Origin of the sequence: Streptococcus mitis (assembly GCF_001579045.1) — a bacterium.
Taxonomy (GTDB): Bacteria; Bacillota; Bacilli; order Lactobacillales; family Streptococcaceae; genus Streptococcus; species Streptococcus mitis_D.
In genome coordinates this window covers 178,851-224,976 of the sequence record NZ_KQ970262.1, presented here as the reverse complement: position 1 = coordinate 224,976, position 46,126 = coordinate 178,851, and the positions used below count along the sequence as shown (strand labels likewise).

Genomic DNA, 46,126 nt, shown 5'->3' with positions numbered 1-46,126 from the left:
AAATGCCGTTTGTGGTAGAGACAGACAAGTATATCTTTGTTCACGCAGGTATTGATTTAACCTTGGATGACTGGCATGAAACCACAGATTACAAGAAAGTATGGCTTAGAAAACCATTTCACGAAGCAGAAAATCATACTGGAAAAACCATTGTCTTTGGTCATACACCGGTTTATGGTTTGCTGAAGCAAGAGCGTGGCACTGCTGAGCTTTGGACTACAGAAGATGGCAAGATTGGGATGGATGGAGGAGCTGTTTATGGTGGTGTCCTTCATGGGATTGTCTTTACAGACCAAGGAATGACAGAACACCACTTTATCGAAAATGACGGCTTGGTCGCTGAAGATTAGTACTCCTAGCAGGGTATGGTCTTGTCAAAATGTCAAAAACAATTTATAATAAATAGATACCCTGAAAGGAAGAGAATCATGAACTTAGAAGAATTGAAAAAACGACAGGAGAAGATTCGTAACTTCTCTATTATCGCCCATATTGACCATGGAAAATCGACTCTGGCAGACCGCATTTTGGAGAAGACAGAGACAGTATCCAGTCGTGAAATGCAGGCCCAGCTTTTGGATAGTATGGATTTAGAACGGGAACGTGGGATTACCATTAAGTTGAATGCCATTGAGCTGAATTACACTGCAAAAGATGGGGAAACTTATATTTTCCACTTGATTGACACACCAGGGCACGTTGACTTTACCTATGAAGTTTCACGTTCACTCGCTGCCTGTGAGGGTGCTATTTTGGTGGTCGATGCTGCCCAAGGGATTGAGGCTCAAACCCTTGCCAATGTTTATCTAGCCTTGGACAATGATTTGGAAATCATGCCAGTCATTAACAAAATTGACCTACCAGCTGCAGATCCTGAGCGCGTGCGTACAGAGATTGAAGATGTCATTGGTTTGGATGCCAGTGAAGCAGTCTTAGCATCAGCTAAAGCTGGTATTGGTATCGAAGAAATCCTCGAGCAAATTGTAGAAAAAGTACCAGCACCAACGGGTGATGTGACGGCGCCACTTAAGGCCTTGATTTTCGACTCTGTTTACGATGCCTACCGTGGAGTTATTCTCCAGGTGCGTGTCATGGATGGGGTGGTCAAACCTGGTGATAAGATTCAGCTCATGAGCAATGGCAAGACTTTTGATGTGACCGAAGTCGGTATTTTTACGCCGAAAGCAGTTGGTCGTGATTTTCTTGCGACTGGTGACGTTGGTTACATTGCGGCTTCTATCAAGACGGTTCAGGACACTCGTGTGGGTGATACCGTTACCTTGGCAACCAATCCTGCGGCAGAGCCATTACATGGCTACAAGCAGATGAATCCTATGGTCTTTGCGGGTCTCTATCCAATTGAGTCAAACAAGTACAATGACCTACGTGAAGCTCTTGAAAAATTGCAACTGAATGATGCTAGTCTCCAATTTGAACCAGAAACATCGCAGGCACTTGGATTTGGTTTCCGTTGTGGTTTCCTTGGACTTCTTCATATGGATGTTATCCAAGAACGTTTGGAACGTGAGTTCAATATTGACCTCATCATGACAGCTCCGTCTGTTATTTACAAAGTTAATTTGACCGACGGTGAGTCTATGGATGTGTCTAACCCATCTGAGTTTCCAGACCCAACTAAGATTGCGACCATTGAGGAACCTTATGTTAAGGCGCAAATCATGGTACCACAGGAGTTCGTAGGAGCAGTAATGGAGCTAGCTCAGCGCAAGCGTGGGGACTTTGTGACTATGGACTATATTGATGATAATCGTGTTAATGTCATCTATCAAATTCCACTTGCTGAAATCGTCTTCGACTTCTTTGATAAACTCAAGTCTTCGACACGTGGTTATGCAAGTTTTGACTACGAATTGTCAGAATATCGCCCATCTAAGCTGGTCAAAATGGACATCCTTCTCAATGGAGACAAGGTGGATGCCCTCAGCTTCATCGTTCACAAGGACTTTGCTTATGAACGCGGAAAACTCATCGTTGACAAGCTCAAGAAAATCATTCCTCGTCAACAATTTGAGGTTCCTATTCAAGCAGCTATTGGACACAAGATTGTCGCTCGTACTGATATTAAGGCCCTTCGTAAGAACGTACTTGCTAAATGTTATGGTGGTGACGTTTCTCGTAAACGCAAACTCCTTGAAAAACAAAAAGCTGGTAAGAAACGCATGAAAGCCATCGGATCAGTAGAAGTCCCACAAGAAGCCTTCCTCAGCGTCTTGAGTATGGATGAAGAATAAGTTGTCATAATTGCTTTTCCTTGTTCATAGGAAATTTATATAAGAATCAATAGTAAAGCAGGCTTAAATGGTCTGCTTTTTTAGTTTTTATACTCTTCGAAACTCTCTTCAAATCACGTCAGCGTCACCTTACCGTAGATATGATCACTGACTTCGTCAGTTTCATCTACAACCTTAAAACCATGTTTTGAGTTGACTTCGTCAGTTTCATCTACAACCTCAAAACTGTGTTTTGAGCAACCTGAGGCTAGCTTCCTAGTTTGCTCTTTGATTTTCATTGAGTATTAGAACAGAAAAAATGCTTGGAGTATTTGTTTGTGTGTTTATTTTTATATAACAAACTATAAACACAACAAAAATATAAAAAAAGAGACAAAAATCAACAAAAAACTATTGACAACGATTTCATATAGTGTTATACTTATGGCATAAAGTTAATGGAAAGAAGGGAAAACCTTATGGGATTAGATCATTTCTTTGACAAAAACCTTGTGTTTTGCTTAGAAGCGGATAATCAAGAACATCTCTTTGATCAGGTTGCAACTTTATTGGAAGAACGAGAAATCGTGACTCCAACCTATCGTGAAGCCTTGATCACGCGTGAAAAGTCATTTCCAACTGGCTTGGATATGGAATTTTTGGGTAAGGATTTGCCGAATGTGGCTATTCCTCACACAGATATTGTTCATAATTTAGCGGAGAAAGTTGTAGTGGTTCGATTAGAGAAACCGGTGACTTTCCACAATATGATTGCGCCGGATAAGGAAGTAGAAGTATCCTTGCTCTTCTTTATCATCAATAACTCTAGTTCAAGTCAAACGAACATTCTTGCTCAGTTGATGGACTTCTTCACAGGAAATGGTCATCTTGAAGACCTATCAAAAATTTCTGAACCAGAAGCCCTCTATGCTTACATTGCTGAAGCAACCGCTTAATCTTGTCTATTAAAAATATTAAATCGGAGGAGATCCATATGATTAAAATTCTTGCTGCCTGCGGTGCAGGTGTTAACTCAAGCCACCAAATTAAAAGTGCTCTTGAAGAAGAACTTTCAAACCGTGGTTACGATGTGCACTGTGATGCAGTCATGGTCAAAGACGTTAACGAAGACCTTATCAAAGGTTATGACATCTTCACACCAATTGCTGCGACAGACCTTGGTTTTGACCCAGGTATTCCAGTTATCGAAGCTGGACCAATCTTATTCCGTATCCCAGCTATGAGTGCTCCAGTATATGATAACATTGAAGCAGCCATTAAAGAACACGGGTTAAGCTAATTTTAATTTGTTAACATTCATATAACATAAAAAAGGGAGGAACTGTTATGGATGCAATCTTTGACCTAATCAAAAAGGTTTTCACGCCCGTCTTAGATATGGGTGGACCTGTCATCATGTTAATCATTTTGACAGTATTGGCTTTACTTTTTGGAGTGAAATTCTCCAAAGCGCTTGAAGGTGGTATCAAACTTGCCATCGCTCTTACTGGTATCGGAGCTATCATCGGTATGCTCAATGGTGCTTTCTCAGCATCACTTGCAAAATTCGTTGAAAACACAGGTATCCAATTAAGTATCACTGACGTTGGTTGGGCACCACTTGCTACAATCACTTGGGGATCTGCTTGGACACTATACTTCTTGCTCATCATGTTGATTGTCAACGTAGTGATGCTTGCTATGAAGAAAACCGATACACTTGATGTCGATATCTTCGATATCTGGCACTTGTCTATCACAGGTCTTTTGATTAAATGGTATGCTGATAACAATGGTGTGAGCCAAGGGGTTTCACTCTTGATTGCTACAGCAGCTATCGTCCTTGTCGGTGTGTTGAAAATTATCAACTCTGACTTGATGAAACCTACATTTGACGACCTTCTTAACGCACCAAGTTCATCACCAATGACATCAACTCACATGAACTACATGATGAACCCAGTTATCATGGTTTTGGATAAGATTTTTGAAAAATTCTTCCCAGGTCTTGATAAATATGACTTTGACGCTGCTAAATTGAACAAAAAAATCGGTTTCTGGGGTTCTAAATTCTTTATCGGTTTCATCCTTGGTATCGTTATCGGTATTATGGGAACTCCACATCCAATTGCAGGAGTTGAAGATGCAGATAAATGGCGTCTTGTTATCAGAGGATGGTTGTCTCTTGGTTTGACTGCCGGTGTATCTTTGGAACTCTTCTCACTTATTGGTTCATGGTTCATCGCAGCCGTAGAACCACTATCACAAGGTATTACAAACGTTGCTACTAAACGTCTTCAAGGACGTAAATTCAACATCGGTCTTGACTGGCCATTCATCGCTGGTCGTGCTGAAATTTGGGCTTGTGCCAACGTACTTGCACCAATCATGTTGGTTGAAGCAGTACTTCTTTCAAAAGTCGGAAATGGTATCTTGCCACTTGCAGGTATCATCGCTATGGGTGTTACTCCAGCTCTCTTGGTTGTAACTCGTGGTAAATTGCTCCGTATGATTATCTTCGGAACACTCTTGTTGCCACTCTTCCTTCTTTCAGGTACACTTATCGCACCATTTGCAACAGAACTTGCTAAAGGTGTAGGTGCCTTTCCAGCAGGTGTGAGCGAAACTCAATTGATCACTCACTCAACTCTTGAAGGACCAATCGAAAAACTTCTTGGTTGGACAATTGGTAACACTACAACAGGTGATATCAAAGCAATCCTTGGTGCTGTAGTCTTCCTTGTATTCTATATCGGTATCTTTGCTTGGTACAGAAAACAAATGATCAAACGTAACGAAGAGTACGCAGCAAAAGCAAAATAATGCGCTCCTATAAAATGTAAGCTCAATGAAAATCAAAGAGCAAACTAGGAAGCTAGCCGCAGGCTGTACTAAAGTACGGCAAGGTGACGCTGACGAAGTTTGAATTGGATTTTCGCAGAGTGTAAATTGTTGAAACTAGGTTGTCATACCATTAGGAGTGGCAGCCTAGTTTTTTATAAACTATCAAGAAATTGGAGAAAATAATGGTAATTGAATTAAAATCAGAACAATTAAGAGTTCAATTTAACAGTTTTGGTGGAGCTCTTTCTTCTATAAAAGATACTGAGGGACTGGAGTATTTGTGGCAAGGGGATGTCACTTATTGGAGTGGACAAGCTCCTGTTCTCTTTCCTATTTGTGGTTCTTTGAGAGAGGATACAGCCCTCTATATAGATGAGAAGGGACAAGAAAGAAAAGGAAAGATTCCTCGTCATGGTCTGGTCCGCAAGAAAGAATTTGAATTAGTTGAACAGACAGATAAGAGTGTAACTTTTGCAATTGAAGATGATGAGAATAGCTATCAAAACTATCCTTATCATTTCCGCTTAGAAATCACTTATATCCTTACTGGGAAGACAGTACGGACTCAATACAAAATATTTAATAAAGAAACTAGCAAGGTCATGCCTTACTTTATTGGTGGCCATCCAGGATTTAATTGTCCTCTGCTGGATGATGAAGTCTATGAAGATTACTATTTAGAGTTTGAGAAAGAAGAAACTTGCTCTGTTCCACGTCCTTTCCCAGAAACAGGTATGTTGGATTTCCGAGATAGAAGTCCATGGCTAGAGGGGCAAAAGGAATTAGATCTTAGTTATGATCTTTTCAGCACAGATGCAGTGACTTTGGATGAATTGCAATCTCGAACAATTGCCCTTCGTTCTCGTAAACATGATAAGGGATTGAAAGTGCACTTTGCAGAGTTTCCAAACCTCATTATCTGGTCAACTTTGAATAAGGGTCCTTTCATTGCCTTTGAACCATGGTCTGGCTTGTCAACATCCCTTGAAGAAGGAGATCATTTAGAAGATAAGAAGAATGTTCGTCTCTTAGAAGCCAATCAGGTTGAAGAAATAGGGTTTGAGATAGAAGTTTTATAAAAAAGTAAAAAATAAATAACAAAAACAAACACAAACTGTTGACTTTTTCAAACAATAGTAGTATATTATGTTTGTGAGGACTAATTGACTGTTTTTTAAAGACAGCCAATACACTGCTGGAATCCAGCATAGAAAAAATAAAAAGGAGTATACAATATGTCTATTGTTATCGGTGCAGATGCTGCAGGTTTGAGATTGAAAGAAGTTGTGAAAGACTTCTTAGAAAAAGAAAATTTCCACGTTGTGGATGTTACAGCTGAAGGTCAAGACTTTGTTGATGTGACTCTCGCTGTTGCTGCAGAAGTAAACAAAGAAGAACAAAACCTTGGTATCGTAATTGATGCCTATGGAGCTGGTCCATTTATGGTCGCAACAAAAATCAAAGGAATGGTTGCTGCAGAAGTATCTGACGAACGTTCAGCTTATATGACTCGTGGCCACAACAACTCACGTATGATCACTATGGGTGCACAACTTGTTGGTGATGAATTGGCTAAAAACATCGCTAAAGGATTTGTTAACGGTAAATACGATGGTGGACGTCACCAAATTCGGGTCGACATGTTGAACAAAATGTGCTAATTAGATTACAGTAAGAAAGGTAAGTTAAAAATGAGAATTGCAATTGGATGTGACCACATCGTAACAGATGAAAAAATGGCGGTTTCAGAATTTTTGAAATCAAAAGGATATGAAGTCATCGACTTTGGTACATATGACCATACACGTACTCACTACCCAATCTTTGGTAAAAAAGTAGGGGAAGCTGTAACTAGCGGTCAAGCTGATCTTGGAGTATGTATCTGTGGTACTGGTGTTGGTATCAACAACGCTGTAAATAAAGTTCCTGGTGTTCGTTCTGCCTTGGTTCGTGATATGACAACAGCCCTTTATGCTAAAGAACAATTGAACGCCAACGTTATCGGTTTTGGTGGTAAGATTACTGGTGAATTGCTCATGTGTGATATTATTGAAGCTTTCATCCATGCTGAATACAAACCATCTGAAGAAAACAAGAAATTGATTGCGAAAATTGAACACGTTGAAAGTCACAATGCACATCAAGCTGACGCAAACTTCTTCACGGAATTCCTTGAAAAATGGGATCGCGGAGAATACCACGACTAAGAGGTAACCTATGATTTTAACAGTCACAATGAACCCATCCATTGATATTTCCTATCCCTTGGATGAGTTGAAGATTGATACTGTCAATCGTGTGGTGGATGTAACCAAAACGGCTGGTGGTAAGGGACTCAATGTTACCCGAGTACTTTCAGAATTTGGGGATTCTGTTCTTGCTACTGGTTTAGTGGGTGGCAAACTTGGTGAGTTTTTGGTTGAGCATATCGATAATCAAGTAAAAAAAGATTTCTTCTCAATTCAGGGAGAAACTCGGAACTGTATTGCTATTCTCCACGGTGACAACCAAACAGAAGTTCTTGAAAAAGGACCTGAAGTTCTTGAACAAGAAGGTCAAGGCTTTTTGGATCATTTCAAAAAACTCTTGGACTCAGTTGAAGTAGTAGCTATCTCAGGTAGTCTGCCAGCTGGCCTTCCAGTTGATTACTATGCGAGCTTGGTAGAACTTGCTAATCAAGCTGGCAAGTCTGTTGTCTTGGACTGCTCTGGTGCAGCACTTCAGGCGGTTCTTGAATCACCACATAAACCAACAGTCATCAAACCAAATAATGAGGAATTGTCTCAGCTTCTTGGAAGAGAAGTTTCTGAGGATTTGGATGAATTAAAAGAAGTCCTTCAAGAACCTTTGTTTGCAGGTATTGAATGGATTATCGTTTCACTTGGTGCCAACGGTGCTTTCGCGAAACATGGAAATACATTCTATAAGGTAGATATTCCAAAAATTCAAGTAGTTAATCCGGTTGGTTCTGGAGATTCTACCGTAGCAGGTATTTCATCTGGACTTCTTCATCACGAATCTGATGAAGAATTGCTTAAAAAAGCGAACGTTCTTGGCATGCTCAATGCTCAAGAAAAAATGACGGGTCATGTCAACATGGCCAACTATCAAGCTCTATATGATCAATTAATAGTAAAAGAGGTATAAAATGGCTTTAACAGAACAAAAACGTGCACGCTTAGAAAAACTTTCTGATGAAAATGGAATCATCTCAGCTCTTGCATTTGACCAACGTGGTGCTTTGAAACGCCTCATGGCTCAACACCAAACAGAAGAACCAACTGTAGCTCAAATGGAAGAACTTAAAGTTTTGGTAGCAGATGAATTGACTAAATACGCTTCATCTATGCTTCTTGACCCTGAGTATGGACTTCCAGCAACTAAAGCTCTTGATGAAAAAGCTGGTCTTCTCCTTGCTTATGAAAAAACAGGTTATGACACAACAAGCACAAAACGCTTGCCAGACTGCTTGGATGTTTGGTCTGCAAAACGTATTAAAGAAGAAGGTGCAGATGCAGTTAAATTCTTGCTTTACTATGATGTAGATAGCTCAGACGAACTTAACCAAGAAAAACAAGCTTACATTGAACGTATCGGTTCTGAGTGTGTGGCTGAAGATATCCCATTCTTCCTTGAAATTCTTGCTTACGATGAAAAAATTGCTGACGCAGGTTCTGTAGAATACGCTAAAGTAAAACCACACAAAGTTATTGGTGCTATGAAAGTCTTCTCAGACCCACGCTTTAACATTGATGTCTTGAAAGTTGAAGTTCCTGTTAACATTAAATATGTTGAAGGCTTCGCTGAAGGTGAAGTAGTTTACACACGTGAAGAAGCAGCAGCCTTCTTTAAAGCACAAGATGAAGCAACTAACTTGCCATATATCTACTTGAGTGCTGGTGTATCAGCTAAACTTTTCCAAGATACTCTTGTATTTGCTCATGAATCAGGTGCAAACTTTAACGGAGTTCTTTGTGGCCGTGCAACTTGGGCTGGATCAGTTGAAGCTTACATCAAAGATGGTGAAACAGCAGCTCGCGAATGGCTTCGCACAACTGGTTTTGAAAACATTGACGAACTCAACAAAGTTCTTCAAACAACAGCGACTTCATGGAAAGAACGCGTGTAGCACTCAAATTGCGAAAAAAACTTCAGTCTAGGGATAGAAATATCTCTAGACTTTTTGATGACGTAAAAATAACCTTGAGTTAGTTATCCTCAAGGTTAGATAAAATATAGTGAATTGAAGTTAAAATAGTACACTACAATTTCTAAAGCAGTGCTAGAAATTGATTTGGCTTTCCAAACCAATTTGTTCATATTTTATTTCAAGCCACTATATATAAGAAGTAATGCAAGTTAATCGTGATATTCTCCACGATTCCACTTGGCATTCTCTTCATCGAAGATATGATCATTGGCAGCTACATCTGGGCTCACTTCAGATAGTTTATCAATTTTCGCAATCAATTCCTCTTTTTCAGGACTTGGTTTGTACTTGGTATTGATAAATTCATCTACAATGTTGTTAATGAAATTGATACCTAGGATTGCACCACCGAAAGCAACAATATTAGCATTGAGGTTTTCACGAGCGGAACGAGCAGTCGCAACATCTCCGACAAGTACAACTCGAGTTCCAGGAACTTTATCAGCAGATACAGCAATTCCAACACCTGTACCGCAAAGGGCGACTCCAAAGTCAGCCCGTCCATTGATAACCTCCTCTGCAATTAAGCGACCATAAATAGGATAGTGAGTACGGACGAAATCATAAGTACCAACATCAATGATTTCATGACCTTGTTCTTTTAGGTGTTTTGAAATCTTCATCTTCACATCTGTTACAATGTGATCACAACCGAGAGCAATTTTCATGGGAATACCTCCTAGCAGAGCTTGTTCAGCATATCAATGCGAACTTGGTGACGGCCAGCATCATAGTTGTGCTCAAGAAAGGCTTTGACTATTTCAACTGCTAAAATATCACCTGTAATTCCAGAACCAATTGTAATGATTGGAGTAGAATTGTGTCGAATAGTCATCATGGCAGAGTGTTCATCGGAAACAGCGGCGCAGATAATACCTTTAAACTTATTAGCAGGCATAAAAGAATGTCCAAACTTGTCAAAAAGAATAGCACGAGCTTGCTTATATTTTCTAAACTCTGTAATAGCATTGACAGTAGAATCAACGAAATCCGCAGAACCTTGTGTAGAGTTGAGATCGATTACTTCATAACCAGAATGAAGCAGATAGTGTTTGACGGTTTCTTTCAGTTGGAAACCATCTTGATCAGTAGCTAAAATAACTTTCATAAGAACCTTCTTTCTTTAGTTATCCAAAAGCATGCAATGAAAGATCATTATTGACGATATAGAAGATGTTTTATATCTTCAAATACAGTATATCCCTTGTAAAATTATTTGTCAAGGATTTATAAAAACTAGCTGAAGAATTTTTTCTACAGCTAGTTTTGGCATTTATTGACCCAATTTCTGATATCGGTTAAATCATAGTTAATCTCAGATTGATGGGCTACATGACTGAGTGTAATAGAAGTCAGGGTTGCAACTAAAGTATTTTCAATAATATCAAGAGAGTTGGTTACGACGCATCTTTTAGCCTTTTTACTTTCCTTGTTGCCTAAGAATTTTTTTAGAAGATTTTGACTTTCAAAGATTCGATTTTTTCCTTCTATAGCTACAAATACATCGTAAAAGGTGATTTGGCTGAGGGGTTTAGAAAGAGCAACGCCTCCATTTTTCCCTCTAACGGATTTAACCAATCCTTCTTTGTCTAATAGTTTTATAATTTTTTTCAAATAAGAATCTGAAACTTCTAGCCGTTTACTCAAGGAAATTGTATTGATATATTTTCCTTCAGGGAGCTGATTTAACATGAGTAAGACATAGACTGACTGTTCCCAACCTGATGACAATCGCATGTTTGTACCTCCATATAAAAAGATAATCATTATCCACAATTACCAGTATAGCCTTTTTTTGTTTTTTTCTCAATACATAGGACATAGGAGTTTAAAAAAATAATCTTGGAATTTTTTGATAAATCTCTTGACATTCATTTTTAAAAGAGTAGAATATAAGATAAAACATATCATCAATATCTTTTGAAAGAAAGGGAGATAAATGAAACAAGGTTCAAATTTTATTTTTTGGATTTCTATATTACTTACCACACTTTTTATGGGGTCATCTTTTCCAACTGGGAAATATCTCATAGTAGTTGAAAAGACTCCTCCATTATTACTTGGGGGTGTTCGATTTATTATTGCTGGGTTAGTGATGTTGGTATTATCGTTTTTATTTGGCAAGGGAGGGACTATCATCCCTAAAAGTCAAGGTAGCAAGATAAAGGGATTTATATTGGTTGTGACTATCGGGCTCTTACAGACAGCTGGAACCATGGGATTTCTGAATCTTGCCCTAGCTCATGATGTGTCATCATCGATGTCTTCCATTATCTTATTTACGAATCCTCTTTGGTTAGCTTTCTTAGCACATTTTTTGTTAAAAGATACATTGACTATTCAGAAGATAAGTGCCTTAGTATTAGGTGTGGCTGGAGTTGTTACTTGTATTGGACTAGATGTATCTGCGTTTAGTTTAGGTGCTTTGTTTGCTTTACTTGGTTCATTTTGTTGGTCAATCAATACAGTTGTCACCAAGAAAATTCCTTTTGATAACGGTCCATGGATATTTACAGCTTGGCAATTGTTATTAGGTGGGGTATTCCTTTACTTATTCTCAATACCTGTGCATGAAAGTTATAACTTTCTAAATTTAGGATTTTGGGGCTGGATTTGGTTTATATGGTTAATTATTCCTGCGTCTGTTGGTTCGTTTGGACTGTGGTTTTATAGTCTAGGACAAAGGGGAGCAACAGTAGCCAGCAGTTTCTTGTTTTTAGTTCCAGTATTTTCAACTATCTTTTCTATTATAGGCTTACATGAGCCGTTTACATTGAATTTGGTTCTTGGGGGTTCGATGGTTGTGTTAGCATTGGTATTGGTAAATTGGAAAGTCAAGGGAGAAGAGGAGTAGTCTATGGAAGTTGGGAATGATATTGTTATTCAAAATGGAATACAATAGAGTTTTGGTAATGGTGTAGCTCAACATTTTGATGAGTATGTTAGACAATCCATTCCTTTATATGATGAAGGACATGACCTTGTTTGTCATCTAAGCGATTTTTTTATTGGTGACCATTCCTTATGTTATGAGCTAGGCTCTGCAACGGGTAATCTGATTGGTAAATTATACTAGCGTCACAAGTCTAAAAAAGAAGTTCGTTTTATAGGGATAGAAGAGATTTCAGAAATGAATCAGGTGGTACAATCAAAATTTCCTGAGCTTGAATTTATAACAAGCTCCGTGGAGGAAGCCAGGTTAGAATCCAGCGATTTAATTATTAGTTATTATTTTCTTCAGTTTTTATTAAACAAAATATTCAATTTTCTATTGACAAACAGAATAAATAGCTATATAATATAATTATAATAAATTAATTAATAATAGTGGATCGTAACTTAAAGGCGAAACCGCAAATAATCTTAGCTTTTGCTAGACTATTTGCGGTTTTTTGCATAGAAAGGAGGAAAAAACAAGATCTACAATGTTATTAGAAGAAAGGAAAAGGAGAACAAATGAGGACATTACCAAAAGATTTTATCATGGGTGGAGCTACTGCTGCATATCAAGCTGAAGGTGCAACTCAAATTGATGGGAAGGGACCAGTAGCATGGGATAGTTTTTTAATTGAAAAAGGACGCTATACAGCGGAGCCAGCTAGTGATTTTTATCATCAATATCCGGTTGATATTGAATTATGTAAAAAATTTAACATAGATAGTATTAGGTTATCTATTGCATGGAGTAGAATTTTCCCAGATGGTTTTGGGGAAGTAAATCAGCTTGGAGTAGATTTTTATCATTCTGTTTTCTCAGAATGTATAAGGAATGGAATTATACCATTTGTAACGATTCATCATTTTGATACACCAAAAAATTTATTTGATAAAGGAGATTTTCTAAATAGGGAAAATATTGATCATTTTGTAAATTTTGCTAAATTCTGTTTTGACGAATTTAAAGAAATTGAATATTGGAGTACTTTCAATGAGATTTATCCACTTGCAACTAATCAATATTTGACAGGAGTTTTTCCTCCAGAAATAAAATTTGATTTTGAAAAGGTCATTATGTGTCTCCATAACATGATGTATGCTCATGCAAGGGTAGTTAATATTTTTAAAGAGGGTAATTATAGGGGTAAAATAGGTGTTGTACATTCTCTGGAACCAAAGTACCCATATAGTGATAAACCAGAAGATATTCATGCTGCAAAGGTTGATGAAGCTTTATCAGTCCGTTTTCTATTAGATGCAACATATTTAGGGGAGTATAGTTCTTCAACTTGGAATCTTGTTCAGGAAATACTCTATAAAAATAATATGTCTGTTTCAATTGATAGCAATGATTTTATAGAGATGAGAAAAGCCTCCGAAAGAAATGATTTCTTAGGGATTAATAACTATGTCAGTCATTGGGTAAAAGCCTACGAGGAAGAGAGTACTTTATTTTATAATACGACAGGTGAAAAAGGAACTCAAGTTTATCGGATTAAAGGAGTTGGAGAAAGAGTACCAAGAGAAGACCTTCCTAAGACAGATTGGGATTGGATTATTTATCCAGAAGGTTTATATGATTTGTTGACGTTTATAAAAGAAGAGTATCCAAACTATAAGGAAATCTATATTACTGAGAATGGTCTTGGTTTTAAAGATGAATTCACTGATGGAATTATATTAGATGAACCTAGAATTGACTACCTTCGAGGTAACTTCGAATCAATTTCAAGAGCAATTGACGATGGTGTCAATGTTAAAGGATATTTTATTTGGTCTTTAATGGATGTATTTTCTTGGGTTAACGGCTATGATAAAAGATATGGGTTGTTCTACGTCGACTTTGAAACTCAGAAACGATACCCTAAAGAATCAGCTTATTGGTATAAGTTAGTTAGTCAAACTAAAACTATAATTTAGAGGAGGAAATAAAATGAATGGAATTATTAAACAAATTGAAAAACATCAAGAATTATTTCAGCGTATTTCTGCAAATATATACTTGACTGCTATAAAAGATGGTTTTCTAACAGCTATGCCAGTAATATTATTTTCTAGCCTTTTCATCTTATGTGCAGCAATACCTCCTTTAGTTGGTATCAAGTTGCCAGAAAGTTTTGAGACATGGTTATGGAAAATATATGATTATTCAATGGGGATAGTAGGCTTATTGGTAGCTGGTACAACAGCTAGATGTTTAGCTGGAAGTATGAATAGAAAAATGCCTTCTGGAAAAGTTATAAATGAAGTATCAGTTATGCTAGCTTCTATTGTCAGTTTTCTATTATTAGCTGTGACTAAAATGGATGGAGCATTTCAAGGGGATTTCTTTGGAACTAAAGGTATTCTTTCCTCATTTGTAGCAGCGTTTATAACAGTAAATGTTTATAAATTCTGTGTAATAAAAGATATTACAATTAAAATGCCTAAGGAAGTTCCTGGTAGCATCTCACAGAATTTTCGAGATGTTTTCCCATTTTCTTTTTCAGTATTTTTTGCAGCGATAATAGATATTGCAACAAGATATTACTTGAATGTGCCATTTGCAGAAGTTTTTTCAAAAATTTTATCGCCTGTTTTTCAAGGTGCTGAAACTTATCTTGGATTATCAATTATCTGGTTTTTAGTACCATTCTTTTGGTTTGTTGGTGTTCATGGTCCTTCCGTAGTTAAACCAGGATTAGCTGCAGCGTTATATGGCAATACAGAAGCCAATTTAGAATTATTTAGAAATGGACAACATCCGTTTCATGCTCTGACCGAAAATTTTGGTAATTTCGTGGGAGAATTGGGAGGTACAGGTGCAACTTTTATCGTTCCAATTATATTTATTCTTTTTATGAAATCTAAACAGTTAAAAGCTGTAGGAAAGGCATCAATTGTACCAGTAATGTTTGCAGTAAATGAACCTCTTCTGTTTGCTGCACCAATTGTTCTAAATCCATATTTTCTGATTCCATTCTGTTTAGCACCAATTGTAAATGTAATTTTAGGTAAGTTTTTTATTAGTGTATTAGGAATGAATGGATATATGCATGTCTTACCATGGGCTACGCCAGGGCCAATTGGAAATCTAATGAGTACACATTTCCAACCCATTAGCTTTGTCTTCACAGTGTTATTATTAGTTGTTGATTTTATAATTTATTATCCATTTTGTAAAGCGTATGATAAAGTGTTACTTAGTGAAGAAACAAAAAATGCTAATACAGTAGATAAATCTGAAACTAACAATTCTACTAAAGTAGATGAAAGTGAAACTGTGAAACTTGAAAAAGAGATTAAAATCTTAGTATTATGTGCTGGCGCTGGAACTAGTGCAATGTTAGCTAATGCACTTACGGAAGGTGCAAGCAGTTTAAATTTACCATTAAGCTCATCAGCCGGTGCTTATGGCTCACATTATGAAATTATGAAATACTATGACCTGGTAATTTTGGCACCACAAGTAAAAACCTATTATAATGATATCAAAAAAGATACAGAAAAATTGGGTATTAAATTAATTGCGACAGAGGGAGCAGAATACATAAATCTTACAAGAAATCCAGAAAAAGCTGTTCAATTCGTGTTAGAAAAACTAAACTAAATAATGTTTAAAATGGAGAAAAAAACAGAGTAAGGGTTTACAATGGTTCAAATTTTTGATATAATACTATCAAAGATTGAATAGAGTGGATCGTTACTGAGTAATATTAGGCGAGACTGCAAATGAGGAAAGTAACTTTCACTCTGGTGAGTTATGCCCATTTGTGGTCTCTTTTGTTTCATTTAGTTCAATTTGAATTTTATAGGAAAGGAGAAGTGGATGTTTCGTGTTGTTAATGTTATCAATAATAATGTTGCTTTAGCGAAAAATGAAAATCATGAGGAAGTAATGATAACAGGAAATGGTATCGCTTTTCAGAAGAAAAAGGGTGATATCATTGTTCAAAGTAAAATTGAAAAGGTTTTTAGATTGAACACAGAAGAATCTAAGAATAATTTTCTAACTTTATTACAGGATGTCCCTCTTGATTTTATTACGGTAACTTATGATGTTATTAATTCTCTAATATCTAAATATCATTATCCTTTTCAAGAGTATCTATATGTAACTTTAACAGATCATATTTACAGTGCTTATCAAGCTATTCATAAGGGAATTTACGAAGATGGTAAACTTCCAGATATTTCTGTTGATTATCCACTAGAATTTGAAATGGCAGAATATGCACTTGATATGTTTAAGAAAAAGTTGTTGGATAGCTTTCCAGATAATGAGACGGAAAGAATTGCGTTACATTTTATCAATGCAAAAGGTGGAGACAATCAAGGTATAAATTTACAGATTGATCAATCAAAGCAAATTATTGAGCATATCAAGCGCGAACTTGCAAACCATAATATTGTAAGAAGAAAGGAAAATGCTCCTTTATTTGATCGCTTTATGGTTCATTTAAATTACTTTCTAGAATACCTTGACCGATCTAGAAGTGATAATACTTCCCTGTTGGATATGGAAGGATATATTGAGACAGTTTATCCCTTGGCCTATGAAATAGGCGATAAAATTTATCGGATAATTGCTAGTGAAACTGGTGTTGAACTTCATAGAAGTGAACGTGTTTATATAGTCTTACATATTCAAAGATTGCTTTAAAATAATAAATTATAACATATAAGGAGGTCTCTATTATGAATAGAGAAGAAGTAACATTGTTAGGTTTTGAAATCGTAGCCTATGCTGGCGATGCTCGTTCAAAACTATTGGAAGCTCTAAAGGCTGCTGAGGCTGGTGATTTTGTAAAAGCGGATAGCTTAGTTGAGGAAGCTGGTAGCTGTATCGCTGAGGCTCACCACGCTCAAACAAGTCTATTGACCAAGGAAGCAGCTGGTGAAGATTTGGCTTATAGTGTAACCATGATGCATGGTCAAGATCACTTGATGACAACTATCTTGTTAAAAGATTTGATGCATCATTTAATTGAACTCTACAAGAGAGGAGTTAAATGATGAATAAACTAATTGCATTTATAGAGAAAGGAAAGCCTTTCTTTGAAAAACTATCGCGTAATATCTATCTTCGTGCTATTCGTGATGGTTTCATTGCAGGTATGCCTGTTATTCTCTTCTCAAGTATCTTTATCTTGATTGCCTATGTACCAAACTCATGGGGATTCAAATGGTCTGATGAAACTGTTGCTTTTCTTATGAAACCCTACAACTATTCCATGGGGATTTTAGCTGTATTGGTAGCTGGTACAACTGCTAAATCGTTAACAGACTCTGTTAACCGTAGTATGGAAAAAACAAATCAAATCAACTACATGTCAACACTGTTGGCAGCAATTGTTGGTTTGTTGATGTTGGCAGCTGATCCTATCGAAAATGGTCTAGCTACTGGATTCTTGGGGACAAAGGGTTTGCTTTCAGCCTTCCTTGCTGCCTTTGTTACTGTAGCCATCTATAAGGTTTGTGTTAAGAACAACGTCACTATTCGTATGCCTGACGAAGTTCCACCAAATATCTCACAAGTCTTTAAAGATGTGATCCCATTCACTCTCTCAGTTGTTTCACTTTATGCTCTTGATTTACTAGCTCGTCATTTTGTTGGTTCTAGTGTGGCAGAATCAATCGGTAAATTCTTTGCTCCATTATTCTCTGCAGCTGATGGCTATCTAGGTATTACCATTATCTTTGGTGCCTTTGCCTTCTTCTGGTTTGTTGGTATCCATGGTCCATCTATCGTTGAGCCTGCTATCGCAGCTATTACCTATGCAAACGCCGAAGTCAACTTGAACCTTATCCAACAAGGTATGCACGCTGACAAGATTCTTACTTCTGGTACACAAATGTTTATCGTTACCATGGGTGGTACTGGTGCGACACTAGTTGTTCCATTCATGTTCATGTGGTTGACAAAATCGAAACGTAACCGTGCAATCGGACGTGCTTCAGTAGTTCCTACCTTCTTCGGTGTAAATGAACCAATCTTGTTTGGTGCACCACTTGTATTGAACCCAATCTTCTTCATTCCATTTATCTTTGCTCCAATCGCAAACGTTTGGATCTTCAAATTCTTTATTGAAGCTCTTGGAATGAACTCATTTACTGCTAATCTACCATGGACAACTCCAGCTCCACTAGGTCTAGTTCTTGGTACGAACTTCCAAGTTCTATCATTCATTCTTGCTGCCCTTCTAATTGTGGTTGACGTAGTCATTTACTACCCATTCCTTAAAGTTTATGACGAACAAATTCTTGAAGAAGAACGTTCAGGTAAGTCTAATGATGAATTGAAAGAAAAAGTTGCTGCAAACTTCAACACTGCAAAAGCAGATGCTATTCTTGAAAAAGCGGGTGTAGAAGCAGCTCAAAATACAATTACTGAAGAAACAAATGTCCTCGTTCTCTGTGCAGGTGGAGGTACAAGTGGACTCCTTGCAAATGCTTTGAATAAGGCAGCAGCAGAGTACAATGTTCCTGTGAAAGCAGCAGCAGGTGGTTATGGTGCTCACCGTGAAATGTTACCAGAGTTTGATCTAGTTATCCTTGCTCCTCAAGTTGCTTCAAACTTTGAAGATATGAAAGCAGAAACCGATAAACTCGGTATTAAACTTGCTAAGACAGAAGGCGCTCAATACATCAAATTAACTCGTGATGGAAAAGGTGCTCTTGCATTTGTACAAGCTCAATTCGATTAAGGCTAGGAACTGTGAAACAGTCTCCTATCATTAAGGAAATCGCTATGGCGAATTTCTTAATCGCCTTGTCAATTCGTCGGTAAAAAGATATCGTTTTTACCTCCTCATGTCACAATTCGGTGACTTGGTACAAGAAGTGAGATGGAGAGGGATGGCTCACTGACTCCTCTCCTCTCACTTTTGCTTTATTTAAATCAAGAAATAGGTGAAAAAAATGACAAAAACACTTCCAAAAGACTTTATTTTTGGTGGCGCAACAGCTGCCTATCAAGCAGAAGGTGCTACACATACTGATGGTAAAGGACCAGTTGCTTGGGATAAATATCTTGAAGATAACTATTGGTACACTGCAGAACCAGCCAGTGATTTTTACAATCGATACCCAGTTGACCTCAAGCTGGCAGAAGAGTATGGTGTCAATGGTATTCGAATTTCTATTGCTTGGTCACGTATTTTCCCGACTGGTTACGGCCAAGTAAATGCTAAAGGTGTTGAATTTTATCATAATCTATTTGCAGAGTGTCACAAACGTCACGTTGAGCCATTTGTAACTCTTCATCACTTTGACACACCAGAAGCTCTCCACTCAAATGGCGACTTCTTAAACCGTGAAAATATTGAACACTTTGTAGACTATGCTGCCTTCTGTTTTGAAGAATTTCCAGAAGTAAACTATTGGACAACCTTTAATGAAATTGGACCAATCGGTGATGGTCAATACTTGGTTGGGAAATTCCCTCCAGGTATCCAGTACGACCTTGCCAAAGTCTTCCAATCGCACCACAATATGATGGTTTCTCATGCGCGTGCAGTCAAGCTATATAAAGATAGGGGCTATAAAGGTGAAATTGGTGTTGTTCACGCTCTTCCAACCAAGTATCCTTTGGATCCTGAAAATCCAGCAGATGTTCGTGCAGCTGAGTTGGAAGATATTATTCACAATAAATTTATCTTGGATGCAACTTATCTAGGTCGCTATTCAGCTGAAACCATGGAAGGTGTCAACCATATCTTATCCGTCAATGGTGGTAGCTTAGATCTTCGTGAAGAAGATTTTACAGCATTAGAAGCTGCAAGAGACTTGAATGACTTCCTTGGAATTAATTACTATATGAGTGACTGGATGGAAGCCTTTGATGGCGAAACAGAAATTATCCATAATGGTAAAGGTGAGAAAGGAAGCTCTAAATACCAAATCAAAGGTGTTGGTCGCCGTGTAGCTCCGGATTATGTGCCACGTACAGACTGGGATTGGATTATATATCCTCAAGGTTTGTATGACCAAATCATGCGTGTGAAGAAAGATTATCCTAACTACAAGAAGATTTACATCACTGAAAATGGACTTGGTTATAAAGATGAGTTCGTTGATAACACTGTTTACGATGATGGCCGTATTGATTATGTCAAACAACACTTAGAGGTCTTGTCTGATGCGATTGCAGATGGAGCGAATGTAAAAGGTTACTTCATCTGGTCATTGATGGACGTCTTCTCATGGTCAAACGGTTATGAGAAACGTTACGGTCTCTTCTATGTAGACTTTGAAACTCAAGAACGTTATCCTAAGAAATCAGCTCACTGGTACAAGAAAGTAGCAGAAAGTCAGATTATAGACTAGTAGAATGAGTCATTAGATATAGAATTCTAGTGAGGCAAAAAGATGTTCAAAAATTTTATCCAATCTATTTATGAAAAAGTTTATATTATCAATTTCGAAAAATGCTCTCAAATACCGTGTTTGACGAATGAAGAATTAAAAAGTCTTGGAAAATGGTATGTCTCGACCGGTAAAGAATGGATTTGTCATTCAGATTATGAGCTGGAAGAATTTAAAAATATCTTTTTAAATTTTATCAATCCTGAAGAATGGGATAATATCTCCTTTGATTCAGATTTTATGCCGTTTCAACAATCGTAACCAATTTCCAAAAAAGTTAAATCTTATATCTAGTACTCTGCAAAACTCTTATCTAATCACGTTGCTTATACTCAATGAAAATCAAAGAGCAACTTTAAACTAGAAAGCAAGTCGCAGATTTCTCAATGCATAGCTTTGAGGTGGCAGATAAAGCAATTGGGCAAAAGTCTTTAACGCAGAAAAACGCATAATATCAGGTGTTGAAAAACCTTGATACTATGCGTTTTATTGTGGGAAGATTTACTTCTGAAATTGAGTTGTTACCCAGAATCTTTCAGTTTATTAAGGCTTGATGACTTTAGTAAGTTTAGATAGCTCAAAAAGGATTGAATCACTTAGTTTAGAATCTGAAACAATAGTATCAAGATTTGATACATTATAAAAAGTATAAAAATCAAACTTATTGAACTTACTATGATCTGCGAGTAAATATTTTTTATTAGAATTATTTAAAGCGATGCGTTGAGCCTCTCCCTCTTCCTCGCTAAAAGTAGCTAGAGCTCCGTTTTGAATACCATTACAGCTAACGAAAGCTTTAGAAAATTGGAGATTAGAGAGATTTTGTAGGGTCAATGTGCCAACAAAAGCACCTGTAATATCGCGATAATTTCCACCTATCAAAATCAAATCTGTTAATTTTCGTTCGCTTAAAATCAGAAAAACAGGTAGACTGTTGGTCACGACGCGGATATTGTCAATAGGCAACTCACGTGCAAAAAATTCTAATGTTGTTCCTGGTCCAATAAAAATAGTTTCTCTTTCTTCTACTAGACTGCCTGCAAAACGGGCTATTTCTTGTTTTTCTGCCGTTTGGAGGGCTTGTTTTTCAATATTTGATCGCTCATTAGTCAAAAGGGAGTTGGTTCGAAGTTTTTCAGCTCCACCGTGCACACGAATCAGCAAATCTTTATCAGCTAATTCCTGTAAATAGCGCCTTGCAGTCATATCTGAAACGGCTATTTCGTCCATAATCTGCTTAACCGTTATGGTTCCTTTACTATTTACTATCTCTAAAATTTTGGTTAATTTTTCTTGTTTGAGCATACTATCACCTCGTTTCCTACTACTATCTTACCATAAACTGGCTCATCATTCAAATACAAAAACAACAAAATAAAACAAAAACAAAAATATCGAAGTTTGTTTTCAAAACTTTCGATATTTTTGTTGGGTTATAACTTTGTTGTTTCTAGTTTACTTTTTGATGGTTAAGAGTGGTGGAGAATTAGTCCAAACCGTAGTTGTAGTCATCGTCTTGCATGGCTTCAACTTCACCAAGAAGATATCCATTTCCAACTTGAGAGAAGAAGTCGTGGTTAGATGTCCCTGTTGAAATACCGTTCATAACGATTGGGTTCACATCATCAGCTGAATCTGGGAAGAGTGGATCTTGTCCCAGGTTCATGAGAGCCTTGTTAGCATTGTAGCGAAGGAAGGTTTTAACTTCTTCCGTCCAACCAACACCGTCATAGAGGCTTTCTGTATAGCCTTCTTCATTTTCATAAAGAGTATAGAGTAGGTCGTACATCCATTCTTTGAGTTTTTCTTGCTCTTCTTCAGGCAATTCATTGAAACCAAGTTGGAATTTGTAACCAATGTAGGTTCCGTGAACAGATTCGTCACGAATAATCAATTTAATAATTTCCGCAACGTTGGCTAGTTTGTTGTTACCAAGATAGTAGAGGGGAGTGAAGAAACCAGAGTAGAAGAGGAAGGTTTCAAGGAAGACACTGGCAACTTTCTTTTCAAGTGGGCTACCGTTTAGGTAGATTTCGTTGACAATCTCAGCCTTCTTTTGCAGATAAGGATTGGTATTGGTCCATTCGAAAATTTCTTCAATCTCAGCCTTAGTATTTAAGGTAGAAAAGATTGATGAATAAGATTTAGCATGGACAGATTCCATAAATTGGATGTTATTGAAAACAGCTTCCTCATGTGGTGTACGGATGTCTGCACGAAGGGCTTGAACCCCAGTCTCAGATTGCATAGTGTCTAGAAGGGTTAAACCACCAAAAACTTTTCCGACCAAGTCTTTCTCTTTGTTAGATAGCTTTCTCCAGTCATCCAAGTCATTTGACAAGGGAATACGTGTATCGAGCCAGAATTGCTCCGTCAGTTTTTCCCAAGTTGATTTGTCGATGACATCTTCGATGGCATTCCAGTTAATGGCTTTGTAGTAAGTTTCCATTTGAAATCTCTTTCTGTGTTTAGTATTGCGAACTCACAATTATTTCTATTTTACCATAATTCTATAGGAGTATCGCACAAAAAGTCGGAAGCCCGACTTTTAAAATGTTACATAAATTATGTTATGGCCTAGTAGATTTGATTTTATCAGTGCTGCTTAGGGAAAAATAGTGTTTCTATGCTAGAAACTAAATCACACAGCTTTCACATTGGTTGGCACCGACTTCTCCACCGTCATCTGTAAAGGTACGGACGTAGTAGATAGACTTGATACCTTTGTTAAAGGCATAGTTACGAAGGATAGACAAGTCACGTGTCGTTTGTTTGTTTTCTTTCTTCCATTCGTAAAGTCCTTTTGGAATGTCACTACGCATGAAGAGGGTGAGTGAAAGTCCTTGGTCCACGTGCTCAGTTGCAGCAGCATAGACATCAATCACCTTACGCATATCCATGTCGTAAGCAGAAGTGTAGTAAGGAATGGTTTCTGTTGACAAGCCAGCAGCAGGATAGTAGATTTTACCGATTTTCTTTTCTTGACGTTCTTCGATACGTTGCGTAATTGGGTGGATAGAAGCAGAAACGTCGTTGATATAGCTGATAGAACCATTTGGCGCTACAGCAAGGCGGTTTTGGTGGTAAAGTCCATCTGCTTGAACCTTGTCGCGAAGTTCAGCCCAGTCAGCAGCACTTGGGATAAAGACATCTTTGAAGAGTTCTTTAACACGGTCTGATTTTGGAACAAATTCGCCAGTTACATACTTGTCGAAGTAGCTTCCGATAGCATAGTCTGATTTTTCAAAGTTGTGGAAGGTAATACCACGTTCACGCGCGATATTGTTTGACTCTACCAAGGTCCAGTAGTTCATAAGCATAAAGTAGATGCTTGTAAACTCAACAGACTCAGGAGATCCATACTCAATCAGTTGTTGCGCAAGGTAGCTGTGAAGTCCCATGGCACCAAGACCAAAGGTGTGAGCTTGGCTATTTCCATGATCAATCGTAGGTACAGCTACGATGTGTGAACTATCTGTAACGAAAGTAAGGGCACGAACCATAGCACGGATAGAACGACCAAAGTCAGGTGAAGTCATCATGTTAACCACGTTGGTTGAACCAAGGTTACATGAAACGTCCGTTCCCATTTGAAGGAATTCTTGAGCATCGTTGATCAAGCTTGGTTCTTGGACTTGAAGAATCTCAGAACATAAGTTACTCATGATAATCTTTCCATCAACAGGATTTGCACGGTTAGCCGTATCAATGTTGACTACATAAGGGTAGCCAGACTCTTGTTGCAATTTAGAGATTTCAGTTTCCAAATCACGCGCCTTGATTTTTGTCTTGCGGATATTTGGATTTGCGACCAACTCATCGTATTTTTCAGTGATATCGATGTAGTTAAATGGCACACCGTATTCAAGCTCTACAGAGTATGGGCTGAAGAGGTACATTTCTTCATTTTTACGTGCTAATTCGTAGAATTTATCGGGTACCACAACACCAAGTGAAAGGGTCTTAACACGAACTTTTTCATCGGCGTTTTCTTTCTTAGTTGAAAGGAAGGCGATAATATCTGGGTGGAAGACGTTGAGGTAGACAACACCGGCACCTTGACGTTGCCCCAATTGGTTGGAGTAAGAGAAGCTGTCTTCAAAAAGCTTCATAACAGGAACGACACCTGAAGCAGCTCCTTCATAGCCTTTGATAGGTGCACCAGCTTCACGAAGGTTGCTGAGGGTAATTCCCACACCACCACCAATACGTGAAAGTTGAAGAGCTGAGTTGATAGAACGTCCGATAGAGTTCATATCATCCGTTACTTGGATTAGGAAACAAGATACCAACTCCCCACGACGAGCACGTCCAGCATTCAAGAAGGAAGGAGTAGCAGGTTGGTAGCGTTGGTGGATGATTTCATTGGCAATATCGATGGCAATAGCTTCATTCCCATCAGCAAAATAAAGGGCGTTAAAGAAGACACGGTCTTCCATGCTTTCAAGATAATATTCACCGTCGTTAGTTTTCAAAGCATATTGATTGTAAAATTTATAAGCTGCCATGAAAGACTTGAATTGGAAGTTTTGTTCTTTAATAAATTGAGCCAATTCTTCCAAAAATTCTGGACGGTATTTCTTGATAAAGGCTGTTTCGATGTAGTTGTGTTCAATGAGGTAGTTGATTTTATCCTTGATTGAATCAAAAACCATAGTGTTTGGAACGACATTTTCTTTAAAGAAGGCATCCAAGGCTTCCTTATCTTTATGAAGCATGATTTGTCCATTGACAGGACGGTTGATTTCGTTATTAAGACGGAAGTAAGTCACGTCCTCAAGATGTTTTAATCCCATAAAATTTCCCTTATCTAATTACAAAAGAAAGGCTTCTAAGTTAGCCCTAGAAGCAGTTTCTTCTGGATGATGTACTAAGATTATGCTAATTGTTTCAATTTTCCTGGTTGGAAACCTGAAAAGACTTCAGTTGGTGTTTGGATAACAGGAGCCGCGCTGAAACCGAGTTCTTTGACTTGATCGATGTACTCAGGTTGCTCATCAAGATTGATTTCACGATAAGAGACATTATTACTGTCCAAGAAACGCTTGGTCATTTTACATTGGACACAATTGTTTTTAGAATAAACGGTTACCATTGTGTAACTCCTCTTCAAAATTTAATACTATCTTAGTATATCAGAAAATAAAATTTTGTCAATGATTTGAACTAAATATAGTGGTCTATTTTTCTATCAAACACACCAAAACACAATATATAGTGTTTGCTTTGTGGAATAGCAATGATTATCCTATAAACTGTTTTTAAAGAAACTATATCCTGTGTTTTGTTATCTAGGATAGAAGATTTTCAGCAAGTTATCTGAAAGGAAATCGAATAAATCCCATAAAATGCTTGAAAAAAATCCTAGAAGATGATATAATACCAAATTGTAAGGGTTATCACATATAACTCAAAAAAGAAAGAACAAAAGGAGAGTCAAACTATGGCTTCTAAAGATTTCCACGTAGTGGCAGAAACAGGTATTCACGCACGTCCAGCAACATTGTTGGTACAAACTGCTAGCAAATTTGCTTCAGATATCACTCTTGAGTACAAAGGTAAATCAGTTAACCTTAAATCAATTATGGGTGTTATGAGTCTTGGTGTTGGCCAAGGTGCTGACGTAACTATCTCAGCTGAAGGTGCAGATGCAGATGACGCTATCGCTGCAATCTCAGAAACAATGGAAAAAGAAGGATTGGCATAAGGGAAATGACAGAAATGCTTAAAGGAATCGCAGCATCTGACGGTGTTGCAGTTGCAAAAGCATATCTACTCGTTCAACCGGATTTGTCATTCGAGACTATTTCAGTCGAAGATACAAACGCAGAAGAGGCTCGTTTGGATGTTGCTCTTGAAGCTTCTCAAAACGAGCTTTCTCTTATCCGCGAGAAAGCTGTAGGTACGCTTGGTGAAGAAGCGGCTCAAGTTTTTGACGCTCATTTGATGGTTCTTGCTGACCCAGAATTGATTGGTCAGATTAAAGAAACAATTCGTGCTAAGAAAGTCAATGCAGAAGCAGGTCTTAAAGAAGTGACTGACATGTTCATCACTATCTTTGAAGGTATGGAAGACAACCCATACATGCAAGAACGTGCAGCGGATATCCGCGACGTGACAAAACGTGTATTGGCAAACCTTCTTGGCAAGAAATTGCCAAACCCAGCTTCTATCAATGAAGAAGTAATCGTGATTGCGCATGACTTGACACCATCTGATACAGCTCAATTGGACAAAAACTTTGTAAAAGCTTTTGTAACAAATATCGGTGGACGTACAAGCCACTCAGCTATCATGGCACGTACGCTTGAAATTGCAGCTGTATTGGGAACAAATAACATCACTGAAATCGTCAAAGACGGTGATATCCTTGCCGTTAACGGAATTACTGGTGAAGTGATTATCAACCCAACAGATGAACAAGCGGCAGAATTTAAAGCAGCTGGTGAAGCTTATGCTAAACAAAAAGCTGAATGGGCACTTTTGAAAGATGCTCAAACAGTGACTGCTGACGGTAAACACTTCGAGTTGGCCGCTAACATCGGTACTCCAAAAGACGTTGAAGGTGTTAACAACAACGGTGCTGAAGCTGTTGGACTTTACCGTACAGAGTTCTTGTATATGGATTCTCAAGATTTCCCAACAGAAGACGAGCAGTATGAAGCATACAAGGCTGTTCTTGAGGGAATGAATGGTAAACCAGTAGTTGTTCGTACAATGGATATCGGTGGTGATAAGGAACTTCCTTACTTCGATATGCCACATGAAATGAACCCATTCCTTGGATTCCGTGCCCTTCGTATCTCTATTTCTGAAACTGGAGATGCAATGTTCCGCACGCAAATCCGTGCTCTTCTTCGTGCATCTGTTCATGGTCAATTGCGTATCATGTTCCCAATGGTTGCCCTTTTGAAAGAGTTCCGTGCAGCTAAAGCAGTCTTTGACGAAGAAAAAGCAAACCTTCTTGCTGAAAGTGTTGCAGTTGCGGATGATATCCAAGTTGGTATCATGATTGAAATCCCTGCAGCAGCGATGCTTGCAGACCAATTTGCTAAAGAAGTTGACTTCTTCTCAATTGGTACAAACGACTTGATTCAATACACAATGGCAGCAGACCGTATGAATGAGCAAGTTTCATACCTTTACCAACCATATAACCCATCAATTCTTCGCTTGATCAACAACGTTATCAAGGCAGCTCACGCTGAAGGTAAATGGGCTGGTATGTGTGGTGAGATGGCTGGTGACCAAACAGCTGTTCCACTTCTTGTCGGAATGGGCTTGGATGAATTCTCTATGTCAGCAACATCTGTCCTTCGTACACGTAGCTTGATGAAGAAATTGGATACTGCTAAGATGGAAGAGTACGCAAACCGTGCCCTTACAGAGTGTTCAACAATGGAAGAAGTCCTTGAACTTCAAAAAGAATACGTTAACTTTGATTAATGTCATTAACCTTGTAACCTAGTTGCAAGGTTTTTTTGACGTATTTTAGAAAAGTATAGTCTTATAAAGTACACTTTTAAATGCTCCAGAGGCATGATATAATAGGGGAAGTAAATAGAATAAGAGAGAAACCATGTCTAAAGAAATTGATATTGAATATTACCACCAGCTAGCCTTACAAAAGCAGAAGGAGCATCGAAAAGTTTTAGCCAATTTAAAGAAAAAACCACCAAAAAATCTAGATAAGATAGCCCAGCAGATTCACCAAGAAGTCTTTGCGGAGATTGATTGTACGGCCTGTGCCAACTGTTGCAAGACATTGGGGCCTGACTTTAAAGAAGCGGATATTACACGAATCGCCAAGTACTTTAAGATGAAATTACCTGCTTTTGAAGCTGAATTCCTTCAGGTAGATGAAGATGGGGATAAGGTTTTCAAATCCATGCCCTGCCCCTTTTTAGGAGGAGATAATCTTTGTTCCATCTATGATGTTCGTCCCAAGGCCTGCCGAGAGTTCCCCCATACAGATCGCAAAAAGATCCATCAAATCAACCATTTGACGATTAAGAATACTTTGACCTGTCCAGCAGCCTATCTCTTTGTTGAAAAATTAAAGGATAAGTTATAGAGATTTAAAGGATAAAAAATCTCTAATAATAACTAGAGATATGAAGGGAGTACTCCTGTGCCTAGACCGAAAACAAAAGAGGAGCTAATGCTGGCCTCTAAGGAAAATTATGAAAAGCTCAATCGTTTCATCTCCCAACTAAGTGAAGATGAGCTACAGACTCCATTTGATTTTTCAAGAGACCGAAAGAAAAAAGAAGTTCACTGGAAAAGGGATAAAAATCTACGGGATGTCTTGATCCATCTTTATGAATGGCAGCAGTTACTTTTGACTTGGGTACATTCTAATCAAAAAGGTCAGGAAAGACCTTTTCTACCTGAACCTTATAATTGGAAAACTTATGGAGAAATGAATGTCGCTTTTTGGAAGAAGCACCAGAAAACCTCCTTAGAAGAAGCGACTAGACTCCTAGAACAATCACATAGGAAGGTTTTAGAGTTGATAGAAGTTTTTAGCAATGACGAACTCTTTACCAAAGGTGTCTATAAGTGGACTGGCGGAACAAGTCTAGGTTCTTACTTCGTTAGTAGCACGTCAAGCCACTATGGTTGGGCTCTGAAAAAACTCAAAGCTCACCGGAAGAATTGTAAGGGATAGATGGCCTATTTGAAATTGCAAGAATGAGTTCTTTTAAACGTAATACTCTTCGAAAATCAAATTCAAACTGCGTCAACGTCGCCTTGCCGTACTCAAGTACAGCCTGCGGCTAGTTTCCTAGTTTGCTTTTTGATTTTCATTGAGTATAAGATAAAAGCAAAGGGCTATCAAGTGATGTAGCCCTTTTGGATTATACAAGCAAATTACCATGCAAAAGCTGTCGTTGGAGCATTGAGCGCTTCTAACCACTGTTTATTTTTTACGGGGCAAAGAGTTACGGATATACCTGCCATATCTAGACTGGTCATAAATGTTCCTGATTTTATAAAGGTAATAGTGACTCCTTCAATTTCTAAGAGTTGAAGGAGATCATTGATAAATATGCCCATTTCTAAGTTGCTGGTAGTGCCTAGATTATTTACAAGCAATATAAATTGATCACCCTTTTTCCAATGATAGTGCAATCTTAATTTACTTATAATTTCATTTGCAAGGATTTCCGATGATTGGAATGGGACGATACGATAGCCTTCTTCGCCATGTATCCCAATACCATAGGAAATATTTCCTTCTTCCAAGTTAAATAGTGGAAGGATGGCTTGGGGGAGACTAGCAGATTTCGTTGCAAAGCCAATTGTTGCGATTTCGGGAGCAAGTTCATGACCTAAATCAGTTAGTTGCTCTATGTCGGAACCATTTTGAGCTGCATATCCTAGAACTTTATGAAGTAAAATAGTTCCTGCAAGCCCTCTTCCTCTAATTTGAAATCTATTGTGAGGTTCAATTGAAATATCGTCGTGTGCTAGACTATAGCCGACCTTAATTCCTTCTTGTCTAGCAGTATTAATGGCCCAGCTAAATTCTTTGATGTCTGCTTCGAAATTTTTTACAATGATGAAGACACCGTGACCATTGTTTAAAAAACGAATGGACTCTAAGATTTCAGTTCTTGTAGGAGGAGTAAATAATTGGCCATAGATAGCAGCAGTAAGCATTCCTTCTCCCACATATCCAATATGCGCAGGTTCGTGACCGAAACCTCCACCCGACAAGATTGGAACCTGATGAGGATTGCGATTTTTTTGATAGACTAATGGTAAAGTAGGGTGTTTTTCTAATTCAGGATGACTGCTGACAGTTGCCGAAATGTAACTTGAAATAATTTTCTGTTTATGATTTGAAATAAATGTCATTGTGGTCTCTTTCCAATAATTGTCATGATTAGAAAGTCTGGTTGTGGAACTGGACTTTTTTTATTGACGTAAGCCTTCACGATTTCTGCTAGAGCATGTGAATGATAGTCTAACAAAAAACAAGTATAAGCAGATGAATCGATATCAATCTGACCGTATTCTTTTAAAATTTTTGATACAAGCAAGCGACAGTAGCTGATAAAGTGGTCATAGAAGTTATTTTGCCCTTGAATATCAAAAAGTTGAATATAAAAGTCACGCTCTTGTTCGAAATAAAAAAATAATTCTTGTAATAGTTTTTGGCCCGAAATGAAGTCCAAGTTATTGGTGATATACTCGGTTAAGTCATTTTCAAATATCCAGTCTAGCAGTTCATATTTGTCAAGAAAGTGATTATAAAAGGTCTGTCTACGAATGCCAGCTGATTCCATGATATCTACAATGGAGATTTTGTCAAATTCTCTAGTAGCTAATAGGTCTCTAAATGCCTTGGCAATCCGTTTTTTTGTAATAAGTGATGATGCCATAGGAAGCCTTTCTTTTACTTCCTTCATTTTACCAAAAAAATGTTTGAAACGGGTTTAAAAGGGGACAAATAATAGAATCTGTCCCTTATCAGCCAGCGATAAAAAATATATAATGAAAGCGAAAACAAAGGTACATACCGAAAGGAGTTTCTCATGAAAAAAATTATAAATGAACCGACACAAGTTGTTGATGAAATGTTGCAGGGATTGTCATTCATGCATGATGACTTGGTAGAACGCTTAGATGGTTTTGATGTCATCGTTAGAAAGGCAGAAAAGACAGGAAAAGTTGGACTCATTTCAGGTGGAGGTTCAGGACATGAACCAAGTCATGCTGGATTTGTAGGAGATGGAATGTTGTCTGCTGCCATTTGTGGAGCAGTCTTCACTTCACCTACTCCGGACCAAATTTTAGAAGCCATTAAGGTGGCTGATGAAGGTGCTGGAGTTTTCATGGTCATCAAGAACTATTCTGGTGACATTATGAACTTTGAAATTGCACAAGAACTTGCTGAAATGGAAGGTATTGATGTAGCAAGTGTTGTGGTTGATGATGATATCGCTGTTGAAAATAGTCTCTATACTCAAGGCCGTCGAGGTGTTGCGGGTACTATTTTAGTCCATAAAATTTTGGGTTCTGCAGCTCGTTCTGGTAAATCCTTAGCTGAAATAAAGGATTTGGCAGATAAACTTGTGTTAGAAATTAAAACAATTGGGCTGGCCCTGTCTGGAGCAACCGTTCCTGAAGTTGGCAAACCAGGATTTGTTTTAGAAGACGATGAATTTGAATATGGAGTTGGTATTCACGGTGAGCCAGGGTATAAAAAAGAGAAAATGCAACCTTCCGCACAATTGGCATCAGAGTTGGTTGAAAAATTATCTGAAGGTTTCCAACTTAAAGATGGCGAACGCTATGGCCTTCTCATCAATGGTTTAGGAAGCACTCCTCTTATGGAACAATACGTATTTGCAAATGATGTTGCTAAATTGCTCCATGAAAAAGGTGTTCAGTTGGCATTTAAGAAAATAGGGAACTATATGACTTCAATTGATATGGCTGGTTTGTCATTAACATTGATTCGATTGGCAGATGATGAGTGGTTGGATGCTCTAAATGCACCTGTTACTACACCAGCTTGGTAAAACTCAAGGAGGAAATGTCAAATGAATGCTGAACAAGCTCTTGAATGGATGAAGCTTTTTAATGAAAAGATTCAAGAACAGAAAGATTATCTTAGTGAGCTAGACACTCCTATAGGTGATGGAGACCACGGTGGAAATATGGCGCGTGGCATGGCTGCAGTTATGGAAAACTTAGAAGGCAAGAAATTTGAGACAAGTAGTGATGTTTTTAAACTTGTTTCAATGCAATTACTGAGTAAGGTAGGCGGTGCTTCTGGTCCCTTGTATGGCTCTGCTTTTATGGGCATGGCCAAGGCTGATTCAAATTCGAAATTAGAAGAAATCTTACAAAGTGGTTTGGATATGATTGTCAAACGTGGGAAAGCAGAAGTTGGAGAAAAGACAATGGTTGATGTTTGGACTCCTGTTATTGCCGCCTTGTATGATGGCCAGTTGACTCAAGAGGTTATTGATCAGGTAGTGAATGCTACCAAAGATTTACTTGCAACTAAAGGAAGAGCATCTTATGTAGGAGAACGATCTCTTGGACATATTGACCCTGGATCATTTTCATCAGGATTACTCTTTACTGCTCTTTTAGAAACCGGGGTGGTTTGATGGGAAGTATTGGTCTTGTTATCGTTTCACATTCCAAAAACATTGCACAAGGTCTTGTTGAACTAATTAGTGAAGTGGCTAAAGATGTTCCGATTACTTATGTAGGAGGAACCGAGGATGGAGGAATTGGAACTAGTTTTGATCAAGTAGATAGGGTTGTTTCTGAAAATCCAGCAGATACTTTACTTGCCTTTTTTGACCTAGGCTCTGCTAAAATGAACTTAGAAATGGTGGCTGATTTCAGTGATAAGAGTATCATCATCAACAGTGTTCCAATTGTAGAAGGCACCTATACTGCAGCAGCTCTTCTTCAGGCTGGGACAGAACTGTCAGTTATTCAAACACAGTTGGCGGAGCTTGAAATCAATAAATAAGGAATTTACTATAACTCTTTTTATAGGTGGGTTATTGATTATCACTACTATCAAAGTTTAAGTAGATTATTACAAAATCAGAAAGGGATTGCTTGCGCAGTTCCTTTTTAATTTAACAGAAGTAAAGCCATAGAATTTTTAAATTGTGAACCATTCAAAACTAATTGGGATGGGACTATTCTAGCTTTAGAATCCTTCAAAAATTAAAATTTAAGGCAATCAATGGCTTAGAGTAGTACGAAAACATTTAGTTTATAGGAATTCTAGGACTAGAATTACAAGGATATTTATGAAACCAAGGTATTCGATAGTTAGGATCGATCTATCCTGAAAAGTTTGGGCTGTCAGTTGTATAAGAGAGTTTTTTATGTTAGATTCCAGTAAAAATGATTGGATAGATAATATTAAAGAAAAATCAAAATCATAATTTTGTTTAATATGGTATAATATTTCTAATAATTTAAACATAATGAGGTAGTAATTTATGGATGAAGTTTTATTTTTTGGAGAAGATGACTTCGATATTCTTGATATTGATGGTTATGAACTAAAACCCTCATCATTTTTTAATAAGTTACCAGAAATAGCTAAACCATTAGTCAAAAATGCAAATAAAATCTTATCTGAAGTAGAAAAAATGTTATATTCTGCTCCAGCCTTTATCCATGTTGTCCAATCTAGTATACCTGAAGAGGTTTTTCAGGCAATTCTTTCTCCAGAACAACGGGAAGCAATTGCTCAAGGAGTGTTAAAATTAATGACCAAGAAAGATGGCTCTCTCTTGGCGGTATTAGTAGATACTAATACTAATAAAGTCATTGGAAATGTACCATTGAAATCTGTTAAATTGACACCAGAATTAAATAAAGCCTTAGCTGATTATTCGTCACAAATTCAAATGGCTCAGATTGCAGAGGAGATTCAAAATGTACAATATGCTATTGAGGACGTCAGAAAAGGACAGGAGTCAGATAGACTTGCAATAGGCTATAGTTGTCAACAGAAACTCTTGCAAGCTAGAGAGATATCAGATCCAAACATTAGAACAATGATGTTACTGCAAGTTATTTCAGATGCAGAAGATAGTAGAAATCTCTTAATGCTTAGTCAAAAATCAAATGTAAATTTTATCAAAGAACAACCAGATTCTACTTGGGGTAAGTTATTAAAAGGTGATAAACCAGATAAAATAGAAGCTCGTATGAATGAGATTAGAGATGGATTAGCAGTTGTAAATATCGTTTCACTATCAGCAGCAATAGCTTATAATGAGTTGGGCGAGAAAAAGGCTGCTCAAAAAAGTTTGGATTACTTTGGGAAGTTTATTAACGAAACTTATCTCAGTTCTCAGGAATTAGTAGAGAGACTTGATTTACTTGATCCTTCTCCTACAAATTACTGGACAAAAGAATTGCCAAAAATTGAAACTTCTATAATGAAATTACCAAATAAAACAGATTCTATTGAGACAGAGGTGCTAGAATGAAAGAAATAAAAAAATGTAAGACATGTACTAGGGATTTACCATCAAGTTATAAGCACAATAAGTGCGAATCGTGTAGAAACAAAAAAATAGATGAAGCAAAAAAGATACTTAAAGTTGTTGGACAAGTTGGAAGTGTGGTTACTCCAGTTGTGGTTGGTATGTTGATGAATAAAACTAAGAAAAAGAGGAAATAAACTAATCTATTAAGTATCTAGAAAGGAAAACCTCAAATTGTCCTACAAATTTCTACTCTTCGACCTTGATCACACCTTGCTTGATTTTGATGCTGCTGAGGATGTGGCTTTGACGCAACTTCTAAGAGAAGAAGGAGTTGCGGATATTCAAGCCTATAAAGACTATTATGTTCCTATGAACAAGGCTCTCTGGAGGGACTTGGAGCAAAAGAAAATTAGTAAACAAGAGCTGGTTAACACGCGCTTTTCTCGTTTATTTGCTCATTTTGGACAGGAAAAAGACGGTAGTTTTCTAGCCCAGCGTTACCAATTTTACCTTGCCCAGCAGGGGCAAACTTTTTCAGGCGCTCATGAATTCTTGGATAACCTTATCGAGAGAGATTATGAGCTGTATGCTGCGACAAATGGTATTACTGCCATTCAGACAGGACGTTTGGCTCAATCGGGTCTAGCGCCATATTTCAATCAAGTCTTTATCTCAGAACAGTTGCAAATACAAAAGCCTGATGCTCTCTTTTATGAAAAAATCGGTCAGCAGATTGCAGGTTTTAGTAAAGAAAAGACGCTGATGATTGGAGATTCCCTAACCGCCGATATTCAAGGTGGCAATAATGCGGGGATAGACACTATCTGGTACAATCCTCATCACCTCGAAAATCACACACAAGTCCAGCCTACTTACGAAGTCTATTCCTTCCAAGACTTGCTGGATTGCTTAGATAAACTGTAAAAAGTGGTTTAGAAAGCCACTTTTTGCTATAATAGAGGCAGTAAAAACGAAGGAGTCGGCTATGGAACACTCGTCTTGGCATGCTTTGATTAAGGAGCAATTACCTGAGGGTTATTTTGCGAAAATCAATCAGTTTATGAATCAGGTCTATGCTCAGGGGACTATTTATCCACCCAAGGAAAAGGTTTTTCAGGCTCTCTTGACAACACCGCTTGAAGAAGTTAAGGTGGTGATTCTAGGGCAAGATCCCTATCACGGGCCAGGTCAAGCGCAGGGCTTGAGTTTTTCTGTACCCGACTCTATCCCAGCTCCGCCATCCTTGCAAAATATCTTGAAAGAATTGTCAGATGATATCGGGGTTAAGAAATCTCATGATTTGACAGCTTGGGCTGAGCAAGGAGTCTTGCTTCTTAATGCTTGTTTGACAGTTCCTGCTGGACAGGCCAATGGTCATGCTGGGCAGATCTGGGAGCCATTTACTGATGCTGTGATTCAGGTGGTCAATCAACTAGATAAACCAGTAGTCTTTATACTCTGGGGTGCTTATGCACGTAAGAAGAAGGCCTTAGTTACCAATCCTCACCACTTGATTATCGAATCAGCCCATCCCAGTCCTTTATCGGTTTACAGAGGATTTTGGGGTTCCAAGCCTTTTTCCAAGGCTAATGCATTCTTAACAGAAACAGGACAAGAGCCAATCGATTGGCTTAGATAAGGAGAGAATATGCCTCAGTTAGCGACGATTTGCTACATAGATAACGGGAAAGAACTACTCATGCTTCACCGTAATAAGAAACCCAATGATGTTCATGAAGGGAAATGGATTGGCGTGGGTGGTAAGCTAGAGCGAGGAGAGACACCTCAGGAATGCGCGGCGCGTGAAATCCTCGAAGAAACAGGGCTCAAAGCCAAGCCAGTTCTAAAAGGTGTTATCACTTTTCCTGAATTTACGCCAGATCTAGACTGGTACACCTATGTTTTTAAGGTGACGGAGTTTGAGGGGGACTTAATTGACTGCAATGAGGGGACGCTTGAATGGGTTCCTTATGATGAAGTTTTGAGCAAGCCTACTTGGGAAGGTGACCACACCTTTGTTGAATGGCTTTTAGAGGACAAACCCTTCTTTTCAGCCAAGTTTGTTTATGATGGGGATAAATTGTTGGATACCCAAGTCGATTTCTATGAATAAAGGAGAAAGTAGATGCTACTAATCAAAAATGGTCGTGTTATGGATCCCAAGTCTGGCTTGGATCAAGTGTGTGATGTTTTAGTCCAAGATGGGAAAATTGTCAAAATTGCGCCTGAAATCAAGGAAGAAGGAGCAGAAATCTTAGATGCTACTGGTCTAGTAGTTGCTCCTGGCTTGGTTGATATCCATGTTCATTTCCGTGAACCTGGTCAGACCCACAAGGAAGATATCCATACTGGTGCTTTAGCAGCCGCTGCAGGTGGTTTTACAACGGTTGTCATGATGGCTAATACTAGTCCAACCATATCAGATGTAGAAACCCTGCAAGAAGTTCTCCAGTCAGCTGCCAAGGAAAAGATCAATGTCAAGACTGTTGCGACCATTACTAAGAATTTTAATGGGCAAGATTTGACTGACTTTAAGGCACTTTTAGAAGCTGGTGCAGTTGGTTTCTCAGACGACGGTATCCCACTTGAAAGTAGTAAAGTTGTCAAGGAAGCCATGGAGGAAGCAAAAAAACTTAATACCTTTATTAGTCTTCATGAGGAAGATCCAGGATTGAACGGTGTTCTTGGGTTTAACGAAAACATTGCTAAAGAACATTTCCATATCTGTGGTGCAACTGGGGTGGCTGAGTACGCTATGATGGCGCGTGATGTCATGATTGCCTATGCAACCAAAGCCCATGTTCACATCCAGCATTTGTCTAAGGAAGAAAGTGTTAAAGTAGTGGAGTTTGCTCAAGGATTGGGAGCGAAAGTAACAGCAGAAGTAGCGCCACAGCATTTTTCTAAGACCGAAGCGCTCCTTTTGACACAAGGAAGCAATGCTAAGATGAATCCACCGCTTCGCTTGGAATCAGACCGTCGTGCTGTTATCGAAGGTCTCAAGTCAGGTGTCATCACAGTTATCGCGACTGACCATGCGCCTCACCATGCGGATGAAAAAAAAGTCGAGGATATTACCAAAGCGCCATCTGGTATGACTGGTTTGGAAACCTCTCTGTCTCTCGGTTTGACTTATTTGGTGGAAGCTGGGGAATTGACCTTGATGGAATTGCTAGAAAAAATGACCTACAACCCAGCCAAGCTTTACAACTTTGAAGCAGGTTACTTGGCTGAGAATGGTCCGGCGGACATCACTATTTTTGATGCTAAGGCTGACCGCCTTGTGGACTCCCATTTTGCTTCCAAAGCAGCTAATTCACCATTCATTGGTGAAACCTTAAAAGGGCAGGTTAAATATACCATCTGTAAGGGACAAATCGTCTATCAAAACTAGGTGGGAGTCTGCTCTGTAAATCAAAAGAATAGAGAGCCTATATGTACCAAACCCATCATTTTAAAGACAAGTTTATCTTATTTTTAAAGATATTTTTCCCTATCCTGATTTATCAATTTGCCAATTATTCTGCTTCCTTTGTTGATACGACTATGACAGGTCAATACAATACCATGGACTTGGCTGGTGTGTCTATGGCAACCAGTATCTGGAATCCTTTCTTTACCTTCCTGACAGGGATTGTGTCAGCCTTGGTGCCCATCATTGGTCACCATCTTGGTCGAGGCAAAAAGGAAGAAGTTGCGTCAGATTTTTACCAGTTCATCTATCTGGCCTTGGGTCTATCTGTTCTCTTGCTGGGACTAGTACTTTTCCTGGCACCACCAGTCTTGAATCGTATTGGACTAGAGGCACCAGTGGCAGCAGTAGCGGTTCGCTATCTCTGGTTTTTATCTATCGGGATTATCCCCTTGTTGCTCTTTAGTGTCATTCGCTCCTTGCTGGATTCGCTGGGGTTGACCAAACTGTCTATGTATCTCATGCTTTTGTTACTTCCCTTGAATAGTGGATTTAACTATCTCTTGATTTACGGGGCCTTTGGTGTTCCAGAACTGGGAGGTGCTGGTGCTGGTTTAGGTACTTCTTTAGCCTACTGGGTCTTACTAGGAATTTCTGTTCTGGTTCTATTTAAACAGGAAAAGCTCAAAGCCCTACATCTTGAGAAACGAATTCCGCTTAATATGGATAAAATCAAGGAAGGAGTTCGCTTGGGTCTGCCTATTGGGGGGACTGTCTTCGCGGAAGTGGCTATCTTTTCTGTGGTTGGCTTGATTATGGCAAAGTTCTCGTCCTTGATTATTGCTAGTCACCAGTCAGCTATGAATTTTTCATCTCTCATGTATGCCTTCCCTATGAGTATCTCATCGGCTATGGCTATTGTCGTTTCCTATGAAGTGGGAGCCAAGCGATTTGATGATGCTAAAACCTATATTGGTTTAGGAAGATGGACAGCCCTCATTTTTGCGGGCTTCACATTATCCTTCCTTTACATTTTTCGAGGAAATGTGGCTAGTCTTTATGGTAATGACCCAGAATTTATCGATTTGACAGCGCGTTTTTTGACTTACAGTCTCTTCTTCCAGTTGGCAGATACCTTTGCGGCACCGCTTCAGGGAATTTTACGGGGGTATAAGGATACAGTTATTCCTTTTTACCTTGGTTTGGTTGGTTATTGGGGTGTAACAATCCCAGTGGCTATGGTATTTGATTCCCTAACAGATTTTGGAGCTTATTCTTACTGGATTGGCTTGATTATTAGTCTGATCGTGAGTGGGGCGCTCTACCGATGGCGTTTAACTGTGATTATGAAGAGATTTGAATCTAGAAAAGCTTGATTTTTAGAATTCCTGCAAGCAAAAATATCCTTCCTTATCTGCATTATTTTTGCTATAGTTAAATTAGTAGTAGGCAAATGAGAATTTCAAAAATATAGAAATAATTGATATTCCACGCCACTTTACTGGTATCAGATATAAAGAAAAAGAAGTTGCTTATTTTGGGTCTTCGGAATATATAGTGGAATTACTTTCTTAATAGTTTAAAAACAACTGGTGTTTAAATCGGATTTTCTGGTGGGATGTTAGGATAATCAATAGTATTATATAAAAGTATCAATCACATACGAGTGATACTTTGGGAAAAAAATAAAATAGTCCAATTTACTTGACCGTGTACTATGGTACATGGTTTATAATATTCAGGGGGTGAAATAAGATGATTTATCGCATTAGTGAGTTTGCAGATAAATGTGAAGTTAATAAAGAAACGATCAGATATTACGAGCGAAAAAATTTATTACAAGAACCTCACCGAACGGAAGCTGGTTATCGGATATATTCATATGATGACGTTAAGCGTGTTGGGCTTATTAAACGAATACAGGAACTTGGTTTCTCTTTAAGCGAGATTTATAAATTACTTGGTGTTGTAGATAAAGATGAAGTTCGTTGTCAAGATATGTTCGAATTTGTTTCTAAAAAACAAAAGGAAGTGCAAAAACAAATAGAGGATTTAAAACGAATTGAAACTATGTTAGACGACTTAAAACAACGATGTCCAGATGAAAAGAAATTACATTCGTGTCCAATAATAGAAACATTATAACATGAGAGATTAATTAACGAAAGGAGCTTTTTTATGAATAAATTTAAGGTAAACATTTCAGGAATGACTTGTACGGGTTGTGAAAAACACGTAGAATCAGCACTTGAAAAGATAGGTGCTAAAAATATTGAGTCTAGTTATCGTCGTGGTGAAGCAGTATTTGAACTGCCCGATGATATTGAGGTTGAAAGTGCAATAAAGGCGATTGATGAAGCAAATTACCAAGCCGGAGAAATTGAAGAAGTATCATCACTAGAAAACGTGGCGTTAATTAATGAAGACAATTATGACCTTCTTATTATTGGTTCTGGTGCTGCTGCCTTTTCTTCGGCAATTAAAGCTATAGAATACGGTGCAAAAGTTGGAATGATTGAGCGTGGAACGGTTGGGGGAACCTGTGTGAATATTGGCTGTGTTCCGTCAAAAACTCTTCTTAGGGCAGGGGAAATCAATCATTTATCAAAAGACAATCCGTTTATAGGTTTACAAACATCCGCTGGAGAAGTGGATTTAGCTAGTTTAATCACGCAAAAGGATAAATTGGTGAGCGAACTTCGGAATCAAAAATATATGGATTTAATTGATGAATATAATTTTGATTTAATTAAAGGTGAAGCAAAATTCGTTGATGCTAGTACGGTTGAGGTCAATGGGACAAAGTTATCTGCAAAACGCTTTTTAATTGCAACAGGTGCATCGCCTTCGTTGCCCCAAATTTCAGGACTTGAAAAAATGGACTATTTAACTAGTACAACACTTCTTGAGTTAAAGAAAATACCAAAACGATTAACTGTAATTGGTTCAGGATACATTGGAATGGAGCTTGGACAACTATTTCATCATTTAGGTTCAGAAATAACGCTTATGCAAAGAAGTGAGCGACTTTTAAAGGAGTATGATCCTGAGATTTCAGAGTCAGTTGAAAAAGCGTTAATTGAACAGGGTATAAACCTTGTCAAAGGGGCAACTTTTGAGCGTGTTGAACAAAGTGGAGAGATAAAAAGGGTTTACGTAACAGTAAATGGCAGTAGAGAAGTCATTGAATCAGATCAGTTACTTGTTGCCACTGGAAGAAAACCAAATACGGATTCTTTAAATTTAAGTGCAGCAGGTGTTGAAACTGGAAAAAATAATGAAATCCTGATCAATGATTTTGGTCAAACAAGTAATGAAAAGATTTATGCAGCAGGAGATGTGACTTTAGGACCACAATTTGTATATGTAGCAGCCTATGAAGGTGGAATTATTACTGATAATGCTATTGGTGGATTAAACAAAAAAATAGATTTATCGGTAGTTCCTGCTGTTACGTTTACGAATCCGACGGTTGCAACGGTTGGTTTAACAGAAGAACAAGCAAAAGAGAAAGGGTATGATGTGAAGACATCTGTATTACCTTTAGATGCTGTTCCAAGAGCAATTGTAAACCGTGAAACAACCGGTGTATTTAAACTAGTAGCAGATGCAGAAACACTAAAAGTATTAGGGGTTCATATTGTATCTGAAAATGCAGGAGATGTCATCTATGCAGCATCATTAGCTGTTAAATTTGGCTTAACGATAGAAGATTTAACAGAAACCCTAGCACCATATTTAACAATGGCTGAAGGGCTAAAATTAGTTGCACTTACGTTCGATAAAGATATTTCGAAATTATCTTGTTGTGCAGGCTAAGGGAACTTTTTTACAACTCCCTATTCAAGTGAACCAGCTAATGCTTTAAGGGATTTTCTAAGTGCATTTGTGGTCACAAAAATAATTTAACACTGATGATTTCGACATCAAATCTATAATTGATACCTTAACACCGCAGAGTAATAAAGGATGAATAATATGTCAGACTTATTATCCCTACCAGACATTAAAACAATAGAACCGCCACAAGAAAATGAAACCGATATGATGTTTAAAGTTGAAGCAGTCGGACCACCTGAACGTTGTCCTAAATGTGGTTTTGACAAGTTGTACAAACACAGTTCAAGAAATCAACTAATTATGGATTTGCCCATTCGTTTAAAGCGAGTGGGCTTACAATTGAACCGTAGACGATACAAGTGTCGTGAATGCGGATCTACCTTCTGGGAAAGCCTAATATCTGTAGATGAAAAGCGTAGTATGACCAAAAGGCTTTTAAAGTCCATTCAAGAGCAATCCATGTCTAAGACCTTTATAGAAGTCGCAGAAAGCGTTGGTGTTGACGAGAAAACCATTAGGAACGTTTTTAAGGACTATGTGGCACTCAAAGAACGTGAATACCAGTTTGAAACTCCTAAGTGGCTTGGGATAGACGAGATACATATTATCCGTAGACCTCGGCTTGTATTGACTAATATTGAACGCAGGACTATTTATGACATCAAGCCTAACCGTAACAAGGAAACAGTCATCCAACGTCTTTCAGAAATCAGTGACAGGACTTACATTGAGTACGTCACAATGGATATGTGGAAGCCCTACAAAGACGCAGTGAACACTATCCTTCCACAAGCTAAAGTTGTCGTAGATAAGTTTCATGTAGTTAGAATGGCTAATCAAGCCTTAGATAACGTCAGAAAGTCTTTGAAAGCCCATATGAGCCAAAAAGAAAGACGTACCCTTATGCGTGAAAGGTTTATCCTTCTAAAGCGTAAACACGATCTAAATGAACGTGAATCATTCCTCTTAGATACTTGGTTAGGTAATCTTCCTGCTTTAAAAGAAGCCTATGAACTCAAAGAAGAGTTTTACTGGATATGGGATACTCCTGATCCAGATGAAGGTCATCTTCGTTATAGTCAATGGAGACACCGTTGTATGTCCAGCAACTCTAAAGACGCATATAAAGACCTCGTGAGAGCCGTAGACAACTGGCATGTTGAAATATTCAACTACTTTGATAAAAGGCTCACTAATGCTTATACGGAGTCAATTAACAGCATTATTAGGCAGGTAGAGCGAATGGGTAGAGGTTACTCGTTTGATGCCTTACGAGCCAAAATCCTTTTCAATGAGAAGCTCCATAAAAAGCGTAAGCCACGATTTAATTCAAGTGCTTTCAATAAAGCTATGTTATACGATACTTTCAATTGGTATGAAGTGAATGATCACGACATTACAGACAACTTAGGTGTCGATTTTTCCACACTTATTAAGAATTTGGAGAAGGGTGATTTATAAGCCCTTTTCCACCATAAAATCCGAATACTCCTTATTTTTAGCAGCTTCTTTTTCTGAATTTTGTTTTACATAATTTATTTTATGTAGTTTATAAACTATCTAGAGCATTCTTTTGTTCATCATTGACGATATGGGTATAGAGGTCAGTGACTTGTGTACTGGCGTGTCCTAGCTGATGGCTGACTAAAACTTGCGATTTAGTGGCATCATAGAGCCTAGTTGCTAGGGTATGACGGAGCTTGTGGGGTGTTACACGAACTTTGAAGTCCTCAGAATACTTAGCAACCATCTTTTCAACACTAGAAGCATCGATACGATTGGGAACACCTCGATAGAGTGTCAAAAAGAGAGCTGTGTCTGTCTTTTCCGTTTTATAGCGTTGATTTCGAATGGCGAGATAATTTTCTAGATAAGGTTTTGCAAAGGCAGCGACATTGACCGAGTCACGTTTGCCACCTTTTCGAGTGACATCGATAACCATCATTTTTAAATTGAGATCTCTTAGATCCAGATTAACAGCTTCAGATAAGCGAACACCAGACGCCAAGAGAAGAGCAATAATGGCCAAATCTCGTTCTTTATTTTTGTTGAATGATGAGAGAGCTCGATTTGAAAGCTGTTGTGGATACTCTTGGTCGATATAAGTTAGAAAACCTTCTGTTTCATCACCTAAAAAGAGTTTTTGCTTGATGTTTTCAGCTCTGGCAGCAAGTGTTTCTTTCTTTTTCTTTGTTGAAACTTTCTTCATTACATTACGATAAAAATAAGGCTCTCCCTGATCGTTTTCAACCTCCTCGGTCAGATACTTGTAAAGACTAGAAAGTGCTGACAAAGTTCTATTGATAGTTGTCTGTGAAACACCTTGTTTACTTGTATTAGCATTCAGCAAGGGACGTTCACGTAGGTAAAGGATAAAGGATTCCATGTCTTTCTTAGACATATTTTCCAAGACAGATAAAGGAATATCAGACATTTTATCAGCGTTTGAAATACCAGACTCTAAAACCCAGCTGAAAAATCGATCATATTCTTTGAGGTATTCGTACAAGGTTGTAAAACTGTAAGGTACAGCCAGCTTAGATTTGTAGTATTCCAGAACATACCAGGGCATGATTTGTTTTAGTTTGTCGATTCGATCCAGTAAAATCTCACGTTTCATGTATTCACTCCATAAATAAGTCTACAAGTAGTATAGCATAGACTTATTTATTTTTCAAGAAAATTATAGTTTTTCGGAAAGATGTTATAGAGCTTTTTAATAGAATAACTAAAAAACCAAATAACTAAAAAAATTTTTTCGACAAAAATTGTCTATAATGTACTTTATTCCTGAGAAACTAACACAAAGACTTGGTTCTTATGAAAAAAGAACCAAGTCTTTGTGTTTGATATGAATCTACTAGAAATTTTTCAAAGTCATTCTTATAATTCAATTTCTCTAAAAAATTTCAATTGCCATTTTTGTGTTGATTGAGCCGTTGTATTTAAATTTGTGCACCAAGGCGGATAAAATCGCATGGACATTTTTCCTTTGCTGTTTTTTGTTGAGAGAATTTTCTTACAAGTAGCAACTTCGTTTGGAATAATAAATAGCCCCTTTTTATCATTATCGATGACAACGATAACAAGTTCAGTTCCCAAATCTTCATTGGTATAAGGAATGTTCATGTTATTTTTGTCTTTTTTCCAAAAAACTGTAAAATATCCTTCTTTTTTCGGTGTTCTTTTTGCTAAGCGGCATCTTTTATATCCTTGCTCATCCTTTATTTTGATAAGAATACCTTCGTATTTTTCATTCCACTTTTCTTTAATGAATTCAAAATCACCATAAAACTCATATAGAACATCTAGTATTTTCATTATGATGTATGTCCTCCCTTATCAAAATCAACAAAATATTCTTGATACATTTATTACATAATAAAAATTATGTAATGATATTTTTGATCTACAACAACAAATCCTTGACTTTCCCAATTTCACTTTTTGGAATAACCAGGTGAATCATATCACCCAGATACATTCTGGTTGAACCATTAACTGTTTGGCTCTTGCCATTATGGACTTGGGTGGTGATAAGTACGTTATGTGGTAGGTTGAGTTCATGTACTTGTTTTCCTGCTATTTTATCTGAAACAGGGATTTCAATAAGTGTGACTTCTCCTTCATCTGTCGCTTCTTCTGGCAGCATTTTTTCAAGCATGGCCTCATAGACTGGAGTACCCTTGAGTAAATCCATGATGATGTAGGCGACCAAGGTTACTAAGCCAAGTGGCATGAGATTACGAATATCTCCTACCATCTCGGTTACTAGAATCATAGCGGTTAAGGGAGCTTTAGAAATCGCTCCAAAGTAGCCACTCATTCCCAGAATGACAAATATAGGAAACTGTTCCTGACTGACAAGTCCAATATTCACACAAATGACACCAACTAGGGCACCGAGTAAGGAGCCAAGCGCCAAAATTGGTAGAAAAATACCTCCTGGAAGGCCACTTCCATAACTAATCATGCTCCAAACAAAGCGAATCAAAAAGTAAGCTAATAGAACTTGGAAACTAAAATCTTGCTTAGTCAGGGAAAGAACCAGCTGATTTCCACCTCCTAGGATCTGTGGTAAGAAGATTCCGATTGGTATGATGAGAATGAAGGCCAGAATTGGATAATAAGCTCTATCCAAACGTATTTTTTGACCTATCCAGTCATAAACTCTACCGACATTGAGTACAGCTTTTTCATAGAGAAAACCAGAAAGTCCTAGAAAAATTCCCATGAGGAGGTAAATCCAATACTGGTCTAGAGTCATGAGTGGGATGTTGTCTGGCATATCCAGTACAGGTGTTAAGCCAAATAT

At 37.9% G+C, this 46,126-nt stretch carries 47 protein-coding genes and 1 pseudogene; 35 read left to right on the top strand and 13 right to left on the bottom strand.

Features of this window, described 5'->3' with window-relative positions; genetic code table 11:
- Together SMIDD28_RS12100 and lepA are read left to right on the top strand one after the other, a co-directional pair.
- Positions 1-350, top strand: a pseudogene (locus SMIDD28_RS12100) (serine/threonine protein phosphatase); the annotation flags it as partial.
- A gap of 78 nt (positions 351-428) precedes the next feature.
- Positions 429-2,252, top strand: a complete 1,824-nt coding sequence (lepA, locus tag SMIDD28_RS04035) for a translation elongation factor 4 (RefSeq protein WP_001047207.1) — start codon at positions 429-431, stop codon at positions 2,250-2,252.
- A 113-nt stretch (positions 2,253-2,365) separates the two neighbouring features.
- Here lepA and SMIDD28_RS12095 read toward each other — a convergent pair whose 3' ends face one another.
- A complete protein-coding gene (locus SMIDD28_RS12095) occupies positions 2,366-2,530 on the bottom strand; it encodes a hypothetical protein (protein ID WP_081103208.1) in 165 nt (54 codons plus the stop codon).
- 180 nt (positions 2,531-2,710) lie between these two features.
- Here SMIDD28_RS12095 and SMIDD28_RS04030 point away from each other — a divergent pair, with 180 nt between their 5' ends.
- The 8 genes from SMIDD28_RS04030 (at position 2,711) to lacD (ending at position 9,204) form a co-directional block, all read left to right on the top strand.
- Entirely contained in the window at positions 2,711-3,187 is a 477-nt protein-coding gene (locus SMIDD28_RS04030; protein WP_061088080.1) for a PTS sugar transporter subunit IIA, read from the top strand.
- A 38-nt stretch (positions 3,188-3,225) separates the two neighbouring features.
- A complete protein-coding gene (locus SMIDD28_RS04025; protein WP_000590550.1) occupies positions 3,226-3,531 on the top strand; it encodes a PTS sugar transporter subunit IIB in 306 nt (101 codons plus the stop codon).
- A gap of 47 nt (positions 3,532-3,578) precedes the next feature.
- Positions 3,579-5,054, top strand: a complete 1,476-nt coding sequence (locus tag SMIDD28_RS04020; RefSeq protein WP_061424889.1) for a PTS galactitol transporter subunit IIC — start codon at positions 3,579-3,581, stop codon at positions 5,052-5,054.
- Positions 5,055-5,257: 203 nt separating this feature from the next.
- The gene (locus SMIDD28_RS11015) at positions 5,258-6,154 is read left to right on the top strand and encodes an aldose 1-epimerase family protein (RefSeq protein WP_081103207.1); all 897 of its coding nucleotides are present in this window, start codon (positions 5,258-5,260) and stop codon (positions 6,152-6,154) included.
- 156 nt (positions 6,155-6,310) lie between these two features.
- The gene (gene lacA / locus SMIDD28_RS04010; RefSeq protein ID WP_000029277.1) at positions 6,311-6,736 is read left to right on the top strand and encodes a galactose-6-phosphate isomerase subunit LacA; all 426 of its coding nucleotides are present in this window, start codon (positions 6,311-6,313) and stop codon (positions 6,734-6,736) included.
- Positions 6,737-6,766: 30 nt separating this feature from the next.
- A complete protein-coding gene (gene lacB, locus SMIDD28_RS04005; RefSeq protein WP_033681832.1) occupies positions 6,767-7,282 on the top strand; it encodes a galactose-6-phosphate isomerase subunit LacB in 516 nt (171 codons plus the stop codon).
- Between the two features lie 10 nt (positions 7,283-7,292).
- Positions 7,293-8,222 (top strand): tagatose-6-phosphate kinase, encoded by a 930-nt coding sequence (locus tag SMIDD28_RS04000; protein ID WP_061424887.1) that lies wholly within the window; start codon positions 7,293-7,295, stop codon positions 8,220-8,222.
- Between the two features lies 1 nt (position 8,223).
- Positions 8,224-9,204 carry a tagatose-bisphosphate aldolase gene (lacD, locus tag SMIDD28_RS03995; RefSeq protein ID WP_050104159.1) on the top strand — a complete coding sequence of 327 codons (981 nt, stop codon included), beginning with the start codon at positions 8,224-8,226 and terminating at the stop codon, positions 9,202-9,204.
- Positions 9,205-9,434: 230 nt separating this feature from the next.
- Here lacD and lacB (SMIDD28_RS03990) read toward each other — a convergent pair whose 3' ends face one another.
- From lacB (SMIDD28_RS03990) to SMIDD28_RS03980, 3 genes are all read right to left on the bottom strand, one after another.
- Positions 9,435-9,953: a galactose-6-phosphate isomerase subunit LacB gene (gene lacB, locus SMIDD28_RS03990; RefSeq protein ID WP_061424885.1), complete on the bottom strand. Its 519-nt coding sequence runs from the start codon at positions 9,951-9,953 to the stop codon at positions 9,435-9,437.
- Between the two features lie 11 nt (positions 9,954-9,964).
- A complete protein-coding gene (gene lacA, locus SMIDD28_RS03985) occupies positions 9,965-10,393 on the bottom strand; it encodes a galactose-6-phosphate isomerase subunit LacA (protein WP_000864629.1) in 429 nt (142 codons plus the stop codon).
- A 152-nt stretch (positions 10,394-10,545) separates the two neighbouring features.
- Entirely contained in the window at positions 10,546-11,022 is a 477-nt protein-coding gene (locus tag SMIDD28_RS03980) for an RrF2 family transcriptional regulator (RefSeq protein ID WP_061424883.1), read from the bottom strand.
- Between the two features lie 202 nt (positions 11,023-11,224).
- On the opposite strand from SMIDD28_RS03980, the gene SMIDD28_RS03975 reads away from it, so the two are divergent.
- From SMIDD28_RS03975 to SMIDD28_RS03940, 8 genes are all read left to right on the top strand, one after another.
- The gene (locus SMIDD28_RS03975; protein ID WP_061424881.1) at positions 11,225-12,139 is read left to right on the top strand and encodes a DMT family transporter; all 915 of its coding nucleotides are present in this window, start codon (positions 11,225-11,227) and stop codon (positions 12,137-12,139) included.
- Between the two features lie 602 nt (positions 12,140-12,741).
- Positions 12,742-14,142, top strand: a complete 1,401-nt coding sequence (gene lacG, locus SMIDD28_RS03970; RefSeq protein WP_061424879.1) for a 6-phospho-beta-galactosidase — start codon at positions 12,742-12,744, stop codon at positions 14,140-14,142.
- Between the two features lie 13 nt (positions 14,143-14,155).
- A complete protein-coding gene (locus SMIDD28_RS03965; protein ID WP_061424877.1) occupies positions 14,156-15,811 on the top strand; it encodes a PTS lactose transporter subunit IIBC in 1,656 nt (551 codons plus the stop codon).
- A 219-nt stretch (positions 15,812-16,030) separates the two neighbouring features.
- Positions 16,031-16,864, top strand: a complete 834-nt coding sequence (locus SMIDD28_RS03960; RefSeq protein ID WP_061424875.1) for a PRD domain-containing protein — start codon at positions 16,031-16,033, stop codon at positions 16,862-16,864.
- 35 nt (positions 16,865-16,899) lie between these two features.
- Positions 16,900-17,217, top strand: coding sequence for a PTS lactose/cellobiose transporter subunit IIA (locus tag SMIDD28_RS03955; protein WP_061424873.1), 318 nt, complete (start codon positions 16,900-16,902; stop codon positions 17,215-17,217).
- Positions 17,217-18,908 carry a lactose-specific PTS transporter subunit EIIC gene (locus tag SMIDD28_RS03950; RefSeq protein WP_061424871.1) on the top strand — a complete coding sequence of 564 codons (1,692 nt, stop codon included), beginning with the start codon at positions 17,217-17,219 and terminating at the stop codon, positions 18,906-18,908. Before SMIDD28_RS03955 ends, SMIDD28_RS03950 begins: the two co-directional genes overlap by 1 nt.
- A 214-nt stretch (positions 18,909-19,122) precedes the next feature.
- A complete protein-coding gene (lacG, locus tag SMIDD28_RS03945; RefSeq protein ID WP_061424870.1) occupies positions 19,123-20,529 on the top strand; it encodes a 6-phospho-beta-galactosidase in 1,407 nt (468 codons plus the stop codon).
- A 42-nt stretch (positions 20,530-20,571) separates the two neighbouring features.
- The gene (locus SMIDD28_RS03940) at positions 20,572-20,829 is read left to right on the top strand and encodes a DUF3884 family protein (RefSeq protein ID WP_081103206.1); all 258 of its coding nucleotides are present in this window, start codon (positions 20,572-20,574) and stop codon (positions 20,827-20,829) included.
- A gap of 282 nt (positions 20,830-21,111) precedes the next feature.
- Here SMIDD28_RS03940 and SMIDD28_RS03935 read toward each other — a convergent pair whose 3' ends face one another.
- The 4 genes from SMIDD28_RS03935 to nrdH form a co-directional block, all read right to left on the bottom strand.
- Positions 21,112-21,873, bottom strand: a complete 762-nt coding sequence (locus SMIDD28_RS03935; protein ID WP_000917603.1) for a DeoR/GlpR family DNA-binding transcription regulator — start codon at positions 21,871-21,873, stop codon at positions 21,112-21,114.
- 181 nt (positions 21,874-22,054) lie between these two features.
- Entirely contained in the window at positions 22,055-23,017 is a 963-nt protein-coding gene (gene nrdF, locus SMIDD28_RS03930; RefSeq protein ID WP_000451364.1) for a class 1b ribonucleoside-diphosphate reductase subunit beta, read from the bottom strand.
- A gap of 187 nt (positions 23,018-23,204) precedes the next feature.
- Positions 23,205-25,364 carry a class 1b ribonucleoside-diphosphate reductase subunit alpha gene (nrdE, locus tag SMIDD28_RS03925; RefSeq protein WP_061424869.1) on the bottom strand — a complete coding sequence of 720 codons (2,160 nt, stop codon included), beginning with the start codon at positions 25,362-25,364 and terminating at the stop codon, positions 23,205-23,207.
- Between the two features lie 80 nt (positions 25,365-25,444).
- A complete protein-coding gene (gene nrdH / locus SMIDD28_RS03920; protein ID WP_000259247.1) occupies positions 25,445-25,663 on the bottom strand; it encodes a glutaredoxin-like protein NrdH in 219 nt (72 codons plus the stop codon).
- A 348-nt stretch (positions 25,664-26,011) separates the two neighbouring features.
- Between nrdH and SMIDD28_RS03915 the strand changes: the two genes are divergently transcribed.
- The 4 genes from SMIDD28_RS03915 (at position 26,012) to SMIDD28_RS03900 (ending at position 29,239) form a co-directional block, all read left to right on the top strand.
- A complete protein-coding gene (locus SMIDD28_RS03915; protein ID WP_000146947.1) occupies positions 26,012-26,275 on the top strand; it encodes a phosphocarrier protein HPr in 264 nt (87 codons plus the stop codon).
- A 5-nt stretch (positions 26,276-26,280) separates the two neighbouring features.
- Complete coding sequence (gene ptsP, locus SMIDD28_RS03910; protein ID WP_061424868.1) at positions 26,281-28,014, top strand: phosphoenolpyruvate--protein phosphotransferase; 1,734 nt, start codon at positions 26,281-26,283, stop codon at positions 28,012-28,014.
- 133 nt (positions 28,015-28,147) lie between these two features.
- The gene (locus SMIDD28_RS03905) at positions 28,148-28,642 is read left to right on the top strand and encodes a YkgJ family cysteine cluster protein (protein ID WP_000031476.1); all 495 of its coding nucleotides are present in this window, start codon (positions 28,148-28,150) and stop codon (positions 28,640-28,642) included.
- A 57-nt stretch (positions 28,643-28,699) separates the two neighbouring features.
- Positions 28,700-29,239 (top strand): ClbS/DfsB family four-helix bundle protein, encoded by a 540-nt coding sequence (locus SMIDD28_RS03900; RefSeq protein WP_061424865.1) that lies wholly within the window; start codon positions 28,700-28,702, stop codon positions 29,237-29,239.
- Between the two features lie 203 nt (positions 29,240-29,442).
- Here the strand turns inward: SMIDD28_RS03900 and dhaQ are convergent, their stop codons facing one another.
- The gene (dhaQ, locus tag SMIDD28_RS03895) at positions 29,443-30,432 is read right to left on the bottom strand and encodes a DhaKLM operon coactivator DhaQ (RefSeq protein WP_061424863.1); all 990 of its coding nucleotides are present in this window, start codon (positions 30,430-30,432) and stop codon (positions 29,443-29,445) included.
- Positions 30,429-30,959 carry a dihydroxyacetone kinase transcriptional activator DhaS gene (dhaS, locus tag SMIDD28_RS03890; RefSeq protein ID WP_000168605.1) on the bottom strand — a complete coding sequence of 177 codons (531 nt, stop codon included), beginning with the start codon at positions 30,957-30,959 and terminating at the stop codon, positions 30,429-30,431. The genes dhaQ and dhaS overlap by 4 nt, the downstream gene beginning before the upstream one ends.
- Before the next feature lie 153 nt (positions 30,960-31,112).
- Here dhaS and dhaK point away from each other — a divergent pair, with 153 nt between their 5' ends.
- From dhaK to SMIDD28_RS03825, 13 genes are all read left to right on the top strand, one after another.
- The gene (gene dhaK, locus SMIDD28_RS03885; protein WP_061424862.1) at positions 31,113-32,102 is read left to right on the top strand and encodes a dihydroxyacetone kinase subunit DhaK; all 990 of its coding nucleotides are present in this window, start codon (positions 31,113-31,115) and stop codon (positions 32,100-32,102) included.
- A gap of 21 nt (positions 32,103-32,123) precedes the next feature.
- A complete protein-coding gene (gene dhaL / locus SMIDD28_RS03880; protein WP_061424860.1) occupies positions 32,124-32,699 on the top strand; it encodes a dihydroxyacetone kinase subunit DhaL in 576 nt (191 codons plus the stop codon).
- The gene (dhaM, locus tag SMIDD28_RS03875) at positions 32,699-33,073 is read left to right on the top strand and encodes a dihydroxyacetone kinase phosphoryl donor subunit DhaM (protein WP_061424858.1); all 375 of its coding nucleotides are present in this window, start codon (positions 32,699-32,701) and stop codon (positions 33,071-33,073) included. Before dhaL ends, dhaM begins: the two co-directional genes overlap by 1 nt.
- A 484-nt stretch (positions 33,074-33,557) precedes the next feature.
- Complete coding sequence (locus tag SMIDD28_RS03870) at positions 33,558-34,559, top strand: hypothetical protein (protein WP_061424856.1); 1,002 nt, start codon at positions 33,558-33,560, stop codon at positions 34,557-34,559.
- The gene (locus tag SMIDD28_RS03865) at positions 34,556-34,753 is read left to right on the top strand and encodes a hypothetical protein (protein WP_061424854.1); all 198 of its coding nucleotides are present in this window, start codon (positions 34,556-34,558) and stop codon (positions 34,751-34,753) included. The genes SMIDD28_RS03870 and SMIDD28_RS03865 overlap by 4 nt, the downstream gene beginning before the upstream one ends.
- A gap of 37 nt (positions 34,754-34,790) precedes the next feature.
- Positions 34,791-35,483 carry a pyrimidine 5'-nucleotidase PynA gene (locus SMIDD28_RS03860; protein WP_061424853.1) on the top strand — a complete coding sequence of 231 codons (693 nt, stop codon included), beginning with the start codon at positions 34,791-34,793 and terminating at the stop codon, positions 35,481-35,483.
- A gap of 61 nt (positions 35,484-35,544) precedes the next feature.
- Positions 35,545-36,198 carry a uracil-DNA glycosylase gene (locus SMIDD28_RS03855; protein WP_061424852.1) on the top strand — a complete coding sequence of 218 codons (654 nt, stop codon included), beginning with the start codon at positions 35,545-35,547 and terminating at the stop codon, positions 36,196-36,198.
- Between the two features lie 9 nt (positions 36,199-36,207).
- Positions 36,208-36,672 carry an NUDIX hydrolase gene (locus tag SMIDD28_RS03850; protein WP_001135768.1) on the top strand — a complete coding sequence of 155 codons (465 nt, stop codon included), beginning with the start codon at positions 36,208-36,210 and terminating at the stop codon, positions 36,670-36,672.
- A gap of 12 nt (positions 36,673-36,684) precedes the next feature.
- Positions 36,685-37,953: a dihydroorotase gene (locus tag SMIDD28_RS03845; protein WP_061424851.1), complete on the top strand. Its 1,269-nt coding sequence runs from the start codon at positions 36,685-36,687 to the stop codon at positions 37,951-37,953.
- Between the two features lie 41 nt (positions 37,954-37,994).
- Positions 37,995-39,347, top strand: a complete 1,353-nt coding sequence (pdrM, locus tag SMIDD28_RS03840) for a sodium-coupled multidrug efflux MATE transporter PdrM (RefSeq protein ID WP_061424850.1) — start codon at positions 37,995-37,997, stop codon at positions 39,345-39,347.
- 379 nt (positions 39,348-39,726) lie between these two features.
- Positions 39,727-40,116 carry an Hg(II)-responsive transcriptional regulator gene (gene merR / locus SMIDD28_RS03835; protein WP_061424849.1) on the top strand — a complete coding sequence of 130 codons (390 nt, stop codon included), beginning with the start codon at positions 39,727-39,729 and terminating at the stop codon, positions 40,114-40,116.
- A 33-nt stretch (positions 40,117-40,149) separates the two neighbouring features.
- Complete coding sequence (gene merA / locus SMIDD28_RS03830) at positions 40,150-41,790, top strand: mercury(II) reductase (RefSeq protein ID WP_001031938.1); 1,641 nt, start codon at positions 40,150-40,152, stop codon at positions 41,788-41,790.
- A 159-nt stretch (positions 41,791-41,949) separates the two neighbouring features.
- A complete protein-coding gene (locus tag SMIDD28_RS03825) occupies positions 41,950-43,272 on the top strand; it encodes an ISL3 family transposase (RefSeq protein WP_061424848.1) in 1,323 nt (440 codons plus the stop codon).
- A gap of 88 nt (positions 43,273-43,360) precedes the next feature.
- Here SMIDD28_RS03825 and xerS read toward each other — a convergent pair whose 3' ends face one another.
- From xerS to SMIDD28_RS03810, 3 genes are all read right to left on the bottom strand, one after another.
- Positions 43,361-44,431 carry a tyrosine recombinase XerS gene (gene xerS / locus SMIDD28_RS03820; protein WP_061424847.1) on the bottom strand — a complete coding sequence of 357 codons (1,071 nt, stop codon included), beginning with the start codon at positions 44,429-44,431 and terminating at the stop codon, positions 43,361-43,363.
- Positions 44,432-44,694: 263 nt separating this feature from the next.
- A complete protein-coding gene (locus SMIDD28_RS03815) occupies positions 44,695-45,132 on the bottom strand; it encodes a MepB family protein (RefSeq protein WP_061424846.1) in 438 nt (145 codons plus the stop codon).
- An 88-nt stretch (positions 45,133-45,220) separates the two neighbouring features.
- A partial coding sequence (locus SMIDD28_RS03810; protein WP_196756353.1) for a chloride channel protein occupies positions 45,221-46,126 on the bottom strand: 906 nt, incomplete at its 5' end.

Bases quoted from the DNA above. Each gene is read 5' to 3' on its own strand.
- SMIDD28_RS04020 (WP_061424889.1), top strand. From the start codon at position 3,579: ATGGATGCAATCTTTGACCTAATCAAAAAGGTTTTCACGCCCGTCTTA.
- SMIDD28_RS03850 (WP_001135768.1), top strand. From the start codon at position 36,208: ATGCCTCAGTTAGCGACGATTTGCTACATAGATAACGGGAAAGAACTA.
- SMIDD28_RS03965 (WP_061424877.1), top strand. From the start codon at position 14,156: ATGAATGGAATTATTAAACAAATTGAAAAACATCAAGAATTATTTCAG.
- SMIDD28_RS03980 (WP_061424883.1), bottom strand. From the start codon at position 11,022: ATGCGATTGTCATCAGGTTGGGAACAGTCAGTCTATGTCTTACTCATG.
- SMIDD28_RS03865 (WP_061424854.1), top strand. From the start codon at position 34,556: ATGAAAGAAATAAAAAAATGTAAGACATGTACTAGGGATTTACCATCA.
- lacG (WP_061424870.1), top strand. From the start codon at position 19,123: ATGACAAAAACACTTCCAAAAGACTTTATTTTTGGTGGCGCAACAGCT.
- SMIDD28_RS03950 (WP_061424871.1), top strand. From the start codon at position 17,217: ATGAATAAACTAATTGCATTTATAGAGAAAGGAAAGCCTTTCTTTGAA.
- nrdH (WP_000259247.1), bottom strand. From the start codon at position 25,663: ATGGTAACCGTTTATTCTAAAAACAATTGTGTCCAATGTAAAATGACC.
- dhaK (WP_061424862.1), top strand. From the start codon at position 31,113: ATGAAAAAAATTATAAATGAACCGACACAAGTTGTTGATGAAATGTTG.
- lacB (WP_061424885.1), bottom strand. From the start codon at position 9,953: ATGAAAATTGCTCTCGGTTGTGATCACATTGTAACAGATGTGAAGATG.
- SMIDD28_RS11015 (WP_081103207.1), top strand. From the start codon at position 5,258: ATGGTAATTGAATTAAAATCAGAACAATTAAGAGTTCAATTTAACAGT.
- lacD (WP_050104159.1), top strand. From the start codon at position 8,224: ATGGCTTTAACAGAACAAAAACGTGCACGCTTAGAAAAACTTTCTGAT.
- dhaL (WP_061424860.1), top strand. From the start codon at position 32,124: ATGAATGCTGAACAAGCTCTTGAATGGATGAAGCTTTTTAATGAAAAG.
- SMIDD28_RS03825 (WP_061424848.1), top strand. From the start codon at position 41,950: ATGTCAGACTTATTATCCCTACCAGACATTAAAACAATAGAACCGCCA.
- lacA (WP_000864629.1), bottom strand. From the start codon at position 10,393: ATGAAAGTTATTTTAGCTACTGATCAAGATGGTTTCCAACTGAAAGAA.
- lacG (WP_061424879.1), top strand. From the start codon at position 12,742: ATGAGGACATTACCAAAAGATTTTATCATGGGTGGAGCTACTGCTGCA.
- SMIDD28_RS03815 (WP_061424846.1), bottom strand. From the start codon at position 45,132: ATGAAAATACTAGATGTTCTATATGAGTTTTATGGTGATTTTGAATTC.
- dhaS (WP_000168605.1), bottom strand. From the start codon at position 30,959: ATGGCATCATCACTTATTACAAAAAAACGGATTGCCAAGGCATTTAGA.
- xerS (WP_061424847.1), bottom strand. From the start codon at position 44,431: ATGAAACGTGAGATTTTACTGGATCGAATCGACAAACTAAAACAAATC.
- SMIDD28_RS03955 (WP_061424873.1), top strand. From the start codon at position 16,900: ATGAATAGAGAAGAAGTAACATTGTTAGGTTTTGAAATCGTAGCCTAT.
- SMIDD28_RS03915 (WP_000146947.1), top strand. From the start codon at position 26,012: ATGGCTTCTAAAGATTTCCACGTAGTGGCAGAAACAGGTATTCACGCA.
- SMIDD28_RS03855 (WP_061424852.1), top strand. From the start codon at position 35,545: ATGGAACACTCGTCTTGGCATGCTTTGATTAAGGAGCAATTACCTGAG.
- merR (WP_061424849.1), top strand. From the start codon at position 39,727: ATGATTTATCGCATTAGTGAGTTTGCAGATAAATGTGAAGTTAATAAA.
- dhaQ (WP_061424863.1), bottom strand. From the start codon at position 30,432: ATGACATTTATTTCAAATCATAAACAGAAAATTATTTCAAGTTACATT.
- SMIDD28_RS12095 (WP_081103208.1), bottom strand. From the start codon at position 2,530: ATGAAAATCAAAGAGCAAACTAGGAAGCTAGCCTCAGGTTGCTCAAAA.
- SMIDD28_RS03905 (WP_000031476.1), top strand. From the start codon at position 28,148: ATGTCTAAAGAAATTGATATTGAATATTACCACCAGCTAGCCTTACAA.
- SMIDD28_RS04025 (WP_000590550.1), top strand. From the start codon at position 3,226: ATGATTAAAATTCTTGCTGCCTGCGGTGCAGGTGTTAACTCAAGCCAC.
- merA (WP_001031938.1), top strand. From the start codon at position 40,150: ATGAATAAATTTAAGGTAAACATTTCAGGAATGACTTGTACGGGTTGT.
- SMIDD28_RS04000 (WP_061424887.1), top strand. From the start codon at position 7,293: ATGATTTTAACAGTCACAATGAACCCATCCATTGATATTTCCTATCCC.
- SMIDD28_RS04030 (WP_061088080.1), top strand. From the start codon at position 2,711: ATGGGATTAGATCATTTCTTTGACAAAAACCTTGTGTTTTGCTTAGAA.
- nrdF (WP_000451364.1), bottom strand. From the start codon at position 23,017: ATGGAAACTTACTACAAAGCCATTAACTGGAATGCCATCGAAGATGTC.
- SMIDD28_RS03975 (WP_061424881.1), top strand. From the start codon at position 11,225: ATGAAACAAGGTTCAAATTTTATTTTTTGGATTTCTATATTACTTACC.
- lacB (WP_033681832.1), top strand. From the start codon at position 6,767: ATGAGAATTGCAATTGGATGTGACCACATCGTAACAGATGAAAAAATG.
- nrdE (WP_061424869.1), bottom strand. From the start codon at position 25,364: ATGGGATTAAAACATCTTGAGGACGTGACTTACTTCCGTCTTAATAAC.
- dhaM (WP_061424858.1), top strand. From the start codon at position 32,699: ATGGGAAGTATTGGTCTTGTTATCGTTTCACATTCCAAAAACATTGCA.
- SMIDD28_RS03940 (WP_081103206.1), top strand. From the start codon at position 20,572: ATGTTCAAAAATTTTATCCAATCTATTTATGAAAAAGTTTATATTATC.
- lacA (WP_000029277.1), top strand. From the start codon at position 6,311: ATGTCTATTGTTATCGGTGCAGATGCTGCAGGTTTGAGATTGAAAGAA.
- lepA (WP_001047207.1), top strand. From the start codon at position 429: ATGAACTTAGAAGAATTGAAAAAACGACAGGAGAAGATTCGTAACTTC.
- ptsP (WP_061424868.1), top strand. From the start codon at position 26,281: ATGACAGAAATGCTTAAAGGAATCGCAGCATCTGACGGTGTTGCAGTT.
- SMIDD28_RS03870 (WP_061424856.1), top strand. From the start codon at position 33,558: ATGGATGAAGTTTTATTTTTTGGAGAAGATGACTTCGATATTCTTGAT.
- SMIDD28_RS03960 (WP_061424875.1), top strand. From the start codon at position 16,031: ATGTTTCGTGTTGTTAATGTTATCAATAATAATGTTGCTTTAGCGAAA.
- SMIDD28_RS03935 (WP_000917603.1), bottom strand. From the start codon at position 21,873: ATGCTCAAACAAGAAAAATTAACCAAAATTTTAGAGATAGTAAATAGT.
- pdrM (WP_061424850.1), top strand. From the start codon at position 37,995: ATGTACCAAACCCATCATTTTAAAGACAAGTTTATCTTATTTTTAAAG.
- SMIDD28_RS03845 (WP_061424851.1), top strand. From the start codon at position 36,685: ATGCTACTAATCAAAAATGGTCGTGTTATGGATCCCAAGTCTGGCTTG.